Origin of the sequence: Acinetobacter sp. AHP123 (assembly GCF_023757925.1) — a bacterium.
Taxonomy (GTDB): Bacteria; Pseudomonadota; Gammaproteobacteria; order Pseudomonadales; family Moraxellaceae; genus Acinetobacter; species Acinetobacter oleivorans.
This window is the reverse complement of the sequence record NZ_CP092454.1, coordinates 922,745-980,415: the sequence shown is the minus strand read 5'-3', so window position 1 is coordinate 980,415 and position 57,671 is coordinate 922,745. Positions and strand designations below refer to the sequence as shown.

The following is a 57,671-nucleotide window of genomic DNA, read 5'->3' as shown; positions in this document are numbered from 1 at the left end:
TTGCGTGCTATTCAGTCTCCTGGACTGATTGAGGCAGATGCTGCGGAAGTGGCAATCGAAGATATGGCAACGCTCTATATTGCTGAAATGCAAAAGATGCAGCCTGAGGGACCTTATTTCCTTGGTGGATGGTGCTTTGGCGGTGCGATCGCCTACGAGATCAGTCATCAGTTGCGTCAAATGGGACAGCAGGTCACAGGTATTGTCATGATCGATACCCGTGCTCCAATTCCAGAGAATGTGCCTGAAGATGCTGATGATGCGATGCTTTTGTCTTGGTTTGCCCGTGATTTGGCTGCGCCTTATGGCAAGAAGTTGACGATCCCAGCGCAATACTTGCGTGAATTGAGTCCAGATCACATGTTTGATCATGTGCTTAAAGAAGCCAAGGCCATTAATGTCCTGCCTCTAGATGCAGACCCATCAGATTTCCGACTTTACTTTGATACCTATTTGGCGAATGGCATCGCACTCCAGACCTATTTCCCAGAGCCTGAAGAGTTTCCGATTCTTTTTGTGAAGGCCAAAGATGAACCAGAAGATTTTGGGGAAAGCCTAGGTTGGGATCAATTGGTTAAAGACACCTTTAAACAGGTGGACCTTCCTGGTGATCATTCATCAATTATGTACGCTGAGAATGTCGTGGCTGTTGCCCAGACAATTGATCAGATGTATCCAATTCCCGCATAAGAAATACAAGAAGGTAGAACCACTATGGTGACCATAGAACATGCTTTCCTCATACCGGCCGAGATTGACAAGGTTTTTAACTATCTTGCAAACCCGGCCAATGATGCAGGTTGGCAATTGTCGTGTAAGCATTCTGAACTGCTAGACAATACTCCACGTGTGGGCAGTAAGTATGAAATCGGCTTTAGCTTTATTGGTCGTGAGATGTCCTTTAAAGGTGAAATTACACATCTAGTACCGAATGAATTGTATGCGTTTAAAGTAGTGGAAGGACCCTTTCACTACACTGGAACTTACCGTTTCAAACCACATGCAGAAGGCACCTGGATTGAATGGGTGTTTGAGGCAGAGCCAGGCAGCTTTTTTGGTGTATTGCCCCCAGCACTGCTAAAAAAGATGGTTCTTGCTCAGTTTAAAAAAGATGTTGCTAATCTTGAGGCATTGGCTCAGAAGGGTGAAGCCTATGAGTCGGTTGGCAACGATGGTAAGCAAACGCATGAGACCAATAGTAAACCACTTCGTAAAACTCATCAGATGATGGAACAATACGCGCGTTGGATTCTCAGACATCGCCGTATTGTACTGACTGTGGTGATGCTTTTAACGCTTGCCTTGGCATATCTCGCATCTGGCGTAAAAATTATTATTGATCCAGATGCGCTTGCCCCCAAAGGTCATCCTTATATCACCTCCACCAAGCTGATTGAAAAGAAATTCGGCTCCAAGTACATGGTCGTGATCGGTATTACGCCGAAGCAGGGTGATATTTATCAGCCGCAAGTGTTAGAAAAAGTTAAACGTATTACTGAAGAAGTTGATAATGCTCCGGGCGTGGTTCGATCTACTCTAATGAGTCTGGCTGCACGTCAGGCCAAAGGGATTACCGCTAATTCGGATGGATTTGATGCCAAGAAACTACTGCCGAATAGTTCTGTGACCGAGAGTGATGTCGATCACCTGAAAAAACTGCTGGTACTGAATCCAATCTATATGAATTCGGTAGTATCTAAAGATCAGAAAACTGCTGCTATTTTGCTTGAGCTTGAGGAAAGTCCAGAGGGCTTCCAAAAGATGATGGGCCCGATCAACAAAATCGTAGCCGCTGAACAGTCTAAGGATATGACCATCAGTGTTGGTGGTAATCCAGTCTATTTAGATAAAGCCGAAGATTATTCTAAGCGTATCAATATCTTGTTCCCAATTGCCGTGTTGGTTATTGGATTATTGCACTTCGAAGCATTCCGCAGTAAACAAGGTTTGATCCTGCCATTAGTTACAGCATTGCTGTCTGTGGCATGGGGTATGGGCATGATGGGGCTGTTCAAACAGCCGATGGATATTTTTAACTCTCCTACACCAATTCTGATTCTGGCCATCGCGGCAGGGCACGCCGTGCAGTTGCTCAAGCGATACTATGAAGATTTTGATCGCCTGATTGCCCAAGGGATGGAGCCTAAAGCTGCAAATAGCGAAGCCGTGGTGCAGTCTATGGTTCGTGTTGGTCCGGTTATGATACTGGCTGGCGGAATTGCAGCGGCTGGATTCTTCTCTCTGTTGACTTTCAATATTCCGACCATCCGTTCATTCGGTATTTTTACAGGAATCGGGATCATCAGTACGCTGATCATTGAGATGACTTTTATTCCTGTACTTCGCTCAATGTTACCACCGCCTTCGGTTACCAAGGTTGCACGCAAAGGTTTACCGATCTGGGACTGGATTCCAAAACGCATTGGTGATGTGATTTTGTCAGTTCGTCCGCGAATGATGCTAATGACTGTGATTGCAGTACTGGGCGTTTTTCTTGCTCTCGGCACGAGTCGTATTGTGGTGGATAACGATAGTCGCAACTTCTTCTCGCGCGATCTACCAATGCAGCAAGACGACAGATTCTTGAATCAGTCTCTTGGTGGCACAAACAGTCTCTACATCATGGTCGATACCAAAGTTCGTGATGGTATCGAAAACCCAGAAATCCTAAAAGCGATTGATAATACAGAGAAGTTCGCGAATTCAATTCCAGAAGTTGGTAAAACCATCTCTATCGTGGACTATATCAAAAGAATGAATCAGGCAATGAATGCCGATCAGCCACAGGCATTTCAGGTTCCAGTAACTAAAGATGTGGTTGCTCAGTATCTGCTGTTGTATTCAATGTCTGGTGAGCCGACTGATTTTGAATCTTACATTGATACAACTCAGCGCTATGCCAAGATCACGATTCTGTTAAAAACAGGTAGTAATCACCGTATTAAAGAAATCCTTGAGTCGCTAAAAACATATATGGCGGGTCAATTGGGTGATAAAGCTGTTGTGAGTTTCGGTGGTGATGTGACTCAGACCATTGCTTTAACTGAAACGATGGTTCACGGCAAGCTGATGAATATTCTACAGATTTCATTTGCCGTATTCTTTATCTCTGCGCTAGTTTTCCGTTCGTTCTCTGCTGGACTCATTGTCCTGACACCACTTCTATTCTCGATTCTTGCGATCTTTGGTGTGATGGGCTGGCTCGATATTCCGCTCAATATTCCGAACTCTCTGATCTCAGCCATGGCGGTTGGTATTGGTGCAGATTACGCCATTTACTTCCTCTATCGCTTGCGAGAAATCTTGAGTGAAGAGGGCAGTGATATCAAAGATGCTATTCGTAAAACTTTAAGTACTGCTGGTAAGGCTTCGCTTTTTGTTGCGACTGCTGTTGCTGGTGGGTATGGCGTATTGTCCCTATCGCAAGGCTTCCATGTGCATCAATGGCTAGCGATGTTTATTGTGATTGCGATGCTTTTCAGTGTATTTGCAACCTTAATTATGGTACCTACAATGATTCTAATGTTGAAACCTCGTTTTATCTTTCCCTCAAATAAGAAGAACATTACCGTTGCACAAACTGTTGTGACAAGTCTCTTGTTGGGTACGGCGCTCACAATGTCGATGCCTAAAACATCTCATGCAGATGAGGTTCAAGACATTGTTAGCCGTAGTGATGATGCCTCTAAGTTCTTGTCTTCAAGTGCTAGTGCTAAATTTGTGCTGACATCTAAAAGCGGCGAGCAACGCGTACGTTTGACTAAAAATATGACTAAGCTTGCTGGAAATACTCAAAACAATATGCGTTTGACTGAATTCATCTCACCAGCAGATGTACAGGGAACCACGACGCTGTTGATTGAGAATGCAAAAGGCAGTGATAGCATGTTTGTCTATTTACCTGCATTGAAAAAAGTACGTCGTTTGGCATCAGCGAATAAGGGTGATGCTTTTATTGGTACGGACTTTAGTTATGGTGATGTACTTGGCTATAAGCTAAGTGACTGGAAGTACACTAAACTGGCAGATGGCAAATTTAATGGCAAAGATTGCTATACGATTGAAGCAACGCCAATCAATAATACTGTGAAGAGTGACTTTGGTTATAGCAAACGTCGCATGTGCATCCTCAAAGACAACTTTGTTACAGCAACTATCGATATTTGGGATACTGCAGGTAAACCGTTAAAGCATATTGAGTTCACCGATATCCGTCCTTACGGCAAAGTGAAACCAAGATGGCAGGCCATGAAATCTATGGCGAAAAATCTGCAAACTCAGCATATGACACAAGTGATCGTTAATGATTTTGTCGCAGAGAAAACCTTATCCGATAAGCTTTTCTCACCGCAGAGTCTTGAAAAATGACGCAAGGTGCCTATTGGGTATTTGCATGCTGCAGTAGCTTTATGCTACTGCAGCATGCTCATGCAGATGACAGCGAAATTAGTTTTGTAAGCCAGAACTCAGCCAGACTCGATGTGTGGTCATCAGATCGTGATTTAAGTTCGTTAAAAAACATTGGACAAGCAAGCTTCTGGTCCAATGGTACGCTCAAGTTTAATCCAGAGTTTAAGATCCATTACGACATAAATATTGGAGACGAAACGGACCATACTGTAAACCCAGATCAGGTGAGTAAGGTAAATCGCAATTTACGTGAGTTGTATGCCTCTTATAACTGGGATCAGACAGTCTATGTCGATGTTGGTCGCCAGATTGTAGTCTGGGGGAGAGCTGATGGGATTAACCCAACAGATAATCTATCACCCCGTGACTATACGCGCCTAGTACCAGATGAGACAGATCAACGTCTTGGAAATGATGCAATCAAATTGACATATATTCCTGAATCAGGAACCAATAAATGGACAGCATTGTGGTATCCGCGTAGTCGTTCAGATGTGATTCCATTGCGCCAGTTTTCTGGTGTCCAGTATGAAATAGATAAGAAGAGCCGACCTGCATTTGCAATGCGCTGGGATTATTCTGTAGATGGTCTAGATGTTGGGGCATCGTATTTCTCAGGTTTGGATCACATGCCCGATCTGTCAATTCTTTCTGCATCTCCAACAGGGGAGGCAACATTGCAGCTGAAAAATAATCCTATGTCTGTCTATGGATTTGATTTCAGTTATAACCACAACGATATCGTATGGCGCGGTGAAGCGGCATATACCCATACTGACTCGAATGGTAGTGAAGATCTTACGCACAAAAAAAATAATCTGACCGTGGTCATGGGGCCAGAATTAGCATTGAAGAATTCCACGCTGAGTTTGGTCGGCGTATACAAACATACGGAGGACTTTAGATCTGCCGATAGCCTAACAAATCCAGTATTGAGCGCAGTCTACCGTTATCAGCAAACAATCAGTGACCAATATCAGCAGAACCAGTATGGAGCTATGCTGCGCTATGCACTTAACTTACTGAATGATAATCTGAAATTAGAAGTAACAGGATTCTACTTTGCACCAGAGCCTAATGAATTGTTGAGAGTACGTATTAATTACAGCCTTGATGATCACTGGCAATTGAATGTAGGTGGAGATCGCTTCTGGGGTAGAAATGATACGGTGTTAGGACAATTTAGAGATAACAGTCTGGTGTATGCCCAGGTTCGATATAATTTTTAAGATAATTCGCTCCAAAACAATGCTGGGAGTGCCCAGTCCCTAATAAGGTGATTTATGGATAATTTAAATAACGCAAAAAAAGATAATTTTTCACGGAAGACCATATTAGTAACAGGTGCAGCAGGTTTTATTGGTAGCAGACTGATCGTTGATCTTCTGCGTGAAGGTCATCAGGTGATTGCTGCGCTGCGTAATGCCGCAACCAAGAAAGATAAGCTGTTAGGTTTCATTGCAACAGAAGGGCTAGTCGATCCGTCTATTTCGTTTGTCGAATATGATTTAAGCCGCGATTTTAAGCTGGACTCTCTGCTAGCGGATGCTCAGGCAAAGATCCATGTGATTTATCATCTTGCCGCATCCTTTAATTGGGGCATTAGCAAAGCCGAAGCTGAGCGTACCAATATTAAGTCAGGACTTGCCTTGATTGAATGGGCTGCAACATTGAAGCAGCTTGAGCGATTTATCTGGATTGGTGGATATCGTGTGGCTACTCCGCCACAAGAGTCGGCTGATGAGTTGTATTGCAAACATGGTGGCTATGAAGCTTCAAAAATCTTGGGTTATCAAGCTTTTATTGAGGCTTGTAAGCGTTTAAATGTGCCATGGACTGCAATAAATCCAGCGACAGTCATTGATGGTTTTTATAACTATGGCGATATGCAATATATCGGTGTTGCTGACATGATTGATAAGCTCTATCAGGGACGTCTGCTGGCATTGCCTGGTGGTCGTGACACATTCCTGCCACTATGCAATATGCAGTATATCGTGAGCTTTTTGATTCGAACGATGTCTTATCCTGAGACTATTGCTCAGGAGTATATGTTGCTTGATCCTGCGACGCCGAAATTTCATCGCCTCGTTCACCTAGCTGCCGAGCATTTGGGAGTCAGCACACCACACTTACAAGTACCCAAAGGTCTATTAGAGAAATTACCTGAGGTATTGCTTGATGGTTCTAAAGAACAACTCTCTTTCATTTCTACCGAGCACTATCATGTTGCTGGGGCAGAGGCGATGGCAGCGAAAATGGGCATCGCAGACCTGATCAATGTCACTCCTTATTTTTCTCGTTGGATTGATCGTTTGGTGCTTACACGCTTTGGCCGTATGCAAGTATCAACACCAAGTCATTTCAGCTATCAGAATCGATATTGGACAGAAATCTATACTAAACAGCCGATTAGTTCTGATACATCATCTGCATTATTTTTACATGGAATCCCATTTGATAGTGCATGCTGGTCTCCAATCATCAATAAAATCACATACGATCAGGTCGCTATGATGGATCTGCCGGGACTTGGGCGTTCAGGCAGTTATGAGATGATGGAAGACAACAACCATCAATTTATTGATGCCGCTGCAAAGCTTTTAGCGCCAAATAGTGTTGTTATTGCACATTCGTTAGGATGTCTTTTTGCGTTGAATCTTGCAAAGAAATATCCAGATAAAGTCGCACGTCTTATCCTCATATCGCCTTATTTTGTTCAGGCACAGGCCGCTAAAATGTTTCAGATACAAGCTATATCTAATCTGATTTTCCGTTTTGTGCCAAAAGATATGATTGCTAAAGACCTACATCCAGATGGACAACAAAATCCGTCTGTTGGTTATGCGATGGATTCATTACGTCGAGTGTCGGTAGCTAAGCATATTAGTGAGTATATGCACCGTATTAGTTTGCCGCAGCAGCGAACAACTCAGACAGCTTTGTTAAACGAACTTAGTTCTAAAGTTGAAATCATTGTGGGAGATAAAGATCCAATTGTTACCACAATAAGCTCAGATATCCCTATACATATTATCGCTGGCGCAGGCCATAATCCGCACGTTACACATGTAGATGCGGTTTCTGACTATCTCGCACCTGTTCTGATGAAATACAACAGCACTACTGCTTCCTAATGTCTGATCGTGCCCAAGTGCAGGTTTATGTCTGCCCAGTTTCACGGGTACCACAAGACCATATGGTATTGAGTCATTATCTCGGCTTTCTCAGTTCGGCAGAGAAGCTGAGATATAATCAATATCATCCTAAGGCGGCTCGCCTTTTCTTGATCTCTCGCGTATTAGTAAAGACTGTCTTGGCGGATAAGCTAGGCATCTCACCTCATCAAGTTAATATTCAATTACATCCCAACGGCAAGCCTTTTGTACAAGGTAGCAAGGCTGTGTATTTTAATCTTACTCACTCAGCAGACGTTATTATCCTCGCTGTGACTGAAGAAGGGGAAATAGGAGTGGATATTGAACAAGTGGATCGTGAGTTCGAGTGGATGCGTGTTGATAGTGTGTTAGCACCGATTGAAATTGAATGGATTAAAGAGAATGAACTCACTGATCCATTCAGTGTATACCAGCGGTTTTTTCAAATATGGACCTTAAAAGAGGCTTATATCAAATATACTGGCGAAGGAATGAGCCGTCATTTAAAGAAGCTCAACTTTCATGTGTTGCCTGAGCATATACAATTTCTCGACTCAACCAATGATGCTCAAAAGACAGAAGAGTATTATTTTGAAAGCTATATATACGATTCTAACTTCATCTTTTCTATATGTTTACAACAAAGTTTTAGCCTAGAAAGATTTAGTTTAGACTGCTTTCAATTATTACCCTTTATATCTAGGCATCGAATAACTCCAACGCCTTGTACATATAGCTAGATTGAACCGTTATAACTGATGATTTAAAAAAGTAAATCTAGTAATGAAATATTTGGCTTTGAGCTGGGCCATGCTATTCACAATAAAGTATGTTGTGAATAGATAGACTGTAAAAATTATGAATCAATAAAAAGAAAAAAGCCCCAGTCTTTCGACTAGGGCCTTTTAAATTTGGAGCGGGAAACGAGACTCGAACTCGCGACCCCAACCTTGGCAAGGTTATGCTCTACCAACTGAGCTATTCCCGCATATATAAGCAGTTTTTACGAAAACTTTCTCAAAAAAAACCAATTTGGAGCGGGAAACGAGACTCGAACTCGCGACCCCAACCTTGGCAAGGTTATGCTCTACCAACTGAGCTATTCCCGCGTGCCGCTTATAATACATTAAGCGAAACATGGGTCAACAACTTTATGCAAATAAATATGCTGATTGCATAAAATAAAAACAGAAATGAGCAATTAGATGTATTTTTATCGTTAAGTTGCCGAATAAATAGACATTTTGTTTGGGGTCAAAGCATACAAGAGCAACTTTTGTTTGTGTGTAGACAGGGTATACTAGGTTCAAATATACGAATAATCGTAAAGGAAAAGCTATGAGCCTTGAACAACAATTGATTGAACGGTTACAAACCCTTGCACCTAGCCATTTGGAAGTTATTAATGAGTCGGCTGGACATGGTGGTTATTTCCCAGGTAAAGAGTCACATTTTAAAGTGATTGTAGTGAGTGAAGAATTTAACGGATTACGTTTAGTTCAACGTCATCAAAAAGTTTATGCCTTAGCTTCAGACTTAATGAATCCAGGTCAAATTCACGCTTTAGCAATTCATGCCTATTTACCAAGTGAGTGGCAAGGTCAGGCGCCTGCTAGTCCAGAATGTGCACATGCACCTAAAAGCTAAGGGCTAATTTCATGGATGCACATTTACTCACTAAAATTATTCATATGACTGCGGTGGCTGCCGCACTTATGGTTTTTGTCTTACGCGCTTCAACTCTGTTTGTAGGCGTGCAAGGAGAGCAACCAAACCCCGCGGGACGTAAAATATTAGTTGCCTTACAACATTTGTCGTTTACCGTAGTTTTTATTACGGGCGCAATTTTATTAGTCATGAAAGACTTTCAGGTACAGCCATGGTTTTACGCTAAAATTATTCTATTTTTAGTCTTGTTATCTTCTCTGGCGAAAGCCTTTAAAAAAGATGACACTCTTTTATTGGCGCAACGTGGGGCGGGTTTAATCATTAGTGCGATTGCATTTATTGCTATTATTATTTTAGTGATTGTGAAACCTGTTTTTGCTTAATTGTTCTACATTCTTTGCCTTTTTGCTTAAGCTCTAGGTTAAACTGCGTACAGTAAAAAAATATGCAGAGGGAAACATGTTAACTCGTGTGGTGTTTAACCAAAAAGGCGGTGTAGGGAAATCAAGTATTACTGTAAATTTGGCCGCAATTAGTGCCAAACATGGCTTAAGGACATTGGTCATTGATCTTGATCCTCAAGCCAACTCTAGTCAGTACCTTTTAGGGGATGACGCAACCTATTCTGCTGAAAAATCAATTTTAGAACCAAATATTGAAAATTTCTTTGATGATGTGTTGGGGAACAATCAACAAAAGGGTTTAATCGGTAATGCATTAGGTTCGATTTTAAAAGCCCCACGAAATAAAGATATTGATAGCTTTGTACACTCAACTCCCTTTACAAAATTAGATGTGCTTCCTGCTAGCCCGACACTTGGTGCTCTTGAACATACTCTTGAAAGTAAACATAAAATTTATAAACTACGTGATTCAATTCAAAACTTAATTGGACGATATGATCGGATCTATATAGATACACCACCTGCATTTAACTTTTTTACTTTATCGGCACTCATAGCAGCAGATAAAGTCTTAATTCCCTTCGATTGTGATGTCTTTTCAAAGCGCGCGTTACAAACATTGATTGAAAATGTTCTCGAAACGCAAGATGATCATAATGATCGCTTGGAAATTGAAGGAATTGTCGTCAACCAATTTCAAGCTCAAGCAAAATTACCTCGGGAAGTGGTTCAGCAGTTGAAAGATGAAGGGTTGCCTGTACTTAATAGTATGTTACCGCCTTCGGTTTTAATGAAAGAATCGCATCAGAAAAATTTACCTTTGGCTCATTTGGCACCAGAACATAAATTGACTCAAGCTTATGAGACATTGTTTGGTGAAATTGAGCCAAAACGATAAGAGAAAAATGATGAAAGGCTTATATATTGCGCCTTTGGTGGCAGCCACTTTATTACTCGGCGCTTGTGCTACGACGGTAAAACCGACTTACGTGTCTCCGACTCAATATCAATCTTTGGGCTGTCAGCAGCTACAAAGTGAATATAACCGTATCCAACAATATATCGATAATGGCGTACAAACTCCGAAAAGTACCGGTATGGGTGTTGGACTTGGACTCGGCGGTGGTTGGGGACGAGGCGGTTGGGGATTCGGTCCATCTATCTCTGTAAATATGGGACAATCTTCCTCAACGAAAAATACCGAACTTTCACGTGTTTTAGGTCAGCAAGAAGCAATAGTTCAGGCTGCTCAGTTTAAAAATTGCCCGATTATTATTCGAAAAAAGACGAATTAATAGTCGATTTTGCATCACAATATGCTAATTAAGGCATATTGTGATGAATAAAGTTTAGCAAAATGTTTCATAATAAAATTAATATAAATCAATACATTTTAAATTTTAAAGCTTAATAAATTCTGTATTTTCTATAATCAAAAGCCCTTACAAACTTGCTATATTTTGCCTATTTCGTTTAAGGTGGCCCCATCTTGGATGTTGTGGAAATTTTATGATTGAGAGTTGGTTTTTTGTATTGGCAATGTTGGCTGTTTTGCTCATTCCGGGGCCGACAAATGCTTTACTTGCAACCGCTGCTCATTCTCAAGGTTTATCTAAAGCATTCTGGCTTATCCCAATGGAATGGTTAGGCTATGCCTACGGTATTAGCTTTTGGGCTGTCTTTATTCATTTAGCTGCTCCAATTTGGCCAGCACTACTACTTATTTTGCATATTACGAGTGTACTTTATGTATTCTGGCTTGCTTTTCACTTATGGAAGAACACCCATTTACAACAGTTCAGTCAAAGTCATCGCAATATTCGACCACGTCAATTATTCTTATCAACCTTAAAGAATCCTAAAGCTTTGTTGTTTGCAGCGGGTATCTTTCCTGCTGAAGCATGGAATTCGCCTGAAAATTTTCTTATCGTATTTGGTGTTTTTACATTAATCCTGATTCCGGCAGCAAGTTTCTGGATGCTTTTTGGACGAGCGTTGTTAGCGGGTCCAATCAAAAAAATAAAAGCCGATCATTTATATAAAGGATCGGCCATGTTGCTCATTTTATGTATGCTTCCGGTGGTATTCCGTTTCTTCTAATTAGTCTTGAACATTGGCTTTTCGGTTTTTGAGTTTTTCACGTATAAATCCGATGATGCCTGGTAAAACACTAATAATAATGATGCCGAAAATAAGATGGGTAAAGTTATCTTTAACGATTGGCATATTTCCAAATAAATAGCCTAAAGTTACAAAAGAAGCGACCCAACACAATGCTCCAATCAGGTTATAAGTTAGGAAAAACTTATAGTTCATGCTACCAGCCCCAGCAACAAAAGGTGCAAAAGTGCGGGCAAATGGAACGAAGCGGGCAAAAATAATCGTCTTGCCGCCATGGCGAGCAAAGAATTCTTGAGTTTTAACTAAGTGCTGTTTATTAATGAATCGGGAATTCATTTCAAACACACGTGGACCGATAAAACGTCCAATATGGTAGTTTACCGTGTCACCTAAAACGGCAGCAATGAAGAGTAGAGTGCCCAGTACCCATGGATCCATCGCACCTGTAGATGCTGCTAAAGCACCAGCTGCAAATAGCAAACTATCTCCCGGCAAGAACGGCATAACCACTAAACCGGTTTCAACAAAAATAATTAAAAATAGAATGCCATAAATCCACGTTCCGTAATTTATAATAAATTCGGCGAGATGTTGATCAACGTGTAGAATAAAATCAATAAGTTCCATGATGAGAGCAAGTGGTAAACCGTGTTCAAATCCTAGCAGTGAGCCTATAGAAAGTCAGTATAAAGCATCAAAAAAATACAAATTGATCATCTCGTTTATGCAACGATATATATGGATTTTGAGTATTTAATTATCAATGTCCCAAACCTAGAATGAGCTCATCAATAAATAAGCATTTAAATAAAGGTGGCAATATGTTTAATCCAAATGTAGTGGTCAAAAATATCGTAACGCAATCAGGCGCAGATAGTTTCATTAGCCTTATTGCGCGTCTTCTTATCGCCTATATCTTCCTTGTTGCAGGTTGGGGGAAAATTACCGGTTATGCAGCAACTGCTGGATATATGGAAGCAATGGGGGTTCCAGCAGGAATTCTTCCTTTAGTGATCTTGGTTGAGTTTGGTGGTGGTTTAGCCTTGTTATTTGGTTTCCAAGCACGCTTTGCGGCTTTTGGACTTGGAATCTTTAGTATTCTTACTGCATTTTTATTCCACCAAGGTGGTGCTGATGCAGCGGCGCAATATAACAATGGCATCCATTTCATGAAAAACCTTGCAATGGCAGGTGGTTTATTCTTCCTGATGCTTCATGGCGCTGGACGTATTAGTTTGGATCATGCAATCGAGAAATAATATTCAAGACAAAAAAAACCGGATGATCAACTCATCCGGTTTTTTTTATTTCTAGGGACGTAAAATTAAAGCATGAACTGGATTTGTAATTCCCCAACAACAAAACCAAGTACTGCACCTACTGCAATGAGTGCCCACTCATCTTCTTTAAACGCAGGGCGCAACATACCTTCAAATTCAGATGGTGTTAATTTTTGCATACGTTCAATTAAAGTACTGCGAATATTCATAGCATCTTCTGCATAAGATTCTACGTATTTCATCGTCTCTGGAAGCCGTTGCATAATACGTTCAGCAACTTGCGATTTCATATCTTGATATTTTTCTCCGCCAATTGCGTAAACAACAAGTGGACGAATTACACCTGCTTGCATATCAATTTCTTGTTTGACATGACGGTTAACCAGATCAATAACACGTGCAGAATGTGTACCAGAAAATAATTCTTCCATCATGTGGCGAGAAGTTAAAAGCTGTTTGGAAATTAACGCTGCGTAGTCGGCGGCAACTTCATTTTGACGTTTAATAAACAAACCTTGCCATGTATAGCCCAATATTTTCTTAGGATAAAGTGGTCTAAACATCATTTGTAATGCAATCCAGTCACTGAAAAAACCCACAAAGCCACCAAACATTGGCAGCATCCAAGGGTATTTTCCTTGAGTGACAATCCAGCACAGCATCTGAATCACACCAATACCGAAGCCAAATACAAATCCGACATTACTAAAAAATTTAAATTCTTGTTTGCCCACTCGTTTAAAAATATTGTTGAGTAGGCGTTTGTCTTTAAGCAAGTTGCTAATAACAAGATGTTTAATATCAAAATATCGGTTCACATCACGTTGTACTTCACTCATGATGTGTTCAACAATCTCAGGTGCTTTTGATTGCACACGACGAATGAGTCTTTGACGCGCAAACTCTGGCATGCCTTCCCATAATCCCGGCTGATATTCTTGCGCAACATCACGGGTAATATCTTCAGCTGCGGCAAGTAGTGGTTTTTCTATTTCTTTGGCAATACGTTTAGGATCTAGGCGTGCAAAAATTTCTTCAGGTTTAATGAGTTTGGCTGTCATGAGCTCAACAGCAATTGTTGCCATTTTCTCGGCTTTGCGTGGCACGATACCTTGCCAACCTAGAAATGGTTTAATGCCTTTAAACTCAAGTGGCGAAAACATCATCTGAATGGCGATTACCTTGGTGATGTAGCCAATTAAACCACTCATAAAAGGAATAGAGATATACAACCAAAAATGTTGCTGGAAATCTGCAATCATAGTTTGAAGCATTGTTGTTCCTTAGATTTCTATTGATTTTGATAGGGGGCAACAAGCCATAAAAATGGATAATTGTTTAAGCACAGACAAATATCGCTTATGGTATTTACCTTTCCATGGTAATGCCTGTTTTATCGGGTCATCTTAACATCAAATTCATGGTGATGTTGCATAGAATGTGATGAATTTATCAATACGTATGAAGTTTTTAAGACTAATCCAGATGTTTGATAAATATAAGTAAATATTAATTTATGTCAAAGAATTCAACGATAGAAATGATTCAGAAATGAAAAAAATAAGATATATGATGATTTGCGGTGCGCCGAAGCGTGAAAAATGTTAAAATGGCGCGCTTAATTCTTTTGCCATTTAGTGGTTTGTCATGACTACCAATACTCAAATTACTGAAGATCGTATCCTGATTCTGGATTTCGGCTCTCAATATAGCCAGCTCATTGCACGTCGTGTACGTGAAGCCGGTGTTTACTCTGAAATGTATGCTTTTGATATGTCTGAAGAAGACGTTCGCGCTTTTAAGCCAAATGGCATTATTTTGTCAGGTGGACCTGAGAGTGTGCATGAAGAAGGCAGCCCACGTGCACCACAAGTAGTGTTTGAGTTGGGTGTTCCAGTATTGGGTATTTGCTATGGCTTGCAAACCATGTCTGAACAGTTAGGCGGTAAAGTTGAGCCGGGTACTGTACATGAGTTTGGTTATGCTGAAGTTGATATCGTTAAACGTGACCAACTGATTGGCAACTTACAAGATCGTGAAGACCAACTTCATGTCTGGATGAGCCATGGCGACAAAGTGAGCCAGATTCCAGAAGGTTTTAGCATTACTGCAAGCACACCAAGTTGTCCTGTTGCTGCTGTAAGTGATGAAACACGCCGTTTCTATGGTGTGCAATTCCACCCAGAAGTAACGCACACGGCAAAAGGTGAAGAATTACTTGCAAATTTTGTTCATAAAATTTGTGGATGTGGTGGCCTTTGGACACCTGAACACATCATCGACTTACGTGTAGAACAACTACGTGAACAGATCGGTGATGAAAAAGTTCTTTTAGGTCTTTCTGGTGGTGTTGACTCATCTGTAGTTGCTGCGCTTTTACACAAAGCAATTGGCGACCAGTTAACATGCGTATTCGTTGATAACGGTTTACTTCGTTTAAACGAAGGTGACCAAGTAATGCAAATGTTTGCTGAAAACATGGGTATCCGTGTTATTCGTGCAGATGCTGAACAACGTTTCTTAACTGCATTGGCTGGTGAAGTTGATCCAGAGAAAAAACGTAAAATTATTGGTCGTGAGTTTATTGAAGTTTTTGCTGAAGAAGCACGTAAACTTGATGGCGTGAAATTCTTAGCACAAGGTACGATTTACCCAGACGTAATCGAATCTGCTGCAAGTAAACAAGGTAAAGCACACGTTATTAAATCTCACCACAACGTGGGTGGCTTACCAGACGATTTGGAGTTTGAGTTAGTTGAACCTTTACGTGACTTGTTTAAAGATGAAGTTCGTAAATTAGGTACGACACTTGGCTTACCACACAGCATGATTTACCGTCATCCATTCCCGGGCCCTGGTTTAGGTGTTCGTATTTTGGGTGAAGTGAAAAAAGAATATGCAGATATTCTTCGTCTTGCTGATGACATCTTTATGCAAGAGCTTCGCGACAGCGGCTGGTATGACAAAACAGCTCAAGCATTTGCCGTATTCCAACCTGTTAAGTCAGTTGGTGTAGTAGGTGATGGTCGTCGTTATGCATGGGTAATCGCACTTCGTGCAGTTGAAACAGTTGACTTTATGACAGCTCGTTTTGCACATTTACCATACGAACTAGTTGATAAAATCTCAACGCGTATTATGAATGAAATTAAAGATGTATCACGTGTTGTATATGACGTGTCATCTAAACCACCAGCAACGATTGAGTGGGAATAATTTTCCTCTGTTTGTTGGTAAGGAAAAGGACGCGTTAGCGTCCTTTTTTATTACTTAATTTTTCGCGCTTAAAATTAATTTTAATAATTATCAAAATGATAAATCTATTCTTATTCCTTATGCTTGATAAAAGATATATTAAGATATATCTTAATAATTATAAATTGATCGTTTTTAGGTTTTAAAAGATGAAACAACAATCAGAACATCATCATGCTGAACACAATGAGCATCACCGTTCGGGGCGCCGTGGAAGACTTTTTGAAGCTGGACGCATGAAACTTTTAGTACTTCACCTCATTCAGCAAAGCCCAAAGCATGGCTATGAAATCATTAAAGAAATAAGTGATTTGGTGGGTGATGGCTATACGCCAAGTGCAGGAACAATTTATCCAACGCTAACCGGTCTTGAAGAAATGAACTTAATTAATTTGTTAGACGTAGAGCGTAAACAATATCGAATCACAGAAGTCGGAGAGGCTTACTTAACTGAACAACAAGATAAGTTGAATGAGCTATTAGAAAAATTACGCCTTAGACGTGAAATTCACAGTAATGATGAATTAATCGAAATTCATCGTGCAATGGAAAACTTAAAGACTGCCTTACGTTTGAAGTTGAACTCAGCAGGTTTACAGCAAGAGCAGATTTATCAAATTGCCGAAAAAATTGATCAAGCTGCGGTTGCAATTGGGCGCCTATAAGTCGACCTTAAACAGGTTGAAATTATTCAAAGTCATTAATTTTAAATAGAGAATTTATATATGAAACAACATCAATATCATGTCACTGTACAACATCTAAAAAATGCGAAAGGAGAAGCCTCGACCTATACTGAACGTCTTGAGTTCTATGCGGGAAATCATGACGATGTCTTTGAAATTGTCGAACGCTTAAAAAAAGCAGATTTTTTTGATGATGAAACTACAAAATCCTTTGGAGTTGGGCTAAAACTTTTTAGCGAAGTCATGTTGGAAAATCGAGACCATCCGCTATTTCAAGAGTTTTTTCCTCAATTTGGGCAATTTATGAAAAACTTAAAACAGCTCGTTAAAACTCAATCATCTTAAGCTGCTCAATGCAGCTTTATTATTTTCTATAATTAAAAAAATTGATTGTCTCATTCATAACACCCTGTGTATTACTAAAAGACTATATTGAATAATGAGTGTATTGTTAAGATCATTAGAACAACTCATTGCAAAAGCATAGGTAAAAGAGAGTAATATCATGAGCAATAATAATGATTACGATATTTCTGATTCAAAGGATTGCGAGAAATTTGCCAATCAGTTTATTCAGGAATTTCCAATTCGCTCTGCTGAAATTGGACAGGGGACAGTCATTAAGCGGGCTTTACCTAGCCGACAAAAACGAATGATTGGAGCATGGTGTTTCTTAGATCATGCAGGCCCAGTCACCTTTCCTGCGGGTGATGGTTTAGATGTTGGTCCTCATCCTCATATTGGTTTGCAAACCTTCACTTGGATGATTGAAGGGACCATGATGCATACCGATAGCTTGGGTTCAAAACAACTTATTCGACCTAAGCAAGTGAACTTAATGACAGCGGGTCATGGCATTTCACATACAGAAGTTGCACCTGATACAGAAACTCAAATGCACGCTGCGCAGCTTTGGATTGCTTTGCCAGATCAAAAGCGCAATATGGATCCGAAATTTGAACATTACCCAGAGCTACCTGTTGTTGAAAAAGACGGTCTAGAATTTACTGTTCTTGTAGGTGAATATTTGGCAACGACTTCTCCAGTAGTGGTTCATACACCGTTAGTGGGTGTCGACTTAATTGCTACCGAAGATACTAAAACCCGTATTCCATTAAATCCTAATTATGAATATGGCTTTATGGCATTAGAAGGTGTTGCCCATGTAAATGGTCATGAGTTAACTGCTGACAACATGGTTGTTTTGGATACTGGACTGAGTGAAATTGAGATTGAAGTAAAAAAAGGCAATCGTATTCTTTTGATTGGTGGTGAACCGTTTGAAACGCCAATTTTACTCTGGTGGAATTTTGTTGCACGTACAATGGATGATTTAAAAGAAGCGCGCGAGCAATGGATTAACCATGATGCACGTTTTGGTGAAATTCCAGATTATGTTGGTGCGCGTTTAGAAGCCCCTGTTCTTCCAGATCAAATGAGAGCATCAAAATGACAGCAGTAATCGCAAGTAGTAAAGCAAAGCCCCTTGCTGAACAATGGAAGGGTGAAATCACCAGTGGACGTCATCAATATTTTTGTGATGAGCCTGAAAAACTTGAAGGGCAGGACCAAGGCCCAGCACCTTATGATTTGCTCACTGGAAGTTTAGCCGCGTGTACGCTCATTACTTTAAGAATGTATGCGAAACATAAGGGGTATGATTTTGGTGAATTCTCGGTTGAAATTGATTTTCATACCAATAGAGAGCATGAAGAACATATTGAACGTCGTATTGTTTTTAAAGACTTACCCGATGAAGAACTTCAGCAAAAAATCTTAACGGTATGTAGTAAAACGCCAGTGACTAAAACTTTGTTACGTAGTTTAGACATTCATACTGTGCTTGTTACAGTTTAAAAATGCTATTTTGTGGAGGTGGATGATTTTATATCCATTCCACAAATGGAATAAAGCAGCATGTTCACATGCTGTTTTTTATGAAAAAAGAAAAATAAAAGCAGGCAATAACATGATTAGTGTACACCACCTGGAATGTTCGCGATCGTTTCGAATTTTATGGGCTTTAGAAGAATTAGGCTTAGATTATGATATTCATTATTATCAACGCTTACCTAACTATTCCGCTCCAGAAACATTGAAATGTATTCATCCTTTAGGTAAAGCTCCGATTTTGACTGATGATGAGCAAGTCATCGCAGAATCTGCTGTGATTTTGGAATATTTACAGCAGCGTTATGATCAGAAGCAGCAATTTAAACCTACACAGCCCCAAGATTTACAGCAGTATATTTATTGGATGCACTATGCTGAAGGTTCACTTATGCCACTATTAGTCATGACTTTAGTCATGAATAGTGTAAACAAGCATGTGCCATGGTTAATTCAACCCGTAGCAAAAAGAATCACGGAAGGCGTGAAGGCAAATTTTGTTCGCCCACGTATGAAAGATCATATTAGTTTTTTAGAAAACTATTTGGCAGAGCATGAATATTTCGCAGGCGATTTTTCATTTGCTGATATTCAAATGAGTTTCCCACTGGAAGCTTTGCAATCACGTTTGCAAGGGAAATACCCTAATATTCAGGCTTTTTTACATCGTATTCAGCAAAGACCTGCATTTCAGAAAGCGAAACAAAAGGGAATGGGTACTAATGAAAGGAATTGTGCTGATATTTAAAAGAAAAGGAACAATTATTTGTTCCTTTTTTATTTGCCGTTTACTTGCGTTTGATCACGATAGAATCAATGCCACTGTGTTGTAAGGTTTGTTGAGCGGCCAATGCAGCATCTTGGGAGTCATAAGGACCTGAAATAACACGGTACCATATTTGCCCATTTTCATTACTTTTGACTACATCTGCAGATAAGCCATTCAAAATGATTTCTGCACGGCGAGCGTCAGCCTGATCGGGATCGTTATAGCTGCGAACCTGTAAAATATAGGTAGGCTGCTGAGGAGCAGTGGCTGATGGATTAGCATCAATTCCTGCACTTTCTGAAGCTGCTGGTTGAGCTGCACTTGGTGCCTCAACAATCATGGCTGTACCTTGATTTTTGCTCTCAGGAATCGCTTGTTCCGGAATAGGTGTTACTTGTTGTTGAGGTAATAGATCGTAGAAACGATAGTCTTTATTGGTATCTTCTTCTTGATAGTGTTCAGAGGTAATCTGATTTTTTGCGGGAACAGGTTGCCAAGGTTTCCAAAGCATAAGCACTACAGCGATACATAAGACCGCCAAAATAGCGACAAGTGTCCCTAACCATTTAGGAATTAGGGGCTTTTTAGGCTTGTTAGGTCTTTCAGATACACCGCGTTGCGTTTTGCCAAACACGTGGATTATTCCTCTGTATTTTGATTGTTTTAATTCGAGTTTGAGTCTCGTATTACGATGCTGAAACAGTGGTTCGTATCAGCTATTTTAACTCTACAAACCACTGCTTACTATATATTGCATGACCTTTATTTACTGTCATGCAATATAATTTTTACATAGATTCTGGTGCAGATACACCAAGCAATTCTAAACCATTGCGCAACACTTGTTGTACATTGATTGAAAGTAATAAACGTGCTTGTGTAAGCTCGGCATCATCGCTTAATACTTTATGTTCATTGTACCAACCGTGGAACAAGGCAGCTAACTCTTTCAAGTAGTTACCAACCTGGTGTGGTTCATAAGCATTTGCAGCTCGCAACACTGCATCTGGGTAAGCTGCCAATTTAGCAAGAATCTCAGTTTCAGCATCAAGAGACAAGCGTGTCGCATGTGGACGAGCAGTGTTTACATCGAATGGTAAGTTTGTGCTTGCTGCTTTTTCTAACATACGGCAAATACGTGCATGTGCATATTGAATATAGTACACAGCATTGTCTTTACTTTGTGAAACAGCAAGGTCAAGGTCGAAATCGATGTGTTGTTCACTCTTACGCATTACGTAGTAGAAACGAGCCGCGTCATTGCCCACTTCTTTACGCAAGTCACGTAAAGTCACGAACTGACCAGAACGAGATGACATTTGAACCATCTCGCCACCACGCCATAGGCTTACGAACTGAACCAAAAGTACAGTTAATTTTTTAGAGTCGTAACCCATCGCATCAATTGCCGCTTTTACACGAGAAATATAACCGTGGTGGTCAGAACCCCAAATGTCGATTAGGTCCGTATAACCGCGTTGTAATTTATTCAAGTGATATGCAATGTCTGATGCAAAGTATGTAGTTTGGCCATTACGACGTTTAACAACACGGTCTTTTTCATCACCAAATTCAGTTGATTTAAACCAGATGTTGCCATCTTTTTCATAAAGGAAGCCACGTTGATCAAGTGTTTCTAACGCTTCATCAATTTTTGCACTAAGAGACGCTTCGCTAAACCATTGATTGAAAGTTACACCGAAGTCAGCAAGGTCATCTTTAATGTCATCTAAAATGGCATGAAGAGCAGCTTGGTGGAATACACGGTAGCCTTCACCTAACAATTGTTGTGAGTTGGCAATAAGGCCATCAATATGTTTTTCTTTGTCGCCAGATAAAACGACTTTATTGCCGTCGCTATCTAATTCTTCTGCATATTGTACGTCTTCTGGCACATCTTTATAGACATCAGCCACTTCACGAAGGTAGGCATCGCCATCTTTATCAATAATAGTCTGTGCGATTTCTTTAACGTAATCGCCTTGATAAGCATTTTTGGGAAATACAAGGTTCTGACCAAGTAATTCTAAATAACGTAAATAAGTAGAAGTCGCCAAAATATCCATTTGACGGCCAGCATCATTAACATAGTATTCACGGTCAACTTTAGCACCTGTTGCTTCAAGTAACGTGGTAACAGTCATACCATATGCAGCACCACGGCCATGTCCTACATGTAGACTAGACGTTGGGTTTGCAGAAACAAATTCAACTTGGATCTTTTTCGCCGCATTCGCTTGGCTGCGACCAAAGATTTCTTTTTGTGCTTGAATCTGATCAAGAATAGCAAAGCGCTGGTCTGCATTTAAAAAGAAGTTAATAAAACCAGGTCCTGCGATTTCAGCTTTGCTGATATCTGCAACTTCTGGTAATGCAGTTAGAACTTTCTCAGCTAAATCGCGTGGTTTCATACCAGCAGCTTTCGAGCCGATCATGGCAATATTAGAAGCAAAGTCGCCATGGCTTCGGTCTTTGGTGCGTGTTAAGTTGCTTGTGTTTTTCCAGTCGGAAGGAAGCACCCCTTCTTGTTGAAGAGTTTGCACTGCATGGTCGAGAGCTGCTTGTATTGCCGTATTCATATCAATCGAAAATAGATGTCGCAGAAAAACGTCAAATATAGCAAATTTCCTATGAGTTAGGGGAGTGGATTTAATATTCGAGTAATTCTTTTTGTGCAACTTACCGAGTATTATTTTTTAAATGAATATTGCAGGGTGGACTGTCTCATTATTCTAAAAACAAATAAATACAAGCTTTCTGTGGTTTTTTAATCAGTAAATAACGCTAAAAAACTACCATTATTTCGTGTGGAAATATATGGTAGTATTAAAATATATGGTTTAGGCCGCTAAAATTAAAATAACAAAAGATTTTTTAAAAACATAAAATTATTAAGATATTGATATTTATTGTTTAATTTTATACATGTTTTAACTAAATAGTCTTCAATTTTACCATCACAGTTTAAAATATCTATTTTGAACGAATTAGGCTTAAGCTTATACGCACAAAGAGTTTTAGAGACCATACAAAAACGTGTTTTTCTCTACTCTAAGCTGGAAAATGAGATAGGCAATGATATCAGGACACCCAAGTAAACATCCCCTTTATATCCCATATGCAGGTTTTACACTTTTAGAGTTACCACTTCTAAACAAAGGTTCTGCTTTCACTGAAGAAGAAAGAAGTAACTTTAACTTACACGGTTTACTCCCCCATATTATTGAAACTATTGAAGAGCAGAGCCAGCGCTCTTATCAACAATATTGCGCTTTTACTGATGATATCAACCGACATATCTATCTGCGTAATATCCAAGATACTAATGAAACCTTGTTCTATCATCTAATCGAAAATCATCTTGAAGAAATGATGCCGATTATTTACACCCCAACAGTAGGTGAGGCATGTCAGCGTTTCTCTGATATCTATCGTCGTCATCGTGGTGTTTTTATTTCATATCCAGATCGTGATGTGATTGATGATATTTTGCAAAACGTAAATAAAAATAATGTAAAAGTCATCGTGATTACTGATGGTGAACGTATCTTAGGTCTTGGTGACCAAGGTATTGGCGGAATGGGGATTCCTATTGGAAAACTTTCGCTTTACACAGCTTGTGGTGGGATTAGTCCAGCTTATACGTTGCCAATCACAATTGATGTAGGGACGAACAATCCACAACTTTTAAATGATCCGATCTATATGGGCTGGCGTCAGCCGCGTATTAGCGGCGATGAATATTACGCATTTGTAGATATGGTGATTGATGCTGTGAAGCGTCGTTGGCCAAAAGCATTAATCCAGTTTGAAGATTTTGCACAAAAAAATGCGATGCCACTTTTAGAAAAATATCGCGATAAAATTTGCTGTTTTAACGATGATATTCAAGGAACAGCAGCAGTATCGGTTGGCAGTTTAATTGCTGCGAGTCATGCAGCGGGTAAGCAATTAAAAGATCAAAAAATTGCTTTCTTAGGTGCAGGTTCGGCGGGTTGTGGTATTGCGGAGCAAATTGTTGCTCAAATGGTTGCTGAAGGTCTAACCGATGCAGAAGCGCGTGCTCGCGTTTATATGGTAGACCGTTTTGGTTTGATCACTGAGAATCAACCAAACTTGCTCGACTTCCAACGTAAGTTAGCACAAAAAGCTGAGGTGGTTGATCAGTGGGGCAATATTGAAGAAGTGATTTCACTACTTGATGTTGTTAAAAATGCTAAGCCTACAGTGTTAATTGGTGTTTCTGGTCAGCCTGGTTTGTTCACCGAAGAAATCATTAAGACCTTAGCGGCAAATTGTGAACGTCCAATTGTCATGCCACTGTCAAACCCAACTTCACGTGTTGAAGCTGTACCTGCTGATATTGTGGAGTGGACTGAAGGAAAAGCATTAATTGCAACAGGTAGTCCTTTTGCTCCTGTGAATCATCATGGCAAACTTTACAATATTTCTCAGTGTAATAACTCATACATTTTTCCAGGTATTGGCTTAGGTGTAGTGGCATCGGGTGCTAAACGCGTTACTGAAAATATGTTAATGGCGTCAAGTAGTGCTTTAGCAAATTGTTCTCCATTGCTTAAAGATCCACAAGCTGATTTGTTGCCACCGTTGGGTGAAATTCAACAAGTGTCTAGAGTTATTGCATTCGAAGTTGCGAAAGCCGCTATGGCTGATGGTGTAGCTGTAACGATTAGTGATGATTTGCTGAAACAGAAAATTGATCAATCATTCTGGAAACCTGAATACCGCAAATATAAGCGTATTCCTTTCTAAAAATGAGAGTGTAAAAAGAGGAGCTTTATACTCCTCTTTTTATTTTTAGTCTTCTAGAATTTCTTCGAGCAACTCTTCACTTGGTGCAAAATAATAAGCGCCATCAAGTGGGGTCACGAAGTGTAATAAACGGTCATGAATACCATCTCCACTTGTGCCGAACATACGCTTTAACATGGCATCAATAATACTCAGGTCTTTAGTATAGGCGATGAAAAATAAGCCCTGATCGCCTCGACCATCGCCATAAGGTAGGCTATGGCGCAAGATTTCCATTTCTTCGCCTTCATCATCCTCAACAACAGTGCGGGCAACATGGGCATTTTCTGGCTTAACATCATCATCTAATTCAATAGATTCAAGTTTGGTGCGACCCATAACATTTTCTTGCGCATCAACTTTCAATTTTTTCCATTTTTCTAAATCATGAGCATAGCGCTGCGCGAAAATGAAACTACCATCGGCAAATACTCCAGCCTCTTCGGGTAGAAGAGCTGTTTCTGCGCGGTCATCTGGGAACTGAGGGTTTTCAGTACCGTCTATAAAACCTGTAATATCTCGACCATCGAAATAACGGAAGCAAACACGCTCATCAAGAACTTCGACTTTATCTTTAATACCTTCAAAAAATGCTTGGCTTAATGCAAAACAAATATCAGAGCGCATGCTGGCAATATGAATGAGTACATCTGCTGGTACAGCTGGCATGTTGAATGCACCTTGTTCTGGCTCAAGCTGTTTAAATCCTACAGGAATTTGCGAATAGAGCTGTTTCCATAGTTCCGGACCAAAAGCGACTGCTGTTTTAATTTGAGCATCAGAATGCTGAGTAATTAGACGGTCTCGTGCTTCAAATAAAGCTCCAATTTGTTTTTTTAATTCATCAATTGATAAGTCTTTTAAACGAAGAACAATGAAGCGAGCATGATCTGATGGCAATGGCAAAATGACAGATTGAGCAGTCATTGGAAGGTATCTCCTCAATTATAATTTAGTATAAGCTTTAATTATTGTGCCTGATGCGAAGAGCCGTTAGTAGTCTATTTCTTGATTTTATTGTTTGAATTCTGACTAAGATAGCTTTATAAAACAGTATAATTCCACTTTTATAGTCTATTTTTGCTATGTCTCTGCAAGTTTGGTTCGCTTATATGTTGGCCTGTTGGGTCATTAGTATCTCACCGGGTGCAGGAGCAATTGCTTCAATGTCGAGTGGTCTAAACTATGGTTTTAGGCATGGTTATTGGAATGCAATAGGTTTGCAAATCGCTTTGCTACTTCAAATTATGGTGGTGGCAGCAGGCGTGGGGGTTTTATTTGCAACGACACCTTTGGCTTTTCAGTTTGTTAAATGGTTTGGTGTGATTTATTTGTTATACCTTGCTTATTTACAGTGGACAGCACCTATAAAAGATATAGAAATCCAACAAGAAAAAAGAGATAAATCTGTATTCGCGCTATTGTTAAATGGCTTTGTGGTCAATATTAGTAATCCCAAAGCGATTGTATTTCTATTAGCTGTTTTACCCCAGTTTCTAGATTTGGGTAAGCCTCAATGGATACAGTACCTGATTATGGCTATAACAATGATTACGATTGATTTAATTGTAATGGCTGGATATACAGGGCTAGCATCAAAGGTTCTAAGATTACTTCGCTCTCCTAAACAGCAAAAATATTTGAATCGGGGTTTTGCTGTGATGTTTAGTTGTGCGGCTTTATTATTAAGTACAGTTCATCAGGCGTCCTAATTTAGGCCGCCTGTGTTTGATTTTTTAGCTTTTGAGTTATAAAAATAACAGCGAAAGTTAAAGCCATGCATAAAACAATACTTAAGCCTGTAGAGATGTTGAGTGCTGCGCTTGACCATAGGCCTACACTCACCCCAAGCTGAGCTAACACAAATGCCCAAACGACCATTTGCTTTGGTGAGTTTGCTAGTAGGCGAGCGCTTAATGCAGGTATTACGAGTAATGCACCCATAAGCAAAGAACCTACCGCACGTAAGGCTAATACAGTAAATAAAGCCAATAACAGCATGAAAATAAGACGTTGCCAGTTCGCATTTACCCCTTCACTAATTGCAATGTCTGGATCAATTGCAAATTGTATTTGTGGCTGCCAAAAGCGATAAAGAATTGCGAGTGATAGCGCAATGATTAAAGTGAAAACAGGCAAATCGGGCCAATCAATGCTGAGCAAGTCACCAAATAAGTAACTTAAAAGCTCAGGTCTTAAACTTGGAACATGTTGAATAAATAATAAACCGCTACAGAGTAAAGTCGCTGAACATAAGGCTAAGAGCGCATCATTGGGTAAGCGATTGTCATGTAGGGCCCATAAAATTGCGACCAGTAAAACCGCAGTGCCTGCAACACCCAGCCAAAGAGGAAGGCTTAAAGCACCTGCGATAGCAACCCCAAGTAGTGTTCCGTGTGCCATAGTGTCAGCAAAAAAAGACATGCGTCTCCAAAGCATTAGACAACCCAGAGGGGCAGTTAAAAACACCAGCAAGGTTCCCATAATCCATGCGGGCAACAATAATTGTAACCATTCCATCATGGCTTAAGCTTCCGGTTCTGGGTGGATGTGAGGACGGTCATTATGAGGGCAGGGGTGTGCTGCATCACCGTGAGCACAATGATCGTGATGATGTTGATAGAAAACCCGTTGAGTTCCAAAGATCGCCTGATATTCAGGATGTTGTTGAATGTTTTCGGGCAACCCACTACAGCAAATATGTTTATTCAAACACACTACGCGGTGTGTTCCTTCCATCACCCATTGTAAGTCATGAGAAACAATTAAGATTGCACAACCATATCGTTCTGGCAGACTACGGACATATTCATAAAGTTCAGCTTCTGACTGAATGTCTAAACCTTGCATCGGTTCGTCAAGAACTAAAATATCTGGCTGACGCAGTAGGGCACGCGCTAGTAATACGCGTTGGCGCTCCCCCCCGGAAAGTTGTTGTACTTTTGATTGTTGTAACTTGGAGATGCCTGTGTCTTGAATAATTTCCTGACGAAGGGCAGGGCTGCACTTTTCTAAATCAAGTAAATCTTGCACACGCAAAGGTAGACTGTGTGAAGGATTAAATTTTTGTGGCACATACGCCATTTTCAGTTTTTTATAATTAACAATACGTCCACTACTCGGTTGGAGAATACCAAGTAGAACTTTAATCAGTGTTGATTTACCAGCACCATTTGGTCCAATTAAAGACACAATTTCATTTTGATGTAGAGCAAAATCAACTTTTTTTAAAATTTCCCGATCATCACGATGAACAGAAACCTGCTCAAGCTGAATTAATACAGGATTTAACGAGTTGTGCGGCACTGTTGGCATTTCCCCGAAATTTCAATAATGCTGTGTTGAGCCACGAACTCATCTGACGCTGCAAGTTGGTCAAGCTGGTGAGTTAAACCTTGAGAAGATGCTTCTTTAACCATGTGACATTCGGTACAGATTAGGAATGCTGCTTGATGGCCTTCGCGAGGGTGACAACAGGGAATATAGGCATTAATAGAAGTTAGGCGATGGATCAAACCTTTTTCTAATAAAAAATCTAAAGTTCTATATACAGTTGGAGGAGCAGCAGGACGATCAGTTTGGCTTTTTATACGTGCGAGTAAGTCATAGGCGCCCATTGGACCTGAAGCATTTAAAATGAGTTCCAAAACTTCTTTGCGCAAAGGCGTAAGTCGTGCGCCAGTCGCAGAACATAAATTTTCTGCTTCAGCTAAACGGTTTGCGACATTATGGTGATCATGTACACCATGCAAAGAATCATGATGTTCATGCGAGCAGGAACTCATAGAAATAACCTCGAATTTTTAACGGAATATTAGCATGAAGCGATGCTTCATTCGATTAATCTTAGGTATTTTTGTAACTTTGTTATATTATAACATGCTTCGAGCTAATTTAAATTGATGGTCTGTCATGTTCCGTTTTTTTGTTTTCAGTATGTTCTCTCTTTTGAGTACGTTAGGGTGGAGTCAGGGTTTGGTGGTTTCTACACACCCGATCTATCTGATTGCAAAAGAAGTCACTCAAGGTATTGAGGAACCACAACTCTTATTAAAGGGACAAACTGGGCATGACGTACAATTAACCCCAGCGCACCGTAAAGCAATTAATGATGCATCATTGGTCATTTGGTTGGGTAAGGCTCATGAAGCACCTCTAAATAAATTGTTAGGTAATAATAAGAAAGCAATTGCCTTATTAGATAGTGGCATAGTTTCTGTTTTACCCCTGCGTAGTACACGCGGTGTAGCGTTACCTAATACAGTAGATACCCATGTGTGGCTAGAACCAAACAATGCAGTTCGAATCGGTTTCTTTATTGCAGCTTTACGTTCTCAGCAGCATCCTGAAAATAAGGCTAAATATTGGAATAATGCTAATATCTTTGCTCGCAAAATGTTTCAGGCAGCACAAGCTTATGACAGCACAAGTAATGGTAAGCCATATTGGTCATATCATGATGCCTATCAATATTTAGAACGCTCTTTAAATTTAAAGTTCGCAGGCGCTTTGACAGATGATCCTCATGTTGCACCAACAGCAGCTCAAATTAAGTATCTTAATGATAATCGACCAAAAGATCAGATGTGTTTGTTAGCGGAAAGTTTTACCACTAAAAGTCAGTATCAAAAATTAGGTAACATTACTTTTCAACCCGTAGACGAGAGCATGAATAACGAGGATGATTTCGTCACTGCATGGAAGAAACTGGCTATAAAAACAGATAAATGTGTATTAAGTACGCAAAAGTAAGATAAAAAATAAACAAAGGCTGACTGTAGCGTCAGCACCACCTGTCATGAAAAACCCCGACTAAAGTCGGGAAAAGATTGCATGTTCAGGGGTGTAACTCTATAATGCCTGCGATTAAAAGCGATCATCAGCTAAACTTGTCAAGCATTTATGCTGTGAGTGGATAAATAATGAGCCAAACTAGTCGCTTGATTGACCGACGATTAGCAAAAGCTTTGGTCTTCTTACAAGCATGTATGATCCCTGTTTCCGCCCTAGTGGCGTGGAGCATAAAAGACATGACAGCAGCATTAAGTGCGGCACTTGGTGCACTGGTTTGCTGGCTTGCTATGAGTTATTTCTCGTGGCAATCCTTCAGAACAGCAGGTGCGAGAGCATCAAAACAAGTGCTGTCTAACATGTATAGGGGCATGTTAGGCAAATTTGCAATCATGATCGTTGGATTTATTTTGATTTTGAGCAATGTTAAACCTTTATCACCGTTAGCATTGCTGTTTGGTTTTATTCTCGTTCAGACAATGTCGTGGGTCGCTCCGTTTTGGGTGTCACGTCTACAAAAACGGGTGTAGAAACAAGAAGAATTGAAGATTTTTTGGAGGGTAGCGAGATATCGACAGTGCGCCGATGTTCGTTTCCCTTCTTTTTAGTAATTGACATTGACCAGGTGTGATTTATGGCTGCTGAAGAACATGCCCTCACTTCGACAGAGTATATCAAGCATCACTTGACCAATATGACCTATGGCAAAATGCCAGACGGTACATGGAAATTGGCTGAGACTGCTGAAGAAGCTCATTCGATGGGGTTCACTGCAATTCACTTGGATTCAATGGGTTGGTCAATTGGCCTTGGTGTTATTTTCTGTTTGATGTTCTGGATCGTTGCGAAAGCTGCTAATGCAGGTGTTCCAACTAAATTCCAGTCTGCAATTGAAATGATCATCGAGTTTGTTGACTCAAGTGTCCGTGATACTTTTCATGGCAAATCACGTTTAATCGCTCCGCTTGCACTCACTATTTTCGTGTGGATTTTCCTCATGAACTTAATGGACTTGATCCCAGTTGACTGGATTCCTCAAGTTGCAGCGTTTGTAGGTGCAAACGTATTTGGTATGGACCCTCACCACGTTTACTTCAAGATCGTTCCATCTACAGATCCAAACATTACTTTAGGTATGTCTTTATCTGTATTTGTACTTATCTTGTTCTACAGCATCCGCGAAAAGGGTGTTAGTGGTTTCGTTGGTGAATTGGCACTTAACCCATTTAACCCAAGTAATCCAGTTGCAAAAGCGTTGCTTATTCCAGTGAACTTGATTTTGGAATTGGTAACATTCCTTGCTCGTCCGATTTCATTAGCTCTCCGACTATTCGGTAACATGTATGCCGGTGAGTTGATCTTTATCCTAATTGCTTTATTGCCGTTCTGGATTCAATGGGCGTTGTCTGTGCCTTGGGCGATCTTCCACATTCTTGTAATCACGTTGCAGGCATTCATCTTTATGATGCTTACCATCGTTTACTTGAGCATGGCAAGCGAAAAACATTAATGGTATTGCCTAACTATCAAACGATGGTTGGGCTGAATTTTTTTAATTTAATTTGGTAATAACCTAACCTCTGAGGAATTTTTCATGGAACTCACTTTAGGTCTAGTTGCAATTGCATCTGCTATCTTGATCGCTTTCGGTGCTTTAGGTACTGCGATTGGTTTTGGTCTTTTGGGTGGTCGCTTTTTAGAAGCTGTTGCTCGTCAACCAGAATTGGCTCCACAACTTCAAACTCGTATGTTCTTAATCGCGGGTCTTCTTGATGCTGTGCCTATGATCGGTGTTGGTATTGGCTTGTTCTTCATCTTCGCTAATCCATTTGTAGGTTAATCATCTTAATTCCTAAATCCACTATTTGAGGAATTGCAATGAATATCAACCTCACATTGATTGGTCAAGCGATTGCGTTTGCATTCTTTGTTGCATTCTGCATGAAGTTTGTTTGGCCACCACTAATCAATGCGATTAGTGAGCGTCAGCGTAAAATTGCTGATGGCTTAAATGCAGCAGAAAAAGCGAAAGCTGATCTTGCCGATGCACAATCGCAAGTAAAGCAAGAGCTTGATGCGGCTAAAGCACAAGCGGCTCAATTGATCGAACAAGCAAACCGTCGTGCAGCACAATTGATCGAAGAAGCTCGTACTCAAGCTGCGGCTGAAGGTGAGCGTATTCGTCAACAGGCTAAAGAAGCTGTTGATCAAGATATCAATTCTGCTCGCGAAGAATTACGTCAACAAGTAGCTGCCTTGGCAGTAACTGGCGCAGAAAAAATCCTGAACCAGCAAGTTGACGCAGAAGCTCATAATGCCATGCTGTCTCAGCTGGCTGCTAAACTTTAAGAGAGGCGAATCATGGCTGAACTCTTGACGTTGGCACGTCCGTATGCCAAAGCAGCATTTGCTTATGCTTCTGAGCAGGGTGCAACAGACAATTGGTCGAATGCGTTACAAGTGCTCAGTGCTGCGGTGCAAGACGAAGCATTTTCCGCTTATTTAAATCGCCCTGAACTTACTCCTGTGGAGCAAGTGAAGCTTTTTGCTAAAGTTTTAGGTGAAGGTCAATCTCAAGCAGTGTCTAACTTTTTGACACTTCTTGCAGATAACGATCGTTTAATGTTGTTACCTGAAATTGAAGCAGAATATGAACAGCTTAAATCACAGAATAACAACAATGTGGATGTCGTGATTGAATCGGCTTTCCCATTAACTGCTGAACAAGAGCAATTGTTGAAATCTGCTTTAGAAAAGCGTTTCAACAGTACTGTAACTGTTTCAGTTGAAGTTAAACCTGAGCTTATTGCAGGTGTTGTAATTCGTGCAGGCGATCAAGTGATAGATGATTCTGCGCTTAACAAGCTTGAAAAAATGCGTACTCGTCTTCTTGCATAATGCAAATGATGAAGACTGAACTAATAAAAGATTGAGGAATAGCGCAATGCAACAACTGAATCCATCCGAGATCAGTGCGCTCATTAAACAGCGTATCAGCGATCTGGACACCAGCGCGACCGCTAAAAACGAAGGTACCATTGTTATGGTATCCGACGGTATCGTGCGCATTCACGGTCTTGCTGATGCAATGTACGGTGAAATGATCGAATTTGACGGCGGCTTATTTGGTATGGCACTGAACCTAGAACAGGATTCAGTGGGTGCCGTTGTCTTAGGTAACTACTTAAGCCTTCAAGAAGGTCAAAAAGCTCGTTGTACAGGTCGTGTACTTGAAGTTCCAGTTGGTCCGGAACTTCTTGGCCGTGTTGTCGATGCTTTGGGTAACCCAATTGATGGTAAAGGCCCAATTGATGCAAAATTAACTGATGCTGTTGAAAAAGTAGCACCAGGCGTAATTTGGCGTCAATCTGTAGACGAACCTGTTCAAACTGGTTACAAATCAGTTGATACCATGATTCCTGTGGGTCGTGGTCAGCGTGAGTTGATTATTGGTGACCGTCAAACTGGTAAAACAGCGATGGCGATCGATGCGATTATCGCTCAGAAAAACTCTGGCATTAAATGCGTATACGTTGCGATTGGTCAAAAACAATCAACAATTGCAAACGTTGTACGTAAGCTAGAAGAAACTGGCGCTATGGCGTATACAACTGTTGTCGCTGCTGCGGCTGCTGATCCTGCTGCAATGCAGTACTTAGCTCCGTACTCTGGCTGTACAATGGGTGAATACTTCCGTGACCGCGGTGAAGACGCTCTTATTATTTATGATGATTTGTCTAAGCAAGCAGTTGCTTACCGTCAAATTTCATTACTTTTACGTCGTCCACCAGGTCGTGAAGCGTATCCGGGTGACGTATTCTATCTTCACTCACGTCTTCTTGAACGTGCTTCTCGTGTATCTGCTGACTACGTTGAGAAATTCACTAATGGCGCAGTAACTGGTAAAACTGGTTCTTTAACTGCATTGCCAATTATTGAAACTCAAGCAGGTGACGTATCTGCATTCGTACCAACGAACGTAATTTCGATTACTGACGGTCAGATCTTCTTAGAAACATCATTATTCAACGCAGGTATTCGTCCTGCTGTGAACGCGGGTATCTCTGTATCTCGTGTTGGTGGTTCTGCTCAAACTAAGATCATCAAAAAATTGTCTGGTGGTATCCGTACTGCTTTAGCACAATACCGTGAATTGGCTGCGTTTGCTCAGTTCGCTTCTGACCTTGATGAAGCAACTCGTAAGCAACTTGAACATGGTCAACGTGTAACTGAGTTAATGAAGCAAAAGCAATATGCTCCTTACTCAATTGCTGACCAAGCTGTTTCTGTTTATGCATCTAACGAAGGCTATATGGCTGACGTAGAAGTTAAGAAAATCGTAGACTTTGATGCTGCGTTAATTTCTTACTTCCGCGCTGAATATGCTCCGTTGATGAAACAAATCGATGAAACTGGTGATTACAACAAAGACATCGAAGCAGCAATCAAAGCAGGTATTGAAAGCTTTAAAGCGACTCAAACTTACTAAGTTCAGTTTTAGTTAAGTTTGGTTCACGGATCAACCTTCGGAAGCTCGAAAGAGCTTTCGAATACTAGGTTAAGCGTATGGCAAATTTAAAAGAAATTCGCGCCAAAGTAGCTAGTATCAAGAGCACGCAAAAGATTACTCGCGCGATGCAAATGGTAGCTGCTTCTAAAATGCGTCGTGCGCAAGAGCGCATGGCTCAGGGCCGTCCGTATGCCGATAATATGCGCCGTGTAATTGCTCACTTGGTCCAAGCAAACCCTGAATACAAACACCGTTATATGGTTGATCGCCCAGTTAAGCGCGTTGGCTATATCGTAGTGTCTTCAGATCGTGGTTTGGCAGGTGGCTTGAACATTAACTTGTTCAAGAAAGTTGTGCAGCATGTCAAAGCACAACAGCAGCAGTCAATTGAAGTTGAATTTGCTTTAATTGGTCAAAAAGCGGTTTCGTTTTTTAAGAATTACGGCGGTAAAGTGCTTGGTGCAACTACCCAACTTGGCGATGCGCCGAGTTTGGAACAGTTAACTGGCTCAGTACAAGTTATGCTTGATGCATTTGATAAGGGCGAATTAGATCGTATCTACCTCGTATCAAATGGCTTCGTTAATGCAATGACTCAGCAGCCTAAAGTAGAACAACTTGTTCCTTTAGCACCAGCAGAAGAAGGCGATGATCTCAACCGTACTTATGGTTGGGACTATATCTACGAACCAGAAGCAGAAGAATTGTTAAATGGTTTGTTGGTTCGCTATATCGAGTCTATGGTTTATCAAGGTGTGATTGAAAACGTTGCATGTGAGCAGTCAGCTCGTATGGTCGCGATGAAAGCAGCGACAGACAACGCAGGACAACTGATTAAAGACCTACAACTCATTTACAACAAGCTGCGTCAAGCCGCGATTACTCAGGAAATTTCCGAGATCGTTGGCGGTGCCGCTGCCGTTTAACATTATTAAGTTTGAATTGAGGAGACAGCAATGAGTAGCGGTCGTATCATTCAGATCATCGGCGCGGTTATCGACGTCGAGTTTGAGCGCAATAGCGTTCCTAAGATCTATGACGCTCTCCAAGTTGACGGTACTGAAACTACATTAGAAGTTCAGCAACAGCTTGGCGATGGTGTTGTTCGTACCATCGCAATGGGTTCTACAGAAGGTCTTAAACGTGGCCTTAACGTAACCAGCACAAATGCACCGATTTCTGTTCCAGTAGGTCCAGCTACGCTTGGCCGTATCATGGACGTTTTGGGTCGCCCAATTGATGAAGCAGGTCCTGTTGCGACTGAAGAGCGTTTGCCGATTCACCGTGAAGCACCTTCTTATGCTGAACAAGCAGCTTCTACTGATCTTTTAGAAACTGGTATTAAAGTAATTGACTTACTTTGCCCGTTTGCAAAAGGTGGTAAAGTTGGTTTATTCGGTGGTGCGGGTGTTGGTAAAACCGTTAACATGATGGAGTTGATCAACAACATCGCGAAAGCTCACTCAGGTTTATCTGTGTTTGCTGGTGTTGGTGAGCGTACTCGTGAAGGTAACGACTTCTATCACGAAATGAAAGATTCTAACGTTCTTGACAAAGTAGCAATGGTCTACGGTCAGATGAACGAGCCACCAGGTAACCGTTTACGCGTAGCGTTAACTGGTTTGACTATGGCTGAATACTTCCGTGATCAAAAAGACGAAAATGGTAAAGGTCGTGACGTATTATTATTCGTCGACAACATCTACCGTTATACACTTGCAGGTACTGAAGTATCAGCATTGTTAGGTCGTATGCCATCTGCGGTAGGTTACCAACCTACACTTGCAGAAGAAATGGGTGTTCTTCAAGAGCGTATTACATCTACTAAATCTGGTTCGATCACATCGATCCAAGCAGTATATGTACCTGCCGATGACTTAACAGATCCATCGCCTGCAACTACATTTGCTCACTTAGATGCAACAGTAGTATTGAGCCGTGACATCGCATCTTCTGGTATCTATCCAGCGATCGATCCACTTGACTCAACTTCACGTCAGTTAGACCCATTAGTTGTTGGTCAAGAGCATTATGAAATTGCTCGTTCTGTACAGAACGTATTGCAACGTTATAAAGAGCTTAAAGACATTATCGCAATCTTGGGTATGGATGAGTTAGCTGAAGAAGATAAATTGGTTGTTTACCGTGCGCGTAAAATCCAACGTTTCTTCTCTCAACCATTCCACGTAGCTGAAGTGTTTACTGGTGCTCCTGGTAAATTAGTACCACTTAAAGAAACGATTCGTGGCTTTAAAGGTCTATTAGCTGGTGAATACGATCACATCCCAGAACAAGCGTTCTATATGGTTGGTGGTATTGACGAAGTGATTGCTAAAGCTGAGAAACTCTAATTTAAGGAGATCATCTCATGGCGACTATGCAATGTGATGTCGTAAGTGTTAAAGAGTCTATTTACTCTGGCGCAGTAACGATGTTAATCGCGAAAGGTGCTGGTGGTGAGCTTGGTATTTTGCCAGGACACGCTCCACTCGTAACCTTGCTTCAACCGGGCCCGATTCGTGTTCAGTTGGAAAATGGTACAGAAGAAATCGTCTATGTATCTGGCGGTGTTTTAGAAGTTCAACCTCATGTTGTAACGGTTCTTGCAGATACTGCAATCCGTGCAGACAATTTGGATGAAGCTGCAATTTTAGAAGCACGTAAAAATGCTGAACAATTGCTTGCGAACCAAAAGAGTGATTTGGACTCAGCTGCTGCTTTGGCATCTCTATCAGAGATTTCAGGCCAGCTTGAAACAATCCGTAAAATCAAAAACCGCGCTCAATAAGACGCGGTTCGAGATTGAAAAAGCCACCGTAAGGTGGCTTTTTTTATAAGTTAATTTTTAAGATTCAGTTTTTGAGTCTGATTTTTCATCTCCAGCCATAATCATGGCAGCAAGCTTCACCATATCCATTTGAATAGTATTCAGCTGTTTTTCAATTTGGTCAAAATTGATTTGATCTAATTTCCCATTTAATAACGGCATACTAAGAGCTTGTTGATTGGCATGGAGTAAACTTTGGCGAATATTCTCAATTTCCTGACTTTTGATATCTAAAGTGAGAAGAGCTTGATTTAAACCTTGTAATTGCTGTTTTAAAGTTGAAATAGTTGTTTTTAATTCACTTTGATTCTTATCTTGAATCGCTTGTTCAACGTCAAGTTGAGTGTCTTTAAGCTGTTCAACATAATCTCCAGCTTTAAGCTGTAAATTAGCAGCATCTCGGACCATATAAAAAATATTGCCGCTTTTGAGTTCAGTTTTGCTAGGAGCAATATCTGATTCTTGTCGTTCAATAGCTTGATCAGATGCCTGTTCACTTATTTCAGTATTTTCTTGTTCAGTAGCATGATCTCGTGCTTGATCACACCCGAGTAAAAGCATGCCTGAGGCAAAAATTACAAAAGGAAGAAATGCACCCTGTAAAACTTTTTTCATAACTACAAACAACATCAAATAAAGCAAATAGCTACTATAGGCATAAAATATGGAGAAAGATTGTATTTTTGCAAACAAACAACACTTTGATCAGATAATAAAAAAGAGCGTAGAAAACGCTCTTTTTCACGTTTTTAAAACCGTTATTTTGCTAACTCTGCTTCAACTGCTTTAACAATTTGTTCATCATCAGCAGTTAGGTTTGGAGCAAAACGAGCCACTACTTCGCCATTTTTATTAATTAAGAATTTTTCAAAGTTCCATAAAACTTCTGGAGCTGGATTAGTTGGAATACCTAAACCTTCTAAGCGTTCACGGAAAGGTCCTTCACCAGTACGTTCTGGTTGAGCTGATGTCAAAGTTGCATAAAGTGGATGCTTATCTTCACCTGCAACAGATACTTTAGAAAATAAAGGGAAGTGAACATCGTAATTTAATGAACAGAATTGCTGAATTTCTTCATCAGAACCTGGTTCTTGCTCTTTAAAGTTGTTTGCAGGGAAACCTAAAATTTCAAGACCTTGATCTTTTTTTTCTTGATAAAGCTTTTCTAGACCTTCGTACTGTGGAGTTAAACCACATTTAGAAGCAGTATTTACAATAAGTAAAACTTTACCTTTGTATTGTTCGAGGTCAACCGTTTCACCTGAAATGGCTTTTACTGGAATGTGATATACAGATTGTGTCATGAGTCTTTCCTAAAGATTGTAATTGATATCAAGTAACGCATTTGTTTTAACTGCTATTGATGGGCAGTGCAATAATATTCGTGTTCAAAAAAGAAAAAGATTTTAAAAGATAAACTAAATTCTAGTTATTTCTAATTTGTATAGGCGTTTGCCCAGTATAACGTTTAAAAAACTCGATAAAACTTGAGCTATGTTGATAACCTAAATCGTATGCTAAACGCTTAATGGATGTCCCTTGGCGGATCTGATGAATAGCATAAACAATTTTGGCTCGGTTACGCCATTCCGACAACGAAAGCTGAAGTTCTTGTTGACTCAAACGTAATAAGTGGCGATCACTGACCGAGAAATTTTGAAGCAACTGCTGTAAAGAGTGATCAAAAAGTAATGGGTCTGAGAGTTTTTCTAGTATAGGCAATAAAACAGGATGTCGCGTTTGCGGTAAATAATGTGAATATGCAGGAGCTTGTTTAAGTTGATCGAATAAAACTTGTAAAAGATGCTCTAAATATTCAGGTTTTTCGATTTGTTTTTGCTGTTCCAAAATTTGTAAAACTAAGGTTCGAAAGAAAGGCTGAATACTAAAGCATTTACAGACGTCACCTAAAATAGAACAGAGGCTAGGGTGTAGTCGAATACAGATATAGTGAATTTCATGATCAATATGAGTGGATTGATGAACTGTTTGAGGCGGAATCCAAAGCCCATAGCTTGGGGGAGACAAGTAGATTTGTTCCTCTACTTGCATTTCCAAAATGCCATTCAAACTGAAATTAAAATCACCCCAGAGAGATGCATGAGGACGAACAATATCTTCTTTTTGGTATAGAAACTCATGAACTTCTATACTGTTCAATAAAGAAAATTGTTGGTCCTCATTTTTCATTTATTTACTCTGAATAATATTTTAATTTTCACAAGTCGCTTTAGGATTATTTAAACCTTTTGCTAAGGTAAATGTACTCAGTAATGCTAGTGCAACAAAGCTTAATACACCATAAATTAAAGTATTTTCATTGAAATGATCAACTACATATCCACCTAATAATGAACCTGTCGCAATCATCACCTGAAACATACCTACAAAAAGAGGCATACCTTTTTCAACTGCATTTGGTGCATGCACAAACATCCAAATATTTGCTGAGGTAGGGAAAGCGCCAAATGCGAAGCCCCATAAAGCTGTTAAGACAATAGCACCAAATTCATGAATGGCAAAAAGTGGGAATCCAAAAAATACAATTGCAAAACAAGCACTAACAAAGGCAAGTGTATATCGGACATTTAAATTGCCGCTATAGCCGGCAAATGCATTTCCAAAAATACCTGCAATTCCATAGAGCAATAGTAATGAACTAATTGTTGTGCCGTTAAAGCCTGCAATATTTTTGAAGAAAGGTGCTAAATAGCTATAGGCACAAAAATGAGCAAGTCCAATCAGTAAAACAATCAACATCCCGCTACGTGCTTTAGGGGTGCGTAATAGTGCTGGCAAATCTCTTATATGAATTGCGGAGTCGGGAACAAGTTTAGGTAAGAAGATTAATTGTAAGATTAAAACAATTAAACCAATTCCTGCTGTAATTCCAAAAGCGCTGCGCCAACCATAAAACTCACTTAACCATGTTCCAATCGGAACACCTAAAACTGTCGCAAAAGTTACACCAGCCATCACTACAGCTGTTGCTTTCGCAATAGGAAGATGCGAGGGAGCTAATTTCCCACTTAAAGCAATTGCTGTCGCCCAGAAGCCCCCAATCGAAATCCCTAAAATTAAGCGACTGAGTAATAAAATATGGAAGTTTTCTGCAAAGGCAGTAATGGTATTGGCAATAACCATAATGGCTGTCAGCAAGATAAGCACATAACGCCGATCAAGTTGCTTCACAGATACAGGTAATAGAGGGGCGGCAATTGCTGCCATAATGCCGGGTACAGTAATAATAAGACCGGCTGTACCTACAGAAATATTTAAATCTGTTGCAACACTATTTAAAACACCAACAGGTAAAAATTCACTTGTTACTAATGCAAACGCTGCAATCGCAACGGCCAAAATGGCAAACCAGCTCCCTTGAGGGGAGGTCGTGGGTCGCGCTTTAGAAATAGAAGATTGGTCCATAGGAAATCCTTACTTGGCTAAATTTAGAGTGAAGAAAGGCAATTTATTAATTAACTAACGATCATTATGAAAATAAAATAGTTGATAAAAAATCGAACGTCAATTAATTTAATAACGATTGTTATAAAAATAGATGTGATCTTTATGACAAATAGGCATGAAACGAATTTAGCTGTTACAGAAGACGCTCTGAAAAAAAAGCGTGGACGTCCTAAATGCTTTGATGAACAACAGGTTTTGCAAAAAGCAATGTTGCTGTTTTGGGAGCATGGTTATGAAGCAACGTCTATTAGTGATTTAACACAAGCTTTGGAAATTACAGCACCGAGCTTATATAGTGCCTTCGGCGACAAAGAAGGGCTGTTTTACAGATGTGTTGATTACTATTTAGCTCATGAAGGATGTCCGATTGACACTATATTTGTAGAAGCAAAAACTGCAAAAATTGCTGTTGAGTTATATCTTTATGACATTGTTAAAAGATTGGTTCAGCCGAATAAGCCAGCAGGTTGTATGGTGGTCGTTGCTGCTATGAATTGCTCTGATGCAACTCAAGATGTACAGCAGAATCTATTAGATAAGCGCATAAAGACAAAAGAAAAATTATTAAAACGCCTTCAACAAGGAGTAGAGCAAGGGGATTTATCTTCTCATGCTCCTTTACAGGAAATAACTGATTTTTATACCACTGTCATTCAAGGGCTGACTATTCAAGCGAGAGATGGTGCGAGTAGCGAGCAATTACATAAAGTGGTAGGTCATGCTGTGAAAGCTTGGACATTATTTTAGATTATAGAAAAAGATGATGTCCTAAGTTCAATATCAATGTCGGAAATACGATATTTCAATTTATTAAGACATTCTTCAAAATAAAATCTCTTTTGTAGATGGTGTATTACTATGAGTCAGGTCATGAAATATCACAAATGGGCATTTATTTTCCCCATTTTGGCAGTACTGATTTGGTCTTTAAATATTGTAGTCACCCGCTATGTCTCGGATTATATCTCTCCGGTAAGTATTAGTTTTTATCGGTGGTTAATTGCCTTTATTATTTTGACTCCATTTATGCTTTTGCCTGTTTGGAGACAAAGACGATTATTAATACCATATTTACCTAAGCTGGCTGTGTTAAGTGCATTTGGGATGGTGCTTTATCAAGGGCTTGCTTATACGGCTGCCCATTATACCAGTGCAACCAATATGGGCATTGTGAATGCATTTATTCCTATCTTTACGATCTTTGTGTCGCTTGCGATTTTAAAAGATGTGCCTAATCGATTTGCAGTTTTTGGCAGCATTTTATCTTTCGCAGGTTTGCTTTATGTCATGTCCCAAGGGAATATTAACCACTTATTAAGTGGAGGCGGGCATCTTGGTGATGCCTTAATGATTATTGCCGTATTCTTCTATGCATTTTATGGCGTTTTCCTTAAAAAATGGCAGCTTCCACTTCCAATCATGACAAGCTTATATGTTCAGATTGGATTCTCTGTAATATTTCATCTGCCTTTAATTTTTTGGTTTGGACTAGATGCTTTAAATGCACAAAATGCGCCAAGTGCTATTTATGCAGGTGTATTTGCTTCACTGATTGCACCGTTAGTTTGGATGTTGGCTGTTCAACAATTGGGTCCCAATAGAACAAGTATTTTTATGAACTTGGTTCCTGTTTTTACAGCAGTTATTGCAAGCATTTGGTTATCTGAGCAATGGACTATCTATCACACAATAGGTGGGATTGTTATCTTAATTGGTATCATTATGGCTCAGAAAAAAGTCAGTCCTAAAAAGAGCAGCTTAATGCAAGAGCAAAACTAAAGTCGTTAAAAAAACTATGGCATATTTTTAAAAAAACTAATGAAAATATGCCATTTTTTTCTTAGTTAAAGTTTTTCTATATGATTTATAAATATTTTATAAGAATAGATTGAAATATAAATATTAAAAAAGCCGAGTAAAAATATTAATATAATTTTAATTTATAAGCGAAAATTCGTAAATTCCCTACACTTTTCATGCTTTTTTTAGAGAAATAATATATTTCTCTCATTTGATCTCTTACTACATAATAGCGACCACTACGAAAGACGTGCTTTTTGTGCAAATTATCTTTCGTTGCAGAGATATCCAAACCCTCTGGATGCGGTATATACCCATCCTTTTTTATGCTCAGTTATCCCTATATAACTGAGCTTTTTTTTGTCTGAAATTAGGCGCGAATAATCTCTCCAGTGAGAGCATTAATAATTCTACTTGGTTGCTGACTTTGGCCTAAGTCACCATTGAGATAGTTTAATTGTGAACCAAAGTATTGGCAGGCATCTTGTAGTGAATGAGCAGGTTCTTGCCCACTTGGGTTAGCACTCGTCGAGACAATAAAACCATGAAAAGCATTGCATAATGCCACACACAAAGGATGTGTAGTGACTCGAACAGCAACAAGTGGATGTTCACCTTTAATCCATGAAGGAATATGTTCGCCAGCAGGTAATAGCCAAGTTGTGGCTCTTTCTGAAGGTTGATGATTCGTCCAACAATCAATGATTTCTTGTTGGGTTGTTTGAGGTAGCGAAGTTAGTAGGTGCTCAACTTGGCTAATATGACCTGCTAATAAAATCACTCCCTTTTCAATAGGCCTTTGCTTTAACTCAAGAATCTTTTGAAAAGCTTGTTCGTTAAAAGGGTCGCAACCTAACCCCCAAACTGCCTCAGTTGGATATGCCAAAACTTGACCTTGTTGTAAACATTCGGCTGCTTCGGTAACTGAGGTGGTAATCATGGTAATACTCTTCCTTTCAATCAAACAGAATTGCTATTGTGCTCCAGCACTAAGAGCGACAACGTAAATACAGCCCTGATTGTTGCATACATAAACCAAGTAGTTCTAGTTCCATGAGTGAAGAGGTGAGTTCTGCCACAGGTTGAGAGTGGTGTATGACAAGCTGGTCAATATTTTGTCCGACCCAGTCTAAAGACTGATAAAGGTTAATCAAATGTTCAGGAATTTCTGGGGCACAAGAAACCACGACCTCTTCAGTTGACTTCTGTTGCTGACTTTGCCATTGAGTAGGTAAAGCAAGATCTTCAATAATCTGCTCAGGATGATCGACTAAAATGGCTCCCTCACGAATAAGTTGATGGCAGCCCTGATGAAACTCACTGTAAATATGGCCAGGAATGGCAAATACGGTTTTACCTTGCTCGGCAGCTTTGTTCGCAGTAATGAGAGAACCACTTTTTAAAGTAGCTTCTACCACTAACACACCTAAACTCAGGCCACTGACAATTCGGTTCCTACGAGGAAAATGTTGCTGTAATGGTGGTGTACCGGGCAAAAACTCAGTAATGATGGCGCCGTTTTGAGCCAAGATCTGTTCTGCAAGTTTTTTATTTTGAGCAGGGTAGGTACTGTCTAAACCGGTCCCTGTCACAGCAATCGTACGTTGATGTGCTGAAGCTCCTTGGTGAGCAGCTTCGTCAATCCCATATGCCAAACCACTACTTACATAAAATCCTTTTTCACTTAAGTAATAGGCAAAATCATAAGCAACCTGACGACCATGCGGGCTTGGTTTTCGACTACCTACAATCGCAATTTGTGGTTGTAACAAAGCTTGCGCTTGGCCTTTCCCAAATATGATGGGTGGATGGTCTGTATAAGGTAGTAATTGCGTAGGATAGCCAAGGTCTTCTGACGTTAAAATAAAGTCGGTATATTGCTGGATCTGCTCAATTAGTTTTTCAAACTGAGCCTGACCCTGAGCAGTTTGAAATTCATCTACGCGTTTTAAATGATTAGTATGTAACCCGAGATTGCACCATTGAGATAACCCAGCAGGTTGGACCGCTTTTTCACAGCTACCAAAATAATTGACAATTTTTTTGAAGCTAACTAAGGAGTGTTGCACCAAATACCACACTTTAAGCGTGTGGTAATGGTGTGAAGAAAGTTGAGTAAGCATTGTAAATGGTATATCCAGCGTTAATCATCAAAACGAGGTGGCTGAATACTTGAACCAACTTTAATAGGTAGGTCACTTTCTAATACGTAGGCATAGCTAAGCTGATCAAAGGTTCTGAAAACCATCAGACTACCAATCTGTTGTCCAGGCAACTGTATTGGTTCTTTGGTTTTAGGGTCTCGAATGGTTTCACCTTTTTGAGTAATATCAAAAACTTGTCCTACTTGAATCCCTTGTGCTGTACCTCGGTCCAAAGTCACCACACTATTTTTTGCAGCGCTGCCAATTGAACCCATTACACGAATGATCTTGCCAGCATCTGTAACTTGAGTGGCATCTACCGGATAAAATAAAGTAGGTAATGTAGCTTCTTCTTCTGGCATAACCCGATCACCACGGCGTACTTCGGAATTGTAGCTATCAGTTAACTCAAGCGTTGTTATGTCCTTTTCAGAAGAGATCGCAATCCCTGAAGCAACTTGTTGCAGTTCAATACCTAGACTATGCTTTTTACCTTTACTGTCTGTGAAATAATAAGGTTCGCCTTCACGGTAGACTGCATAACGTTGACCATTAACTAAACCTTGTCCACGTGCATAAATGGTTTGGCCTCTTGCGGCAAGCACGCGTTGATCAGCAGTTCCCACTACATAAGGAGTGTGTTCAATTGCGTCGGCTGGCAAAATTGTGCTGTGTTCTAACCACTGTTTGATATGTTCAAGTGGAATAACAGGCACATTGTCGTTAAGCGATTCCACACGAACTTGAGGTTGCAAGTTTGTCATTTGGCCTGTGTAGCGACGAATAATGCCAATGCAACCATCTCCCTCATCTTTACCGATCAATGGTCGACCCGCTAAACTGCATAACAACAATCGGTCACCAGGATAAATCCAGTGTGGATTTTTGACATGTTGATTATTTGCCCAGATTTCTGGCCAGCGCCAAGGTTTACTTAGGAAATGACCGGAAATATCCCATAGCGTATCTCCACGTTTTACAACGTAGACATGTGGTGCATTACTTTTTAGAGAGGGTGGATTATGGTTTGGACTAGCAGCATGAACCTCTGCTACTGTACCCATTGCAACCCCTGTAAAAAGTGCGAAAGCAAGTAAATGCTTTTTTATCCCCAAAGCATGAAATTCAACCATGCCGTTAAAAACCTTTTTCATTATGATAATTCCTAAAAATTATGCGTGCAGATGCGTTATAATAGGCGGCTAACACACAATTTTTCGATGAAGTATTTCCTTCATTTGGTTTTTCAATCAATGGCATAAGTGAGGACGTCAGTATGGCCTTATTACCTATTTTAAGTTTTCCTGATCCCCGTCTTCGTACCATTGCTAAGCCTGTTGAAGAAGTTACTGATGAAATTCGTCAACTTGCAGCAGATATGCTTGAAACCATGTATGCCGCACCCGGTATTGGTTTAGCAGCTTCACAAGTAGATCGTCATATTCAGTTAATCGTTATAGATTTGTCTGAAGCTAAAGATGAACCCTTGGTTTTTATTAACCCCAAAATCACTCCACTGACAGAAGATAAGCAGCAGTACGAAGAAGGCTGCCTATCGGTGCCACAAATATACGACAAAGTTGAGCGCCCGTCACGTGTGAAAATTGAGGCAATTAACCTTGAAGGTCAAGCATTTGAGATAGAAGCTGATGGACTTCTCGCTGTTTGTATCCAACATGAAATGGATCACTTAAATGGCAAATTATTTGTGGATTATTTGTCGCCACTTAAACGTCAGCGTGCTCGAGAAAAAGTCGAAAAAGTTGTTCGTCAACGTGAGCGTGAAAAAGTTGCAGTAAAACGTTAAAAATTTCTATTCTTGAAACATTAATATAGTGTGGATGTGATTTTTGGTTTTTCGTAGTGGTTTACTGCTTGCATGTGCAGCAGTATTTTTACAGGTTGCGGTATTTCTACAGCCGCTATTACCGAAGCAATATCAAATTGCTCCGGTCTGTGAAACTATTACTCGTGCTTTGCTTAAACCCAAAGCACAAATGGAAACCATGTCACATACCGTGCATTCACATCATGAACATCATATTGAACAGGCACAAGCTTCTGGGCAACATGATCATCATGATGCAAATCACCAGTGTCAATATTGTACTGTCTATGCCAATCTGGTTTTACCACCTGAGTTTGGTGTAAAAGAAGTTTTAGTCCGCATACAAGTCCGCTTAGTTGCCTATCAACAAGCATTTCGACATGTTTACTTTGCGCTACAGCGACTTTTCCTACTCCCTCAAGGGCGCGCACCGCCTCTATTTGCATAAATAAAAGCAATTTTTTGTTGGGGTCTTAACTGACTTCAATATCACTTTATTTATGTTTTAGAGCGTATAAAAATGCCACATTCTAAATTCTTATTACAACCTCTATGGGTTGCGATGCTTGCTGTCTCTCATTCGGGTATAGTTTTTGCTGATTCAGAAAAAAATGATGTTGATACCAAAACACTTCACTCATTAGCGCCTATTGTTGTTACAGCACAACAAGGTAACGATGCAAATGGTCTGATTGTACATGCAGACCCAAAACAGCCAATTCAGCCAGTACCTGCTACAGATGGGGCAGATTATCTACAAAGTATTATGGGTTTTAACTCAATACAAAGCGGTGGAACAAATGGTGATGTGACCTTCCGAGGCATGTTTGGTTCACGCATCAAAATTTTGACAGATGGAACAGAAAACCTAGGTGCATGTCCAAACCGTATGGATGCTCCAACTTCTTATATTTCACCAGAAAGTTATGATCGTATTTCTGTCATTAAAGGTCCACAAACTGTTCAATATGCCAATACAGGTTCTGCTGCAACAGTGCTTTTTGAACGTCAGCCTGAGAAACTCACCTCTAAAAAACCTTATCGTGGACAAGCGAGTGTTTTGCTAGGTTCATATGGACGTATTGATCATAATGTTGAAGCAGCAATTGGCGATGAGAAGAAATATATTCGTTTAAATGCCAACCATTCAGAGTCTAATAGTTATCAAGACGGTGATGGAAATACCGTGCCTTCAGCATGGAAAAAGTGGAATGCTGATGTAGCGCTTGGCTTCACCCCAAATGAAGACACATGGATTGAACTCACGGGTGGGAAATCTGATGGTGAATCGCTTTATGCTGGACGTTCAATGGACGGATCGCAGTTTGCGCGTGAAAGCTTAGGACTACGCTTTGAAAAGAAAAATATCACTGATGTCATTAAGAAAATTGAAGGGCAGGTGAACTACAGCTATAACGATCATGTCATGGATAATTTCAGCTTGCGTGAATTTAATCCACAAGATGGTATGTCCATGCCAATGGCATCAAATGTTGCACGCCGTACATTAAACGCACGTTTAGCGATGACTAATGAATGGAATCAATGGAGCTTTATATCGGGTGTAGATACTCAAAATAATAAACACAGCTCACGCAGTAGTATGGGGAGTAACTACCTCAATCAGCCTCGCGTAACGGATATGATCTTTCAGTCATACGGAGCTTTTGGTGAACTCGGCTATCAATGGAATGATCTCAACAAACTGGTCACAGGTGTGCGTGTAGATCGGGTAACAGTTGAGGACGAACGCACCGAATCAAAAGGATTTAATACGAAGCTTGAAAAGACTTTACCAAGTGCATTTGTTCGTTGGGAAAATCAACGTCCTGACCTCGACTTCAAAAGCTATATTGGTTTGGGTTATGTAGAGCGTATGCCGGATTATTGGGAACTTTTCTCGCCTGAGCATGGTAATGCTGGCACAACTAATACCTTCAATGGTGTGAATCCTGAGAAAACACTGCAGTTGGATATTGGGTTCCAGCAGCAACATGGTGCTTTAAATACATGGGCTTCTGCTTATGCAGGCTTAGTAGATGACTATATTTTGATGAATTATCATGATCATAGTCACTTGCATACTAATGAGCATGGTGGGCATGGTAGTCACGGCATTACACCAGGTGCCAAAAATGTCGATGCAACCATCGCAGGCGCGGAAGCTGGTATTGGATATCAATTTACCGACCATATTCAGGCAGATTTGAGTGCGATGTATGCATGGGGTAAAAACACCACAGATGACAAACCGCTACCTCAAATTTCCCCTTTAGAAGGTCGTTTGAATATTCGCTATGTGGCTGATAAATATAACTTAGGCCTGTTGTGGCGAGCTGTTGCTGAGCAAAACCGTGTGAGTCTCCATCAAGGTAACATCGTGGGGTATGATCTCAAACCAAGTAAAGGTTTTTCAACTCTTTCTTTAAACGGAAGTTACAACCTTCGTAAAGATATTGATGTCTCTGTTGGTGTCGATAACGTATTAGATAAAACCTATACCGAACACTTGAATAAAGCGGGTAGTGCAGGGTTTGGATTTGCGAGCGAAGAGCAGTTTAACAATATCGGAAGAAATTACTGGGTTCGTATGAGCATGAAGTTTTAATAAGCTATAGCGAATGAAATGAATTGAAAATATTAATTGAATGAGAGAAATGAAATGACAAATAAATTATCGCCTGAACAATCATGGTGGGGATGGAAGTCACTTATTGTGGCTTGTATCTTGAGCTTATTGTTTATGATCATTTTTTACGTGGCGATCAACAATGAGCCTGACTACATGCCAAGTCAAAAAAATAAGCAAATGGTGGAAACACCTGAGCAAATGAATCACGCTGAAATGCATAGTTCATCATCTCAATAAGCATCTTAATATTTGAAAAAGGAAGTCTGGTTAACAGACTTCCTTTTTTATTTTTAGGTTTTAAAAATTATTGATGCATACTTGCTAAGGTTTTTGCCTTACCTTGATTCTGATAAAGCGTTAAGCCAAGTTTTTGTAAATTACGACCCGATTGAGTTAAAAACCTTTCAACTTTTGGTGAAAATTTTGCGCCGTTATAAAGTACTGAATTACGCAAAATCAAATAATAAGCAAACCATGAAGCAGACTGCTGTGGCAACCCGAGTAGTTTCATTCTTTTCTTACCAATAAAAAATTGGGTAAGTTCTAAATGTTGCCGATAAGCAAGTTTCTGCTGTAAAGAACGCAAATGCAGATATTGTCTCTCAAAAGGCTCTTTAGATAAGCTTGATCCTAATTCAATACTGCTGTGATCGGAACGAGGGTGTGCAAACTGCATCAAGTAAAGTAATCGCCAGCCTTCAGTTTCAGATTGAATAAGCCACTTTTCATCAATTCCCATTAACCAGCCGACATAACGCCAAAAATGTAAAAAACTCTTAGCTTCTTCTTTTGTTGGCCATATACCCAACGCTCTAATACCAAGTAAAACTACACTGCTAAAAGCTAAATTAGTCATGGCTAAATCAAATTGATTTAGAGGAATTCCCCAAACTTCATGATCCCAACGTTCAGATTTTCCTAATTGTCTACGAACAAGTGCATGAATAAAACGAACATAGATTGTTGATGTAAAACCTGCGCTTAAACGGGACAGACCTTTAGGCTCAGTAATATCAACCCACCATTTTGTAGTTTCTGCTAAACGAGTACCCGCTTGTTTCTTTAATGCCCCGGTTAAAATTAGGGGTTGATTAAATCCCGGATATAAATATCCCCCCATTAAAGATAAATCTCTAAGAATAAAACCATTATTTATTCCTAAACGATGAGTAAATTTAATAGCCTCATCAATTTGTTGCTGGTCTAACCATTCAGGCTTTTGTTCAATGTAATTAAAGAAATTTTCTAACTCAGTAGGTAGCGACTTAGATAGATCATCGCGGCCTTGAAATAACATCTTCTCAAAAATTATTCGGTGATCTTTGGGATTTTGCATAACCCAATCAATCAGCTTATCCATTTCAACGTCCCCTTCGCAAAGAGCACGTTGTAAAGATACATATTCCGTATAGTTTGGTTGTACTGGTTTTTCACAGCAGATATTTAAAAACTGAGTAAAGAAATTACTGCCTTGCATATCATTAAAAGAAGCAAGTCGAGTCGGGCTAATCATTTGCATATCGTTACTTACTTATTGATCTGAATAATAAATAGGCTAATATGAATAATTATTCGCATTCAATTCGCATTTAACGAATAAAAAACAGATGAGAAAAGTCCCACAGCAACAGCGTTCAAAAATTATTGTTGACCATATTTTAGAGGCGACACAGCACTGTATTGCCCAATATGGCTTACTACATACTACAACTCCTAAAATTGCAGAGAAATCTGGAGTAAGTGTAGGTTCGATTTACCAATACTTTGAGAATAAAGATCAAATCGTTGAAGAACTATTACGCCGTAAAAGTGAACTATTAGGACATCAACTTAAAGAGCTAGTTATGCAGCAAGGAAATATTCCTTTAGACCTGCTCATCCCCTTGGCGATAGAGCTAGGGTTTAATGCATTAAAAGCCGATCATGGATTTTTTATAGAAGTGCTGAAACATTGGCATGACTATAGCCATTCGCAAGCTGCTCAGATTTTAGAAAAGCATTTTTTTGAAGTCGGGCTATATACATTTAGTAGAAATCCTCATCAGTGGGACTTCGAACAGGTGAAGCATAAATCCTTTGTAATTATTAATAGTACGCTTTTTACGATGATGCGATATGTGAGTCAGAACAATTTTCTTATATCAGAACAACAACTTAAGCACGAATTGTCGAGCATGATCTTGGCTTATTTAAGTCAAAAATAAATAATTAAAATAATTACCTATATAAAACAATAGGTTAAATTGGTTTTTGATTTAAAAGTGAACGCTCAAGTCATAAGTTTCTAATTTTCGCTTGCAAAGGGATGTTAATGCTCTATAATGCACATCCATCGGCGGTGATGCAGATAAGAACTTGTTGAAAAACAGTTACTTGGAATTAAGTTGGTTACTTTAAGTGATGAATTTGATGAGAAGTTGGTTTTGAGATTAAGTTTTAAAAATATCGAAATTACCTGTTGACTTTTAAGAGATTAAGAGTAATATAGCCGACCTAGCTTGCTGGTGACGAACCAGGAAGAAGATCATTAAGAGAATTGAAGAACAACTTGTGTGGATTTTTACTGATTGATCGATCGAAATATTATCATTGATTGATTGGTTTAAATTACTCGAAGTTTATTTGAGCGAAATTTAAGTCAGAAAATTGATGAGCCAGAATTGGCACCTTGTCTTTAATAAGGTGCAAAATGATTTTTAACTGAAGAGTTTGATCATGGCTCAGATTGAACGCTGGCGGCAGGCTTAACACATGCAAGTCGAGCGGAGAGAGGTAGCTTGCTACTGATCTTAGCGGCGGACGGGTGAGTAATGCTTAGGAATCTGCCTATTAGTGGGGGACAACATTTCGAAAGGAATGCTAATACCGCATACGTCCTACGGGAGAAAGCAGGGGATCTTCGGACCTTGCGCTAATAGATGAGCCTAAGTCGGATTAGCTAGTTGGTGGGGTAAAGGCCTACCAAGGCGACGATCTGTAGCGGGTCTGAGAGGATGATCCGCCACACTGGGACTGAGACACGGCCCAGACTCCTACGGGAGGCAGCAGTGGGGAATATTGGACAATGGGCGGAAGCCTGATCCAGCCATGCCGCGTGTGTGAAGAAGGCCTTATGGTTGTAAAGCACTTTAAGCGAGGAGGAGGCTACTTTAGTTAATACCTAGAGATAGTGGACGTTACTCGCAGAATAAGCACCGGCTAACTCTGTGCCAGCAGCCGCGGTAATACAGAGGGTGCAAGCGTTAATCGGATTTACTGGGCGTAAAGCGCGCGTAGGCGGCTAATTAAGTCAAATGTGAAATCCCCGAGCTTAACTTGGGAATTGCATTCGATACTGGTTAGCTAGAGTGTGGGAGAGGATGGTAGAATTCCAGGTGTAGCGGTGAAATGCGTAGAGATCTGGAGGAATACCGATGGCGAAGGCAGCCATCTGGCCTAACACTGACGCTGAGGTGCGAAAGCATGGGGAGCAAACAGGATTAGATACCCTGGTAGTCCATGCCGTAAACGATGTCTACTAGCCGTTGGGGCCTTTGAGGCTTTAGTGGCGCAGCTAACGCGATAAGTAGACCGCCTGGGGAGTACGGTCGCAAGACTAAAACTCAAATGAATTGACGGGGGCCCGCACAAGCGGTGGAGCATGTGGTTTAATTCGATGCAACGCGAAGAACCTTACCTGGCCTTGACATAGTAAGAACTTTCCAGAGATGGATTGGTGCCTTCGGGAACTTACATACAGGTGCTGCATGGCTGTCGTCAGCTCGTGTCGTGAGATGTTGGGTTAAGTCCCGCAACGAGCGCAACCCTTTTCCTTATTTGCCAGCGAGTAATGTCGGGAACTTTAAGGATACTGCCAGTGACAAACTGGAGGAAGGCGGGGACGACGTCAAGTCATCATGGCCCTTACGGCCAGGGCTACACACGTGCTACAATGGTCGGTACAAAGGGTTGCTACCTAGCGATAGGATGCTAATCTCAAAAAGCCGATCGTAGTCCGGATTGGAGTCTGCAACTCGACTCCATGAAGTCGGAATCGCTAGTAATCGCGGATCAGAATGCCGCGGTGAATACGTTCCCGGGCCTTGTACACACCGCCCGTCACACCATGGGAGTTTGTTGCACCAGAAGTAGCTAGCCTAACTGCAAAGAGGGCGGTTACCACGGTGTGGCCGATGACTGGGGTGAAGTCGTAACAAGGTAGCCGTAGGGGAACCTGCGGCTGGATCACCTCCTTAACGAAAGATTGACGATTGGTAAGAATCCACAACAAGTTGTTCTTCATAGATGTATCTGAGGGTCTGTAGCTCAGTTGGTTAGAGCACACGCTTGATAAGCGTGGGGTCACAAGTTCAAGTCTTGTCAGACCCACCATGACTTTGACTGGTTGAAGTTATAGATAAAAGATACATGACTGATGATGTAAGCTGGGGACTTAGCTTAGTTGGTAGAGCGCCTGCTTTGCACGCAGGAGGTCAGGAGTTCGACTCTCCTAGTCTCCACCAGAACTTAAGAGAAGTTCGGATTACAGAAATTAGTAAATAAAGATTTAGATCTTGGTTTATTAACTTCTGTGATTTAAGTATCACGGTATTAAGCATGACCTGACGAAGGCATGTTTATTCATTAACAGATTGGCAAAATTGAGTCTGAAATAAATTGTTCACTCAAGAGTTTAGATTAAGTAATTAATCTAGATGAATTGAGAACTAGCAAATTAACTGAATCAAGCGTTTTGGTATATGAATTTAGATTGAAGCTGTACAGTGTTTAAGTACACAGACAACAGATAGTAGCGATGAAGAATCGCACGGACAACACTCACTTGTAAGTGTTGACGACTGTTTGGGGTTGTATAGTCAAGTAATTAAGTGCATGTGGTGGATGCCTTGGCAGTCAGAGGCGATGAAAGACGTAATAGCCTGCGATAAGCTCCGGGGAGGCGGCAAATATCCTTTGATCCGGAGATTTCTGAATGGGGGAACCCACCTACTTTAAGGTAGGTATTGCAACATGAATACATAGTGTTGCAAGGCGAACGAGGGGAAGTGAAACATCTCAGTACCCTTAGGAAAAGAAATCAATTGAGATTCCCTTAGTAGCGGCGAGCGAACGGGGATCAGCCCATTAAGTTATGTGTGTTTTAGTGGAACGCTCTGGGAAGTGCGAACGTAGAGGGTGATATTCCCGTACACGAAAGGGCACACATAATGATGACGAGTAGGGCGAGGCACGTGAAACCTTGTCTGAATATGGGGGGACCATCCTCCAAGGCTAAATACTCCTGACTGACCGATAGTGAACCAGTACCGTGAGGGAAAGGCGAAAAGAACCCCTGTGAGGGGAGTGAAATAGATCCTGAAACCGCATGCATACAAGCAGTGGGAGCCGACTTGTTCGGTGACTGCGTACCTTTTGTATAATGGGTCAGCGACTTATATTCAGTAGCGAGGTTAACCGTATAGGGGAGCCGTAGAGAAATCGAGTCTTAATAGGGCGTTTAGTTGCTGGGTATAGACCCGAAACCAGGCGATCTATCCATGAGCAGGTTGAAGGTTGGGTAACACTAACTGGAGGACCGAACCCACTGTCGTTGAAAAGCCAGGGGATGACTTGTGGATAGGGGTGAAAGGCTAATCAAGCCTGGTGATAGCTGGTTCTCCCCGAAAGCTATTTAGGTAGCGCCTCGGACGAATACCATAGGGGGTAGAGCACTGTTTCGGCTAGGGGGTCATCCCGACTTACCAAACCGATGCAAACTCCGAATACCTATGAGTACTATCCGGGAGACAGACTGCGGGTGCTAACGTCCGTAGTCAAGAGGAAAACAATCCAGACCGCCAGCTAAGGCCCCAAAATCATAGTTAAGTGGGAAACGATGTGGGAAGGCATAGACAGCTAGGAGGTTGGCTTAGAAGCAGCCACCCTTTAAAGAAAGCGTAATAGCTCACTAGTCGAGTCGGCCTGCGCGGAAGATGTAACGGGGCTAAAACTATGTGCCGAAGCTGCGGATTTGACTTTTAGTCAAGTGGTAGGGGAGCGTTCTGTAAGCCGATGAAGGTGTATTGAGAAGTATGCTGGAGGTATCAGAAGTGCGAATGCTGACGTGAGTAACGACAAAACGGGTGAAAAACCCGTTCGCCGAAAGACCAAGGGTTCCAGTCCAACGTTAATCGGGGCTGGGTGAGTCGACCCCTAAGGCGAGGCCGAAAGGCGTAGTCGATGGGAAATTGGTTAATATTCCAATACTTCTGTGTAATGCGATGAGAGGACGGAGAAGGTTAAGTCAGCCTGGCGTTGGTTGTCCAGGTGGAAGGAAGTAGGCATGCATCTTAGGCAAATCCGGGGTGCTCTATGCTGAGATCTGATAGCAAGCTGTACTTGTACAGCGAAGTGGCTGATACCATGCTTCCAGGAAAAGTCTCTAAGCTTCAGTTACACAGGAATCGTACCCGAAACCGACACAGGTGGTCAGGTCGAGTAGACCAAGGCGCTTGAGAGAACTCTGCTGAAGGAACTAGGCAAAATGGTACCGTAACTTCGGGAGAAGGTACGCTGCTGACGGTGATGACCCTTGCGGTCTGAGCTATTGGCAGCCACAGAAACCAGGCCGCTGCAACTGTTTATTAAAAACATAGCACTCTGCAAACACGAAAGTGGACGTATAGGGTGTGATGCCTGCCCGGTGCTGGAAGGTTAATTGATGGGGTTAGCGTAAGCGAAGCTCTTGATCGAAGCCCCAGTAAACGGCGGCCGTAACTATAACGGTCCTAAGGTAGCGAAATTCCTTGTCGGGTAAGTTCCGACCTGCACGAATGGCATAATGATGGCGGCGCTGTCTCCAGCAGAGGCTCAGTGAAATCGAAATCGCTGTGAAGATGCAGTGTACCCGCGGCTAGACGGAAAGACCCCGTGAACCTTTACTGCAGCTTGACATTGAACTTTGACCTTACTTGTGTAGGATAGGTGGGAGGCTTTGAAGTTGGAACGCTAGTTCCAATGGAGCCGTCCTTGAAATACCACCCTGGTAATGTTGAGGTTCTAACTCTGCCCCGTAATCCGGGGCGAGGACCATGTCTGGTGGGTAGTTTGACTGGGGCGGTCTCCTCCTAAAGAGTAACGGAGGAGTACGAAGGTGCGCTCAGCGTGGTCGGAAATCACGCGTAGAGTATAAAGGCAAAAGCGCGCTTAACTGCGAGACCCACAAGTCGAGCAGGTACGAAAGTAGGTCTTAGTGATCCGGTGGTTCTGTATGGAAGGGCCATCGCTCAACGGATAAAAGGTACTCTGGGGATAACAGGCTGATACCGCCCAAGAGTTCATATCGACGGCGGTGTTTGGCACCTCGATGTCGGCTCATCTCATCCTGGGGCTGAAGCAGGTCCCAAGGGTATGGCTGTTCGCCATTTAAAGAGGTACGCGAGCTGGGTTTAGAACGTCGTGAGACAGTTCGGTCCCTATCTACCGTGGGCGCTGGAAATTTGAGAGGATCTGCTCCTAGTACGAGAGGACCAGAGTGGACGAACCTCTGGTGTACCGGTTGTGACGCCAGTCGCATCGCCGGGTAGCTATGTTCGGAAGGGATAACCGCTGAAAGCATCTAAGCGGGAAGCCTACCTCAAGATAAGATTTCCCTAGGACTTTATGTCCTCTAAAGAGCCGTTCGAGACTAGGACGTTGATAGGTTGGATGTGGAAGCATAGTGATATGTGAAGCTGACCAATACTAATTGCTCGTGAGGCTTGACTATACAACACCCAAGCAGTTGTATATAAAGCATCAATCGATTCATTAATATGCAAAGCAACTTGATTTAGTTATATGCTTAGCTAAAATGAACAAATAAAGTAAGATTCAATCAGCCCATCTGTAAAGATTTGGAAAACGCATCGGCATATTAAGACCAATGCAAGTATCCATACCAGTTGTGCTGGCGACCATAGCAAGAGTGAACCACCTGATCCCTTCCCGAACTCAGAAGTGAAACCTCTTAGCGCTGATGGTAGTGTGGGGTTTCCCATGTGAGAGTAAGTCATCGCCAGCTCATTATTCTAACACCCCGGTCTCGAAAGAAACCGGGGTGTTTCTTTATGCGGAAATAAATAATTGGTTGTTTTTAACTAAAAGAAATTCGTATTATTTCGATGTTTGCTTATTATTTAAACAATTAAAATAGAGTTTCTGTCTATGCAGTTTAAAATCATCGTGGCTCATGACCTAAATAAGCAACAACGACAACAAATTGCTGAGCTGTGTTTTGCTGCTTTTGATGAAGATCCTTGGAGTCAATATACCTTCATGCAAAATGCTGTACATATAATAGGCATATTGGATGATAATATTGTGTCACATGCTTTATGGACAGATCGAATTTTCACCTTAAACGATGGTATTACTGTAAAAACTGCTTACATAGAATATGTGACTACTGATTTCAAAATGCGTGGAAAAGGACTCGCATCTAAATTATTAAAATATTTAACTGATGCTTTAACTACTTTAGGCTATGAACTCGCGGCATTACAGCCTGAAGATGAGACATTCTATAAAAAATTAGATTGGATTTCGTGGTGGGGAGATTTATACATCAAACAAGATGCTTCCACTTATCTAACAGATGATTATCAAATTATGTTATTTCCGTTGAGCGCTCAGCTGAAAGAGCGACTAACTCATAATTTAGAAGACGATATTATTTGTGCCGATTGGAGAGAGGGTGAGCTTTGGTAACTCGCTATATAAAATTTTGGAAAAACTTTACTTTAGTGTTTAACCAGAAGATTAGGGTAGTGTTAATAACGTAAGATATGGATGAGAAAATAAACTTATTTAATCTAATAATTTGATTTTTAAAATAATTCTTAATTTTTTGTTTCTTAAAAAGAAATCTATGATAAGAGACACTCCTCATTTAAGAATTCAGGCATTACTTAGCTTTTCTACTTTCCTGTTTATTCTAGAAGCTTATAATGATTCAGAATCATTCCAAATCTAATAAGGATATAACATGTCTACTGATCAGCAATTTCCAACACCCAATAATTTAGGAATAGCAGTTTATCCAAATAATGCAGAAGCTATTGGCAATACTCCTTTAGTTCGCATTAATCGTTTGATTAAAACTGGTGCAACCGTATTAGCAAAAGTGGAAAGCCGTAATCCTGCATTTTCTGTGAAATGTCGTATCGGAGCGGCACTAATTGCCGATGCAGAAAAGCGTG

At 40.7% G+C, this 57,671-nt stretch carries 53 protein-coding genes, 4 tRNA genes, 3 rRNA genes and 1 pseudogene (2 of these 61 running past the window's edge); 43 read left to right on the top strand and 18 right to left on the bottom strand.

Annotation, left to right across the window (positions count from 1 at the left end):
* The 5 genes in view from MJX77_RS04700 to MJX77_RS04680 are tightly spaced (at most 54 nt apart) and all read left to right on the top strand, a layout consistent with a single transcriptional unit that may run on beyond the window.
* Nucleotides 1–690, top strand: the 3' portion of a protein-coding gene (locus MJX77_RS04700; RefSeq protein ID WP_252060649.1) for a non-ribosomal peptide synthetase. Its footprint begins 3,270 nt before the window's first position; only the last 690 of its 3,960 coding nucleotides appear in the window; its start codon lies beyond the left edge, outside the window; its stop codon occupies nt 688–690.
* A gap of 24 nt (nt 691–714) precedes the next feature.
* Nucleotides 715–4,368 (top strand): outer membrane lipoprotein-sorting protein, encoded by a 3,654-nt coding sequence (locus MJX77_RS04695; RefSeq protein ID WP_252060648.1) that lies wholly within the window; start codon nt 715–717, stop codon nt 4,366–4,368.
* Nucleotides 4,365–5,639: a DUF1302 family protein gene (locus tag MJX77_RS04690; protein ID WP_252060647.1), complete on the top strand. Its 1,275-nt coding sequence runs from the start codon at nt 4,365–4,367 to the stop codon at nt 5,637–5,639. The genes MJX77_RS04695 and MJX77_RS04690 overlap by 4 nt, the downstream gene beginning before the upstream one ends.
* 54 nt (nt 5,640–5,693) lie before the next feature.
* Nucleotides 5,694–7,547: an alpha/beta fold hydrolase gene (locus MJX77_RS04685; protein WP_252060646.1), complete on the top strand. Its 1,854-nt coding sequence runs from the start codon at nt 5,694–5,696 to the stop codon at nt 7,545–7,547.
* Entirely contained in the window at nt 7,547–8,308 is a 762-nt protein-coding gene (locus tag MJX77_RS04680) for a 4'-phosphopantetheinyl transferase family protein (protein WP_252060645.1), read from the top strand. Before MJX77_RS04685 ends, MJX77_RS04680 begins: the two co-directional genes overlap by 1 nt.
* A 172-nt stretch (nt 8,309–8,480) precedes the next feature.
* Here the strand turns inward: MJX77_RS04680 and MJX77_RS04675 are convergent.
* Both MJX77_RS04675 and MJX77_RS04670 read right to left on the bottom strand, forming a co-directional pair.
* Nucleotides 8,481–8,556, bottom strand: a tRNA-Gly gene (locus MJX77_RS04675).
* Nucleotides 8,557–8,601: 45 nt separating this feature from the next.
* Nucleotides 8,602–8,677 (bottom strand) — tRNA-Gly (locus MJX77_RS04670).
* Between the two features lie 229 nt (nt 8,678–8,906).
* Here MJX77_RS04670 and MJX77_RS04665 point away from each other — a divergent pair.
* The 5 genes from MJX77_RS04665 to MJX77_RS04645 all read left to right on the top strand — a co-directional run bounded on the left by MJX77_RS04665 (nt 8,907) and on the right by MJX77_RS04645 (nt 11,740).
* A complete protein-coding gene (locus tag MJX77_RS04665; RefSeq protein WP_000051228.1) occupies nt 8,907–9,215 on the top strand; it encodes a BolA family protein in 309 nt (102 codons plus the stop codon).
* Between the two features lie 11 nt (nt 9,216–9,226).
* Nucleotides 9,227–9,619 carry a SirB2 family protein gene (locus MJX77_RS04660; protein ID WP_252060644.1) on the top strand — a complete coding sequence of 131 codons (393 nt, stop codon included), beginning with the start codon at nt 9,227–9,229 and terminating at the stop codon, nt 9,617–9,619.
* 76 nt (nt 9,620–9,695) lie between these two features.
* On the top strand, nt 9,696–10,538 hold the full coding sequence (locus MJX77_RS04655; RefSeq protein WP_252060643.1) for a ParA family protein: 843 nt from the start codon (nt 9,696–9,698) through the stop codon (nt 10,536–10,538).
* Nucleotides 10,539–10,548: 10 nt separating this feature from the next.
* Nucleotides 10,549–10,935 (top strand): hypothetical protein, encoded by a 387-nt coding sequence (locus MJX77_RS04650; RefSeq protein ID WP_252061310.1) that lies wholly within the window; start codon nt 10,549–10,551, stop codon nt 10,933–10,935.
* 214 nt (nt 10,936–11,149) lie between these two features.
* Nucleotides 11,150–11,740: a LysE family translocator gene (locus MJX77_RS04645; protein ID WP_004795327.1), complete on the top strand. Its 591-nt coding sequence runs from the start codon at nt 11,150–11,152 to the stop codon at nt 11,738–11,740.
* Here the strand turns inward: MJX77_RS04645 and MJX77_RS04640 are convergent, their stop codons facing one another.
* On the bottom strand, nt 11,741–12,388 hold the full coding sequence (locus tag MJX77_RS04640; protein ID WP_151828150.1) for a DedA family protein: 648 nt from the start codon (nt 12,386–12,388) through the stop codon (nt 11,741–11,743). It lies immediately after the preceding gene.
* A 194-nt stretch (nt 12,389–12,582) separates the two neighbouring features.
* Here MJX77_RS04640 and MJX77_RS04635 point away from each other — a divergent pair, with 194 nt between their 5' ends.
* Nucleotides 12,583–13,020 (top strand): DoxX family protein, encoded by a 438-nt coding sequence (locus MJX77_RS04635; RefSeq protein ID WP_004795325.1) that lies wholly within the window; start codon nt 12,583–12,585, stop codon nt 13,018–13,020.
* Between the two features lie 65 nt (nt 13,021–13,085).
* Here the strand turns inward: MJX77_RS04635 and MJX77_RS04630 are convergent, their stop codons facing one another.
* Nucleotides 13,086–14,303, bottom strand: a complete 1,218-nt coding sequence (locus tag MJX77_RS04630) for a DUF445 domain-containing protein (protein ID WP_252061309.1) — start codon at nt 14,301–14,303, stop codon at nt 13,086–13,088.
* Between the two features lie 385 nt (nt 14,304–14,688).
* Here MJX77_RS04630 and guaA point away from each other — a divergent pair, with 385 nt between their 5' ends.
* The 6 genes from guaA to MJX77_RS04600 all read left to right on the top strand — a co-directional run bounded on the left by guaA (nt 14,689) and on the right by MJX77_RS04600 (nt 19,620).
* Nucleotides 14,689–16,257 (top strand): glutamine-hydrolyzing GMP synthase, encoded by a 1,569-nt coding sequence (gene guaA / locus MJX77_RS04625; RefSeq protein ID WP_004795322.1) that lies wholly within the window; start codon nt 14,689–14,691, stop codon nt 16,255–16,257.
* Between the two features lie 188 nt (nt 16,258–16,445).
* The gene (locus MJX77_RS04620) at nt 16,446–16,961 is read left to right on the top strand and encodes a PadR family transcriptional regulator (protein WP_252060642.1); all 516 of its coding nucleotides are present in this window, start codon (nt 16,446–16,448) and stop codon (nt 16,959–16,961) included.
* 60 nt (nt 16,962–17,021) lie between these two features.
* The gene (locus tag MJX77_RS04615) at nt 17,022–17,327 is read left to right on the top strand and encodes a DUF3861 domain-containing protein (protein WP_252060641.1); all 306 of its coding nucleotides are present in this window, start codon (nt 17,022–17,024) and stop codon (nt 17,325–17,327) included.
* Between the two features lie 160 nt (nt 17,328–17,487).
* Nucleotides 17,488–18,435 (top strand): pirin family protein, encoded by a 948-nt coding sequence (locus MJX77_RS04610; RefSeq protein WP_049838240.1) that lies wholly within the window; start codon nt 17,488–17,490, stop codon nt 18,433–18,435.
* Nucleotides 18,432–18,839, top strand: a complete 408-nt coding sequence (locus tag MJX77_RS04605) for an OsmC family protein (RefSeq protein WP_005309135.1) — start codon at nt 18,432–18,434, stop codon at nt 18,837–18,839. The genes MJX77_RS04610 and MJX77_RS04605 overlap by 4 nt, the downstream gene beginning before the upstream one ends.
* Before the next feature lie 112 nt (nt 18,840–18,951).
* Nucleotides 18,952–19,620 (top strand): glutathione S-transferase family protein, encoded by a 669-nt coding sequence (locus MJX77_RS04600; RefSeq protein ID WP_151767502.1) that lies wholly within the window; start codon nt 18,952–18,954, stop codon nt 19,618–19,620.
* A 40-nt stretch (nt 19,621–19,660) separates the two neighbouring features.
* Here MJX77_RS04600 and MJX77_RS04595 read toward each other — a convergent pair whose 3' ends face one another.
* Both MJX77_RS04595 and argS read right to left on the bottom strand, forming a co-directional pair.
* On the bottom strand, nt 19,661–20,275 hold the full coding sequence (locus tag MJX77_RS04595) for an SPOR domain-containing protein (RefSeq protein ID WP_004795310.1): 615 nt from the start codon (nt 20,273–20,275) through the stop codon (nt 19,661–19,663).
* 154 nt (nt 20,276–20,429) lie between these two features.
* On the bottom strand, nt 20,430–22,220 hold the full coding sequence (gene argS, locus MJX77_RS04590) for an arginine--tRNA ligase (RefSeq protein ID WP_252060640.1): 1,791 nt from the start codon (nt 22,218–22,220) through the stop codon (nt 20,430–20,432).
* Nucleotides 22,221–22,716: 496 nt separating this feature from the next.
* Between argS and MJX77_RS04585 the strand changes: the two genes are divergently transcribed.
* Complete coding sequence (locus MJX77_RS04585; protein ID WP_252060639.1) at nt 22,717–24,414, top strand: NAD-dependent malic enzyme; 1,698 nt, start codon at nt 22,717–22,719, stop codon at nt 24,412–24,414.
* 45 nt (nt 24,415–24,459) lie between these two features.
* Here the strand turns inward: MJX77_RS04585 and MJX77_RS04580 are convergent, their stop codons facing one another.
* Nucleotides 24,460–25,380, bottom strand: coding sequence for a Dyp-type peroxidase (locus MJX77_RS04580; protein WP_199988158.1), 921 nt, complete (start codon nt 25,378–25,380; stop codon nt 24,460–24,462).
* Nucleotides 25,381–25,538: 158 nt separating this feature from the next.
* On the opposite strand from MJX77_RS04580, the gene MJX77_RS04575 reads away from it, so the two are divergent.
* On the top strand, nt 25,539–26,165 hold the full coding sequence (locus MJX77_RS04575; protein ID WP_049838245.1) for a LysE family transporter: 627 nt from the start codon (nt 25,539–25,541) through the stop codon (nt 26,163–26,165).
* Nucleotide 26,166: 1 nt separating this feature from the next.
* Here the strand turns inward: MJX77_RS04575 and znuB are convergent, their stop codons facing one another.
* Genes znuB through MJX77_RS04560 form a run of 3 tightly spaced genes read right to left on the bottom strand, consistent with a single transcriptional unit; the run spans nt 26,167 to nt 28,238 of the window.
* Nucleotides 26,167–26,976 (bottom strand): zinc ABC transporter permease subunit ZnuB, encoded by an 810-nt coding sequence (gene znuB / locus MJX77_RS04570; protein WP_004795302.1) that lies wholly within the window; start codon nt 26,974–26,976, stop codon nt 26,167–26,169.
* Between the two features lie 3 nt (nt 26,977–26,979).
* Entirely contained in the window at nt 26,980–27,768 is a 789-nt protein-coding gene (znuC, locus tag MJX77_RS04565; RefSeq protein WP_151826752.1) for a zinc ABC transporter ATP-binding protein ZnuC, read from the bottom strand.
* The gene (locus MJX77_RS04560; RefSeq protein WP_005309148.1) at nt 27,741–28,238 is read right to left on the bottom strand and encodes a transcriptional repressor; all 498 of its coding nucleotides are present in this window, start codon (nt 28,236–28,238) and stop codon (nt 27,741–27,743) included. The genes znuC and MJX77_RS04560 overlap by 28 nt, the downstream gene beginning before the upstream one ends.
* Before the next feature lie 127 nt (nt 28,239–28,365).
* Between MJX77_RS04560 and MJX77_RS04555 the strand changes: the two genes are divergently transcribed.
* The 10 genes from MJX77_RS04555 to MJX77_RS04510 all read left to right on the top strand — a co-directional run bounded on the left by MJX77_RS04555 (nt 28,366) and on the right by MJX77_RS04510 (nt 36,542).
* Complete coding sequence (locus MJX77_RS04555) at nt 28,366–29,205, top strand: metal ABC transporter solute-binding protein, Zn/Mn family (protein ID WP_198308391.1); 840 nt, start codon at nt 28,366–28,368, stop codon at nt 29,203–29,205.
* Nucleotides 29,206–29,375: 170 nt separating this feature from the next.
* Entirely contained in the window at nt 29,376–29,774 is a 399-nt protein-coding gene (locus MJX77_RS04550) for an ATP synthase subunit I (RefSeq protein ID WP_004795299.1), read from the top strand.
* A gap of 104 nt (nt 29,775–29,878) precedes the next feature.
* The gene (gene atpB, locus MJX77_RS04545; RefSeq protein WP_004795298.1) at nt 29,879–30,754 is read left to right on the top strand and encodes a F0F1 ATP synthase subunit A; all 876 of its coding nucleotides are present in this window, start codon (nt 29,879–29,881) and stop codon (nt 30,752–30,754) included.
* An 84-nt stretch (nt 30,755–30,838) separates the two neighbouring features.
* Entirely contained in the window at nt 30,839–31,084 is a 246-nt protein-coding gene (gene atpE / locus MJX77_RS04540; RefSeq protein WP_000424060.1) for a F0F1 ATP synthase subunit C, read from the top strand.
* Between the two features lie 38 nt (nt 31,085–31,122).
* The gene (locus tag MJX77_RS04535) at nt 31,123–31,593 is read left to right on the top strand and encodes a F0F1 ATP synthase subunit B (protein ID WP_004795296.1); all 471 of its coding nucleotides are present in this window, start codon (nt 31,123–31,125) and stop codon (nt 31,591–31,593) included.
* A 12-nt stretch (nt 31,594–31,605) separates the two neighbouring features.
* Nucleotides 31,606–32,142 carry a F0F1 ATP synthase subunit delta gene (locus MJX77_RS04530; RefSeq protein WP_004795294.1) on the top strand — a complete coding sequence of 179 codons (537 nt, stop codon included), beginning with the start codon at nt 31,606–31,608 and terminating at the stop codon, nt 32,140–32,142.
* 46 nt (nt 32,143–32,188) lie between these two features.
* A complete protein-coding gene (gene atpA, locus MJX77_RS04525) occupies nt 32,189–33,733 on the top strand; it encodes a F0F1 ATP synthase subunit alpha (RefSeq protein ID WP_004795293.1) in 1,545 nt (514 codons plus the stop codon).
* A 77-nt stretch (nt 33,734–33,810) separates the two neighbouring features.
* Nucleotides 33,811–34,680, top strand: coding sequence for a F0F1 ATP synthase subunit gamma (gene atpG / locus MJX77_RS04520; protein WP_002114131.1), 870 nt, complete (start codon nt 33,811–33,813; stop codon nt 34,678–34,680).
* Nucleotides 34,681–34,710: 30 nt separating this feature from the next.
* Complete coding sequence (gene atpD, locus MJX77_RS04515; RefSeq protein WP_004795290.1) at nt 34,711–36,105, top strand: F0F1 ATP synthase subunit beta; 1,395 nt, start codon at nt 34,711–34,713, stop codon at nt 36,103–36,105.
* 17 nt (nt 36,106–36,122) lie between these two features.
* The gene (locus tag MJX77_RS04510) at nt 36,123–36,542 is read left to right on the top strand and encodes a F0F1 ATP synthase subunit epsilon (RefSeq protein ID WP_004795288.1); all 420 of its coding nucleotides are present in this window, start codon (nt 36,123–36,125) and stop codon (nt 36,540–36,542) included.
* Between the two features lie 57 nt (nt 36,543–36,599).
* On the opposite strand, the gene MJX77_RS04505 is transcribed toward MJX77_RS04510, so the two are convergent.
* The 4 genes from MJX77_RS04505 to MJX77_RS04490 all read right to left on the bottom strand — a co-directional run bounded on the left by MJX77_RS04505 (nt 36,600) and on the right by MJX77_RS04490 (nt 40,007).
* A complete protein-coding gene (locus tag MJX77_RS04505; RefSeq protein ID WP_013199180.1) occupies nt 36,600–37,196 on the bottom strand; it encodes a PM1805 family lipoprotein in 597 nt (198 codons plus the stop codon).
* Nucleotides 37,197–37,339: 143 nt separating this feature from the next.
* Nucleotides 37,340–37,885: a glutathione peroxidase gene (locus MJX77_RS04500; RefSeq protein ID WP_252060638.1), complete on the bottom strand. Its 546-nt coding sequence runs from the start codon at nt 37,883–37,885 to the stop codon at nt 37,340–37,342.
* Between the two features lie 121 nt (nt 37,886–38,006).
* Nucleotides 38,007–38,771, bottom strand: a complete 765-nt coding sequence (locus MJX77_RS04495) for an AraC family transcriptional regulator (RefSeq protein ID WP_171430472.1) — start codon at nt 38,769–38,771, stop codon at nt 38,007–38,009.
* 21 nt (nt 38,772–38,792) lie between these two features.
* On the bottom strand, nt 38,793–40,007 hold the full coding sequence (locus MJX77_RS04490; protein WP_005309158.1) for an MFS transporter: 1,215 nt from the start codon (nt 40,005–40,007) through the stop codon (nt 38,793–38,795).
* A 135-nt stretch (nt 40,008–40,142) separates the two neighbouring features.
* Between MJX77_RS04490 and MJX77_RS04485 the strand changes: the two genes are divergently transcribed.
* Together MJX77_RS04485 and MJX77_RS04480 are read left to right on the top strand one after the other, a co-directional pair.
* The gene (locus MJX77_RS04485) at nt 40,143–40,796 is read left to right on the top strand and encodes a TetR/AcrR family transcriptional regulator (RefSeq protein WP_252061308.1); all 654 of its coding nucleotides are present in this window, start codon (nt 40,143–40,145) and stop codon (nt 40,794–40,796) included.
* A 111-nt stretch (nt 40,797–40,907) separates the two neighbouring features.
* Entirely contained in the window at nt 40,908–41,828 is a 921-nt protein-coding gene (locus MJX77_RS04480; protein WP_252060637.1) for a DMT family transporter, read from the top strand.
* Nucleotides 41,829–42,219: 391 nt separating this feature from the next.
* Here the strand turns inward: MJX77_RS04480 and tsaC are convergent, their stop codons facing one another.
* Genes tsaC through MJX77_RS04465 form a run of 3 tightly spaced genes read right to left on the bottom strand, consistent with a single transcriptional unit; the run spans nt 42,220 to nt 45,147 of the window.
* A complete protein-coding gene (gene tsaC, locus MJX77_RS04475) occupies nt 42,220–42,789 on the bottom strand; it encodes an L-threonylcarbamoyladenylate synthase type 1 TsaC (protein WP_013199176.1) in 570 nt (189 codons plus the stop codon).
* A gap of 49 nt (nt 42,790–42,838) precedes the next feature.
* Nucleotides 42,839–43,972 carry a DNA-processing protein DprA gene (gene dprA / locus MJX77_RS04470; protein ID WP_252060636.1) on the bottom strand — a complete coding sequence of 378 codons (1,134 nt, stop codon included), beginning with the start codon at nt 43,970–43,972 and terminating at the stop codon, nt 42,839–42,841.
* A gap of 20 nt (nt 43,973–43,992) precedes the next feature.
* Nucleotides 43,993–45,147, bottom strand: a complete 1,155-nt coding sequence (locus MJX77_RS04465) for a LysM peptidoglycan-binding domain-containing protein (RefSeq protein ID WP_252060635.1) — start codon at nt 45,145–45,147, stop codon at nt 43,993–43,995.
* Between the two features lie 122 nt (nt 45,148–45,269).
* Here MJX77_RS04465 and def point away from each other — a divergent pair, with 122 nt between their 5' ends.
* The 4 genes from def to MJX77_RS04445 all read left to right on the top strand — a co-directional run bounded on the left by def (nt 45,270) and on the right by MJX77_RS04445 (nt 48,690).
* Nucleotides 45,270–45,800 (top strand): peptide deformylase, encoded by a 531-nt coding sequence (def, locus tag MJX77_RS04460; RefSeq protein WP_004795267.1) that lies wholly within the window; start codon nt 45,270–45,272, stop codon nt 45,798–45,800.
* Nucleotides 45,801–45,843: 43 nt separating this feature from the next.
* Nucleotides 45,844–46,269, top strand: a complete 426-nt coding sequence (locus MJX77_RS04455; protein ID WP_252060634.1) for a DUF2946 family protein — start codon at nt 45,844–45,846, stop codon at nt 46,267–46,269.
* A 72-nt stretch (nt 46,270–46,341) separates the two neighbouring features.
* Nucleotides 46,342–48,429: a TonB-dependent copper receptor gene (locus MJX77_RS04450; protein ID WP_252060633.1), complete on the top strand. Its 2,088-nt coding sequence runs from the start codon at nt 46,342–46,344 to the stop codon at nt 48,427–48,429.
* A gap of 54 nt (nt 48,430–48,483) precedes the next feature.
* Nucleotides 48,484–48,690 carry a hypothetical protein gene (locus MJX77_RS04445; protein WP_224970396.1) on the top strand — a complete coding sequence of 69 codons (207 nt, stop codon included), beginning with the start codon at nt 48,484–48,486 and terminating at the stop codon, nt 48,688–48,690.
* Between the two features lie 67 nt (nt 48,691–48,757).
* On the opposite strand, the gene MJX77_RS04440 is transcribed toward MJX77_RS04445, so the two are convergent.
* Nucleotides 48,758–49,972, bottom strand: coding sequence for an oxygenase MpaB family protein (locus tag MJX77_RS04440; RefSeq protein ID WP_252060632.1), 1,215 nt, complete (start codon nt 49,970–49,972; stop codon nt 48,758–48,760).
* An 88-nt stretch (nt 49,973–50,060) separates the two neighbouring features.
* Between MJX77_RS04440 and MJX77_RS04435 the strand changes: the two are divergent.
* From MJX77_RS04435 to cysK, 8 genes and pseudogenes are all read left to right on the top strand, one after another.
* Nucleotides 50,061–50,631 (top strand): annotated as a pseudogene (locus tag MJX77_RS04435) (TetR/AcrR family transcriptional regulator).
* A gap of 519 nt (nt 50,632–51,150) precedes the next feature.
* A 16S ribosomal RNA gene (locus MJX77_RS04430) occupies nt 51,151–52,688 on the top strand.
* A 59-nt stretch (nt 52,689–52,747) separates the two neighbouring features.
* Nucleotides 52,748–52,824, top strand: a tRNA-Ile gene (locus MJX77_RS04425).
* Nucleotides 52,825–52,879: 55 nt separating this feature from the next.
* A tRNA-Ala gene (locus MJX77_RS04420) sits at nt 52,880–52,955 on the top strand.
* A 352-nt stretch (nt 52,956–53,307) separates the two neighbouring features.
* Nucleotides 53,308–56,200, top strand: a 23S ribosomal RNA gene (locus MJX77_RS04415).
* 179 nt (nt 56,201–56,379) lie between these two features.
* A 5S ribosomal RNA gene (gene rrf, locus MJX77_RS04410) occupies nt 56,380–56,494 on the top strand.
* Together the 16S, 23S and 5S rRNA genes with 2 tRNA genes alongside form the textbook arrangement of a ribosomal RNA operon.
* Nucleotides 56,495–56,637: 143 nt before the next feature.
* The gene (locus tag MJX77_RS04405; RefSeq protein ID WP_252060630.1) at nt 56,638–57,180 is read left to right on the top strand and encodes a GNAT family N-acetyltransferase; all 543 of its coding nucleotides are present in this window, start codon (nt 56,638–56,640) and stop codon (nt 57,178–57,180) included.
* A 277-nt stretch (nt 57,181–57,457) separates the two neighbouring features.
* Nucleotides 57,458–57,671 carry the 5' end (the start) of a cysteine synthase A gene (cysK, locus tag MJX77_RS04400; RefSeq protein ID WP_192835092.1) on the top strand. 785 nt of this gene lie beyond the right edge of the window, so the window shows 214 of its 999 coding nt (coding positions 1–214); its start codon is at nt 57,458–57,460; the stop codon falls past the right edge of the window.

Bases quoted from the DNA above. Each gene is read 5' to 3' on its own strand.
- MJX77_RS04495 (WP_171430472.1), bottom strand. From the start codon at position 38,771: ATGAAAAATGAGGACCAACAATTTTCTTTATTGAACAGTATAGAAGTT.
- MJX77_RS04680 (WP_252060645.1), top strand. From the start codon at position 7,547: ATGTCTGATCGTGCCCAAGTGCAGGTTTATGTCTGCCCAGTTTCACGG.
- MJX77_RS04690 (WP_252060647.1), top strand. From the start codon at position 4,365: ATGACGCAAGGTGCCTATTGGGTATTTGCATGCTGCAGTAGCTTTATG.
- MJX77_RS04650 (WP_252061310.1), top strand. From the start codon at position 10,549: ATGAAAGGCTTATATATTGCGCCTTTGGTGGCAGCCACTTTATTACTC.
- MJX77_RS04535 (WP_004795296.1), top strand. From the start codon at position 31,123: ATGAATATCAACCTCACATTGATTGGTCAAGCGATTGCGTTTGCATTC.
- MJX77_RS04660 (WP_252060644.1), top strand. From the start codon at position 9,227: ATGGATGCACATTTACTCACTAAAATTATTCATATGACTGCGGTGGCT.
- atpA (WP_004795293.1), top strand. From the start codon at position 32,189: ATGCAACAACTGAATCCATCCGAGATCAGTGCGCTCATTAAACAGCGT.
- MJX77_RS04450 (WP_252060633.1), top strand. From the start codon at position 46,342: ATGCCACATTCTAAATTCTTATTACAACCTCTATGGGTTGCGATGCTT.
- znuC (WP_151826752.1), bottom strand. From the start codon at position 27,768: ATGCCAACAGTGCCGCACAACTCGTTAAATCCTGTATTAATTCAGCTT.
- def (WP_004795267.1), top strand. From the start codon at position 45,270: ATGGCCTTATTACCTATTTTAAGTTTTCCTGATCCCCGTCTTCGTACC.
- MJX77_RS04505 (WP_013199180.1), bottom strand. From the start codon at position 37,196: ATGAAAAAAGTTTTACAGGGTGCATTTCTTCCTTTTGTAATTTTTGCC.
- MJX77_RS04655 (WP_252060643.1), top strand. From the start codon at position 9,696: ATGTTAACTCGTGTGGTGTTTAACCAAAAAGGCGGTGTAGGGAAATCA.
- MJX77_RS04405 (WP_252060630.1), top strand. From the start codon at position 56,638: ATGCAGTTTAAAATCATCGTGGCTCATGACCTAAATAAGCAACAACGA.
- MJX77_RS04600 (WP_151767502.1), top strand. From the start codon at position 18,952: ATGATTAGTGTACACCACCTGGAATGTTCGCGATCGTTTCGAATTTTA.
- MJX77_RS04530 (WP_004795294.1), top strand. From the start codon at position 31,606: ATGGCTGAACTCTTGACGTTGGCACGTCCGTATGCCAAAGCAGCATTT.
- MJX77_RS04555 (WP_198308391.1), top strand. From the start codon at position 28,366: ATGTTCCGTTTTTTTGTTTTCAGTATGTTCTCTCTTTTGAGTACGTTA.
- MJX77_RS04585 (WP_252060639.1), top strand. From the start codon at position 22,717: ATGATATCAGGACACCCAAGTAAACATCCCCTTTATATCCCATATGCA.
- MJX77_RS04610 (WP_049838240.1), top strand. From the start codon at position 17,488: ATGAGCAATAATAATGATTACGATATTTCTGATTCAAAGGATTGCGAG.
- MJX77_RS04695 (WP_252060648.1), top strand. From the start codon at position 715: ATGGTGACCATAGAACATGCTTTCCTCATACCGGCCGAGATTGACAAG.
- MJX77_RS04510 (WP_004795288.1), top strand. From the start codon at position 36,123: ATGGCGACTATGCAATGTGATGTCGTAAGTGTTAAAGAGTCTATTTAC.
- MJX77_RS04560 (WP_005309148.1), bottom strand. From the start codon at position 28,238: ATGAGTTCCTGCTCGCATGAACATCATGATTCTTTGCATGGTGTACAT.
- atpD (WP_004795290.1), top strand. From the start codon at position 34,711: ATGAGTAGCGGTCGTATCATTCAGATCATCGGCGCGGTTATCGACGTC.
- atpB (WP_004795298.1), top strand. From the start codon at position 29,879: ATGGCTGCTGAAGAACATGCCCTCACTTCGACAGAGTATATCAAGCAT.
- znuB (WP_004795302.1), bottom strand. From the start codon at position 26,976: ATGATGGAATGGTTACAATTATTGTTGCCCGCATGGATTATGGGAACC.
- MJX77_RS04620 (WP_252060642.1), top strand. From the start codon at position 16,446: ATGAAACAACAATCAGAACATCATCATGCTGAACACAATGAGCATCAC.
- dprA (WP_252060636.1), bottom strand. From the start codon at position 43,972: ATGCTTACTCAACTTTCTTCACACCATTACCACACGCTTAAAGTGTGG.
- MJX77_RS04550 (WP_004795299.1), top strand. From the start codon at position 29,376: ATGAGCCAAACTAGTCGCTTGATTGACCGACGATTAGCAAAAGCTTTG.
- MJX77_RS04500 (WP_252060638.1), bottom strand. From the start codon at position 37,885: ATGACACAATCTGTATATCACATTCCAGTAAAAGCCATTTCAGGTGAA.
- MJX77_RS04605 (WP_005309135.1), top strand. From the start codon at position 18,432: ATGACAGCAGTAATCGCAAGTAGTAAAGCAAAGCCCCTTGCTGAACAA.
- MJX77_RS04645 (WP_004795327.1), top strand. From the start codon at position 11,150: ATGATTGAGAGTTGGTTTTTTGTATTGGCAATGTTGGCTGTTTTGCTC.
- MJX77_RS04575 (WP_049838245.1), top strand. From the start codon at position 25,539: ATGTCTCTGCAAGTTTGGTTCGCTTATATGTTGGCCTGTTGGGTCATT.
- atpE (WP_000424060.1), top strand. From the start codon at position 30,839: ATGGAACTCACTTTAGGTCTAGTTGCAATTGCATCTGCTATCTTGATC.
- MJX77_RS04640 (WP_151828150.1), bottom strand. From the start codon at position 12,388: ATGGAACTTATTGATTTTATTCTACACGTTGATCAACATCTCGCCGAA.
- guaA (WP_004795322.1), top strand. From the start codon at position 14,689: ATGACTACCAATACTCAAATTACTGAAGATCGTATCCTGATTCTGGAT.
- MJX77_RS04490 (WP_005309158.1), bottom strand. From the start codon at position 40,007: ATGGACCAATCTTCTATTTCTAAAGCGCGACCCACGACCTCCCCTCAA.
- atpG (WP_002114131.1), top strand. From the start codon at position 33,811: ATGGCAAATTTAAAAGAAATTCGCGCCAAAGTAGCTAGTATCAAGAGC.
- argS (WP_252060640.1), bottom strand. From the start codon at position 22,220: ATGAATACGGCAATACAAGCAGCTCTCGACCATGCAGTGCAAACTCTT.
- MJX77_RS04635 (WP_004795325.1), top strand. From the start codon at position 12,583: ATGTTTAATCCAAATGTAGTGGTCAAAAATATCGTAACGCAATCAGGC.
- MJX77_RS04685 (WP_252060646.1), top strand. From the start codon at position 5,694: ATGGATAATTTAAATAACGCAAAAAAAGATAATTTTTCACGGAAGACC.
- tsaC (WP_013199176.1), bottom strand. From the start codon at position 42,789: ATGATTACCACCTCAGTTACCGAAGCAGCCGAATGTTTACAACAAGGT.
- MJX77_RS04630 (WP_252061309.1), bottom strand. From the start codon at position 14,303: ATGATTGCAGATTTCCAGCAACATTTTTGGTTGTATATCTCTATTCCT.
- MJX77_RS04480 (WP_252060637.1), top strand. From the start codon at position 40,908: ATGAGTCAGGTCATGAAATATCACAAATGGGCATTTATTTTCCCCATT.
- MJX77_RS04440 (WP_252060632.1), bottom strand. From the start codon at position 49,972: ATGCAAATGATTAGCCCGACTCGACTTGCTTCTTTTAATGATATGCAA.
- MJX77_RS04615 (WP_252060641.1), top strand. From the start codon at position 17,022: ATGAAACAACATCAATATCATGTCACTGTACAACATCTAAAAAATGCG.
- MJX77_RS04465 (WP_252060635.1), bottom strand. From the start codon at position 45,147: ATGAAAAAGGTTTTTAACGGCATGGTTGAATTTCATGCTTTGGGGATA.
- MJX77_RS04580 (WP_199988158.1), bottom strand. From the start codon at position 25,380: ATGACTGCTCAATCTGTCATTTTGCCATTGCCATCAGATCATGCTCGC.
- MJX77_RS04445 (WP_224970396.1), top strand. From the start codon at position 48,484: ATGACAAATAAATTATCGCCTGAACAATCATGGTGGGGATGGAAGTCA.
- MJX77_RS04665 (WP_000051228.1), top strand. From the start codon at position 8,907: ATGAGCCTTGAACAACAATTGATTGAACGGTTACAAACCCTTGCACCT.